Genomic DNA, 57,671 nt, shown 5'->3' on the forward strand with positions numbered 1-57,671 from the left:
ATGGAGATATTTTCTTAAATGTAATCTCAAAATTTCAAACTAATTGATTAGAAAGAGTGATAAATTGTCATTTCATAAATTAGTATCTAATTGTCGGGAAATCATCGCAAATTATCAAAATGTGCAAATTGGCATTGCTATAATGGATGAAAATGAAAATCAGACGTTTTATCATCAGGAAGAACTCGTTTTTCGTGCAGCTAGTACAATCAAAATACCTATTATGCTATCGTGTTACATAAATATGGCACAAAAATTAGATGACATTGCTACGATTCCTAATTATGTAAGAGTAGAAGGTGCAGGTGTAATCCCATTTTTGTCTGGCAATTTGCCATACACATACCGCAATTTAATGGAATTAATGATCATCGTATCAGATAATACTGCTGCAAACGTATTGTTACTCGAAAATTCAATGGTTAAAGTAAATAAGCTCTTGATGAAAATTGGTTGTGGAAATAGCAAAATAGAGCGTTTATTTATGGATGAGGCAGCATATGAAAAGGGATTTGATAATACAACAACTGCGAAAGATATGGTAAAGATTCTTCAACAATTTGGAGAATACTCTGAAGTCCTTAATCAAAACCAAAGAGCAGAAGCACTTCAAATTTTGAGTAATCAACAGCTTGGAGAAATGTTGAATGCATATACAGTTGATGATGAAGTCAATTATTTTCATAAAACGGGTAATTTAACAGGTATCAATCACGATATTGGGATTATCAAATATCGCGATAAATTACTCTATGTAGCTGTCTTAACGCAATATGAACAAGATAATTTCACTGGGAAAAAGTGTATTGCTGATATCGGAAAAGCAATCACCTATTACTTAAAAAGAGCGTAAATTCAAAAGAACCAACATCAAAGGGATGTTAGTTCTTTCAAAATACTTAGTTGAGTGTGTTTTTCATCAAGCAACACAATTCCTGTAAGTCCGTTAACAGTTTCAGAATGGATAATTTTGTTCTTCAAAACAGGAAGTAATTTTGGGGAAAGTGCAACATGGATACCCTCAATATCCATAATAATATCCGTGTGGATTGGGGTATCGATATCTGCAGCAAATTGCATCCCGTTTCGATCTGCCACTGCATAGAAGCGGAGTAGATGGTACTTATTGTCAGCTGTTAAATTAGCGATAAATTTCTTCCCCTGATTAGTTATTCTCATAGTGAAATCATCCTTTACCGAGTCGTTTCTGTTGTGAGTATTCCACGCTCAACTTCGATTTAAACAATAAGTATTAGGAGAATTTTTAAAAAATTTTATTTTCTTGTAAGCCATTCCGCAACGATAAAAAATATGATAAAAAAGGCAAAAGCTATAACAAAAAACCATAATGGTACTTCACCAAAAGACAATTATTGACACCCCCGCTTAAATCTTAATGTAATAGTAGCATAATAAAGTGGTGAATCTTAATAAAACACCGTTAAACATTACCTTTGCAAAAGATTTTTTAAAAAAAATGCCGTATTTTAGGACAAATGTAGTGAAATCGTATAAAATAGTTGTTGGTATCTATTTAAATTTACACGGAATTCTTAAACTTATCAAAATGTAGTGTAAGTTAAGTTTGACTTTAGTTAAGAGAGGTTGTTTGAAAGAATGATTCATTTAAAATGGAAAGACGCACCAACAATTAAAACTGTTACTTGCAAAAATACAAATGCAAAGAAATACTTAGTTTCAAATGTGCTTACAGTTGGTAAAGATTATGAAGTGAAAAACGAAACAGAAGAATTCTTGTTTGTTATTGACAATACAGGCAATGTTGGTGGTTATTACAAAGAATACTTCGAATAATTAGTTTTGATCTTTTAGCTTTTCGCTGACTAAAAATAGCGAAAGGCTTTTTGTTTTTAATAGAATTTGAATGATGAAAGGAGATTAAAATATGCATCAAATTATCCAACAAGAACAGAGTATAAGAAAAGATCGTCAACATTCAAAAGAAGATTCACTGTTAATTGGAAAAAGTGGCTACATATCTCCAAATGATTATTTATGGGATGATGTCCTATTAAGTGTCACTCTAAAAAAGCCTGTGTTATTAAAAGGACCATCTGGATCCGGGAAAACTAAAATGGCTGAATCATTATCTCATTTTTTTAATCAACCCATGCACAGCATTAACTGTTCAGTTGACCTTGACGCGGAAAGTTTACTTGGATTTAAAACAATGATCCAAAAAGAAGGTCAAACAATCATTGAATTTATAGAAGGTCCTGTTGTGAAAGCGATGAAGCAAGGACATCTTCTTTATATTGACGAAATAAATATGGCAAAGGCCGAAACCTTACCGATTTTACATAGTGTACTTGATTACAGACGTATGCTAACCAATCCTTTTACAGGAGAAGTTATTCAGGCGCATCCTGATTTTAGCGTTATCGCTGCAATCAATGAAGGCTATATTGGAACAGCACCGATGAATGAAGCATTAAAAAACCGTTTTGTATCATTTAGTGTTCCATATCTAAATGGAGATCAATTAAAAGAACTATGGCAAAAAGCATATCCAAATATCCCTAACGAATTGCAATCTTTCATACTGCATTTAGCGGAAGATTTAAAACAACAAGTTATAAATGGACTACTAAGTGAAGAAGCAGCATCCGTTCGAAGTTTACTTGACGCTACAGAATTAGCACAATATATGAATCCATTGAGAGCAGTCCGCTATGCTGTTGCTGAAAAGTTAGATGATTTAAGTGAAAAAGAATTAGTGATGGAACTTGCAAAAACTTGGATAAAGTGAGGTTTACAAAAATGGCCGAACTAAACCGTTTCATACAATTTAATAATGAACAAATTGATCCAAGGGTGATGTTACATTATGAGCATCTAGCAAAAGCACTTGCGAATGCACCATACTTAACGATAACTGAACGTCAATTAATCGAAATGAAGCCACAAGAGGAGCAAATAGCCATCAGTGTATTCTGGCGTCATCGTAATCAGGAAACGACACATTTAGGCCGGCTTTCTGATATTTATCTAGTAACATGTGGTTTTTGGAAAGAATTCTCAGTTACAACTTGGCTGTCATTTGAAGAAGATTTGCAAGATCATGAGCTGAAAAAGTTATATAAGCAGTTAGTAATGCTCGTTGAAGAATTTCGGTTAATGGATTTTGTTGCAAAAAAGAGACCTGGTACAAAAAAAGCTATTGAGATTAGAAGAAAAGCATATACTGATGCGCATAGACATCGATTTGAAGTAAATTCTCAAAAAGGATTTATAGCAGATGCATTGATTAATTATTTGTATTTGGCAGCGCATGATGGAATGATGTCATTACCTCAATCTGAACTTGCAGAGAAATTTGAACATGTACTTTATCCATTTCAACAAATTTATGACGTAAAATCGACAAAAGATAGTATAGATTTAATTTATCGAATAATGCCTTACGTAGCAGGCCAAATTCCCAAAGATGTAACACTTAATTATTATGCATTAATGGATTCAATTCCAAAAGCAGCCAAATTTCATGAGCATAGTGGAGTAAAAGGACAAGAAAGCGGTGATCAAGAAAATAAAAAAGAAACGATTGAACAGCTATTCCAAACTTGGCATAGAGAAACAAAGGAAGAATCCGGGGTTCATTTACGTTTTGAATTAGAAAGAGGAAATGCCTCAAAGTCATTAAGTTTAGAGGCTGAAGAAGGACAAGCTGGTAATGAAATTTCTGAAGAAGGTACTGGAGCTACACCGAATACAAAAGCAACTCCACAAAAATCTTCACTAAACGAAGCAAAAAAACTCCCACACGGTAGAAGACAAGCAGGTGAAGACTTTGGTGAACAAAATAGAAATGTAGTTTTTGAAGAAAAAAGAATTACGCAAACAAAAGATATGGATGACTTAACTACTTTAGCTATTTGGCGTTTGGAACAAGCTCCAAGCGTAAAAGCAATCACTTCAGAATTTAGAAAACGGTTGGCTCAAAAAGAATTGGCAAAGAGAGAGAATTTATCAAAAGGTAGATTAGATTCATCGAAATTAGCGAAATTTCTATTAGAAGATCGACCTAAACCATTTTATAAAAAAAATGCTCCTGCTAAACCTTTAAATGCTGTTTTTGGATTACTAATTGATGGATCTGCTTCAATGATAGACAAAATGGATGAAACAAAAAAAGCTGTATTGTTATTTCATGATGTGTTAAGACAAATGAATATTCCTCATGAAATGGTTTCTTTTTATGAAGATGCATATGAAGCAACACCTAATGTACAGCCCAATACTTTTGAGTGGTTGCACAAGTTAGAAGATGGAAATAGAGATGATGGTCCCGCTATCATGTCTCTTACCGCACATGAAGATAATCGTGACGGCTTTGCAATTCGATGGATGACAAAGCGCTTGAAATTCCGAGATGAAAAGAATCGATTTATCTTAGTTTTTTCAGACGGGGAACCATCTGCTTTTGACTATGCTCAAAATGGAATTAAAGATACTGCAGAAGCAGTTTTAGAAGCAAAAAAACAAAATATTCAAGTCATACATTTATTTTTAAATATAGAAATGCCAGGGGAAGAACAGTTGCAACTTTTCCAAATGATATATGGTAACCAAACAGTTGCTGCTGATAGTGTAGAAAAATTTACAGATGTTACATTAAGACTTTTACGAAAGGTGATCTCATTAGTTATTCAAAGTCAATAATAATGAAAAAGAGAGAGACAAATAAAAAATTTGTCTTCTCCCTTTATTAATCAATAAGGTGATCTTTGTTGTTGCTCAGTATGAATTGCGAGTAACCTTTGTTTTAAGTCTTCTTCCATTCGGGCTATTTCGATTTCAGCAGCTTTGCGTTTTTGGCGTCCATCTGCTTGGATTTGTAAAGTTTCTTCAATAGTTGAAATTAAGTTTTCTTGAGTTTTCTTTAAAGTTTCTATTTCAACTAATCCTCGTTCATTTTCTTTCGCAGTCTCTATAGTGTTGACTTTTAACATTTCAGAGTTTTTTAACAGTAAATCATTTGTTGTTTTTGTCACTTGTTTTTGTGCTTCTACAGCTTTACGTTGGTTGTTTAATGTTAAGGCAATTGCTATCTGGTTTTTCCATAAAGGTATTGCAGTCATAATAGAGCTTTGAATCTTTTCCGCTAAAGTTTGGTTCGTTTGTTGTATCATCCGAATTTGCGGTGCTGTTTGTATAGTTATTTGGCGAGATAATTGCAAGTCATAAACTCGCTTTTCAAGGCGATCTACAAATTGTGCAAGGTCATTGAAATCTTGCACATCCATCTGATCTTGAGAAAGTTCAGCTTTTTGTTTCAGCTTTGGTAGCATTTCTGTTACGATTTCTTCTTTTTTAAGTTCAGCTGCCGCAATATAAACATTTAAAGCTTGAAAATAAGTTTTATTTTGTTCATAAAGCTGATCTAACATTTTAACATCTTCAACTAATCCACCTTTAGAATGTTCTAGTTGAATACCAATTCGATCTATTTGTGTACTTAATTTTTGGTATTTAGTCATCATTTCTTGTAGAGAACGAGAAACGCGACCAAAAAATTTCCGAATGCCACTTTTTTTACCTTGTTGAAGCTCTTCAGGATTAAGTTCATTTAATTTATCCATTAGATTTTTTAAAACATCTCCAACAGGACCGATATCTTTACGTTGAACATGGTCAAGCATTTGATGTGAAAATCGAGATAGTTCGTTTTGAGCATTTGCACCATAAGTTAAAATGGATTGATAATCCCCAACAGGAATCTGAGATGCTAATTGCTCAGCTTTTTTCTTATCTTCGTCAGGTAATCGATCTATTATTGAAAGAGTTTTAGACTCTGAAGATGTAACACTTGACTGAACAGGTTGTGGTTGAAAATCAAAAGGATTATTTAATAAATCATCCATTGATTTTGCATGATTAGAAGCTGAGTCTGTCATTTAGAATCTCCTCTCAAATTAGCTGATAATTGTTTTTTTGAAGTTGAAAGTTGTGCGAAATCCAACTCCATCTTAAGTTCTTCGATATCCGATGCTAGTACTGCATGTAAGTCTTCTTGCATAGTATTATTTAGGTCTTCTAAAGTTTCCCTAGTTTCTTGCAACGCTAAATGTACATCCATGTCTTTTATCGGTTGTGTAGAGAGTAGGGCATATTTCTCAGTCAATTCACTTGCAGAGTGAAGATGAGCGTAGAAAAATTGCTCTACGTTATAAAACTTTTTAGGGTTTTTATTTACAATGTTTACAATTCTTTTTGCTAAACGATTCATTTCAAAAAGTTGCTTAAATGTTGAGATAGAACGAACCTTTGTATAATAACGATTTAAGTTACGAAGTTCGCTATATGCTTCATTTATTTGAGAATTGATATGCTTGTACTCTGAACGAGTAAGACCAATTCTTTTTAAATATCTGGATAGTTGTATGTTCTTAATAATAAAGTTCGATGGTAAGTAGCTAATGACTGCAATCAATGAGCTAATCCAAAAATTAACATCAAAATTAAAACTACATATCATCCATGTTGATAAAATTACGATTAGATTGAAGCTATTTCTGATAATAAATTGTCCAAATTTAAACATGGATTTTCCTCCTTCTAACTCTTCTTTTAAGTACGAATGAAGTAAGAGAAAGTTTCACTTTATTTATAAATAAGAGATATTTAATTCAACTTATTGATCATGCTGAATTCAAAAATTGTTAAGAAATTATCATTAACCTTGCATACGAACCATTTAAAAAATTGAATAGAAATTACATTCAATTAAATTAATTTTAATATATTTTGAAAGAATATGCTAAAAGAAAGGATATAAAAAGCTTATTGAAACTAAATATTTGAATAAAGATGTAACAAAAGGAAAATTTTCTTTGAAATACTTGGAATTATAACTTATACAAGCAATTTTATTGTTTTTTTAGGATTTTGATTGTATTTTTATTGCTATAGTTTAAAAAATTATTTTTTAAAGGATTGAAGTCTATGTATAAGGTTATATATATGAAAGCAGATTATGAGCCCTGGTGGGAATTTGATGGATGGGAAAAGAACATTGTAAATGAAAATGTTTTTAATAATAAAGAAGAAGCAAAACAATTTTTAAGTGAAACATTAGAAAAGTTTAACCAGAAATATATGCATCATGAACATAAGAAGGATCGCTTTTGGGCATTCTGGTCAGATGAAGAAGTTCAATTTTGTGAGGCATGTGATGAAGATATTCAGACGTATCACGGCATCATATGGGAAGAAATCAAATAAACCCAAGTTGAAAGTAATAAACTTTTTGAAAAATCTTCAATTTTGTTGACATTCATTTTTTACATGTTATACTAAATGTAACAAATGAAATTGATTTACCGCAAACTTCCATTCACATATTACAAAAAGTGATCGGCTTGTCTCGGTACTTTATGTAATATGTGAATTTTTGTTTTGGGTTGTTAATTCTTATTTGTTCACTTTTATTTTTTTGGAGGTTTTCTCACATGAAACAAGGTACAGTAAAATGGTTTAACTCAGAAAAAGGCTTCGGCTTCATCGAAGTAGAAGGCGAAAACGATGTATTCGTACACTTCAGCGCAATCCAAGGCGAAGGCTTCAAAACTCTTGACGAAGGTCAAAAAGTAGAATTTGAAGTAGTTGAAGGTAACCGCGGACCACAAGCAGCAAACGTTACAAAACTTTAATTGACTGCTTAAAAGGGGTAACTCGTTTACCCCTTACTTTTAAATACATAGTTTTGAACTTTTAACCATTTATGTATTACAAAGAGTACCTGATATTAGATGCTTTTTGTAATATGTAAATCTTTGATCTCGGTTGAAAATTGCGTATTGATTTAAAAATTTTTATTTATATGGAGGTTTTCTCACATGAAACAAGGTACAGTAAAATGGTTTAATGCAGAAAAAGGATTCGGTTTTATCGAAGTAGAAGGCGAAGATGATGTATTCGTACACTTCTCAGCAATCCAAGGCGAAGGCTTCAAAACTCTTGACGAAGGTCAAAAAGTAGAATTTGAAGTGGTTGAAGGTAACCGCGGACCACAAGCAGCAAACGTTTCTAAATTCTAATTTAGAAAATTTAAGGAAGCATTCACACTTAACTGTGTGGATGCTTTTTTGCATACAAAATTCTTCTTAACTGCTAGTAACAATCATAGTATGAACCTAAAAAGGAAATTGTATACAAAATAGTTTTCTCTAAAACTATTTAATATTATATATGAATGATATATAATTTATCAATATTTTTGGTGGAAAATTCTTTTATTTATGAACATTTTGTGACGTATTTTAATGGATTATGACGAATAATGTATACTTCCGAATTGGCATTAAAATGTTCTATTTAATTAAAAGTAAGAAGGCAAAGCTGATATAAATTAGCTTTGCCTTCTTGATGCAAACAATATGCTTTAAAATTCAAGATAATAGATTGATTAATTAATCCAAGTTGTTTGATTCTTTCCATTCTAAAAATTCATCATATGACAGTTGTTTATCTAAAATAGAACCATCTTCACGAATCTCAATTACACGATTCGCAATTGTTTGTATAAATTGATGGTCATGAGAAGTGAAGATCATGGCGCCTTTAAAATTAATCAGTCCTTCGTTTAATGCTTGAATTGATTCTAAATCAAGATGGTTTGTTGGCTCATCTAATAATAATACATTAGAATGAGAAAGCATCATACGTGATAGCATACAACGTACTTTTTCGCCTCCTGAAAGAACAGAAGGGGATTTCTTCACTTCTTCACCGCTAAATAACATACGGCCTAAGAAACCACGAAGAAATGTTTCAGTTTCATCTTCAGGAGAGAATTGTCTTAACCAATCAACGAGCGTTTTTTCGCCACCATTGAAATATTCTTCGTTATCAAGAGGGAAGTAACTTTGAGAAGTTGTAATACCCCATTTAAATGAGCCATCATAATTTTCGTCTTCACCAGCAAGGATTTTAAGAAGTGCAGTTTTTGCAATAGCATCTCCGATTAAGATAATCTTATCTTCTTTATTCATGATAAAACGTAAGTCTTTAAATTGAACTTCGCCTTCTATTGATTTGCTCAAGCCATCTACAGTAAGCACGTCATTCCCGATTTCACGTTCCATTGAGAAGTTAATATAAGGATATTTACGACTAGATGGTTTAATATCATCTAATTCAATTTTATCAAGCATTTTCTTACGTGATGTAGCTTGTTTTGATTTAGAAGCATTTGCAGAGAATCTAGCAACGAATTCTTGTAATTCTTTAATTTTTTCTTCTTTTTTCTTGTTTTGATCTGATAGCATTTTTTGTGCTAATTTACTGGATTCATACCAGAAGTCATAGTTTCCTACATAGATTTGAATTCTTGAATAATCAAGGTCGGCAATATGAGTACACACCTTGTTCAAGAAGTGACGGTCATGGGAAACAACGATTACTGTATTTTCAAAATTGATTAAAAATTCTTCTAACCATTTGATTGCTTTCAAGTCCAAATGGTTGGTAGGTTCATCAAGTAATAATACGTCTGGTTTACCGAATAATGCTTGTGCAAGTAATACTTTTACTTTCTCAGAACCTGTCAACTCTGACATTGTCATATAGTGCATAGATTCAGGGATTCCAAGACCTTGAAGAAGGATTGCTGCATCTGATTCAGCTTCCCAACCATTCATGTCAGCGAAATCACCTTCTAATTCTGCTGCACGAATTCCATCCTCATCGGTAAAGGGATCTTTCATATATATTGCGTTTTTTTCTTGCATCACGTCATATAATCGTTTGTGACCCATCAGAACTGTTTCTAAAACTTGGAATTCCTCGTATTCGAAGTGGTTTTGTTTTAAAACAGCAAGACGTTCACCAGGATTCATACTAACATGACCATCTTGTGGTTCGATATCTCCGGATAAAATTTTCAAAAAAGTAGATTTACCTGCGCCATTGGCACCGATTAAACCGTAACAGTTACCTGGCGTAAATTTAATATTAACATCTTCAAATAGCTTACGGTCGCCATAGCGAAGACCTACATTACTTACTTGAATCATGCATGTACCTCCTTATTCACAATATTACTATTATATCATGGTTATTGTATTTGCACTATTACTTTAACAGTAACAAATAAAAAAGCGAAGAGAGTAACATACTCTCTTCGCTTAATAATACAGTAATTATTTTTTCATAGAACCTGTTTTGTCTAGTCGGTCATACATTTCAAATGCACGATTTAGAATATGAGGAGTTTGTGCATTGCCAGTAGCTTCTACAGCTGCATTGTAGTATTCCCATAATTGTTCTTTGTAATCAGGGTGAACACAGTTATTGATAATTAAAGGAACACGTTCTTTTGGTGCTAAACCACGAAGGTCAGCAATACCTTGTTCTGTTACGATAACATCGACGTCATGTTCAGTATGGTCTACGTGAGATACCATTGGTACGATTGATGAAATAGCACCGTTTTTAGCTGTTGATTTAGTAATGAAAATACCTAGACGAGCATTACGAGCAAAGTCGCCAGAACCGCCAATACCATTCATCATTTTGCTACCTGAAACGTGAGTAGAGTTTACGTTACCATAAATATCAGCTTCAAGTGCAGTATTAATAGAAATTAAACCTAAACGACGAATAACTTCAGGATGGTTTGTGATTTCTTGTGGACGTAATACTAATTTGTCAGCGTATTTTTCAAGATTGCCATATACTTTTTTACCTAGTTCTTCTGAAAGAGTAATAGAAGTAGCAGATGCGAAATCTACTTTACCTGCGTCTATTAAGTTAAATACTGCATCTTGTAGTACTTCAGAGAATACTGTTAGATGTTCGAATTCTGAATCTGCAAAACCATCTAAAACAGCATTTGCTACAGAACCAACTCCTGATTGAAATGGCGCTAAAGTGTTAGTTAAGCGACCAGCTTTAATTTCAGAACGGAAGAAATCAAGAATGTAATTAGCCATAACTTGAGTTTCTTCGTCAGGAGGAACAATTAGAGATGGAGCATCTAATTCTTCAGAAATAACAATTGCTTTAACTTTTGAAGGATCAAATTTAATTCCTTTTGTACCAATACGATCAGAAACATGAGTTAAAGGAATAGGTTGGCGTTTACCTTGTTCTTCGGGTACATAGATATCATGGATACCGATTAAAGAATCAGGTTGTGCAATGTTTAATTCGATAATGATATTTTCAGCTACGTCAGCAATGATAGGGTTATTACCAACAGATGTAGTTGGGATTAAGTATCCATCTTCTGTAATTGCAGAAGCTTCGAGGATAGCATATTTGATTGGTCCAAAAATTTCTTGGCGGTATTGTTCGGCGCTGTGCGATAAATGCATATCAGCAAATAGAACTTCGCCTTTATTGATTAATGTACGAATACCTTTATCACCTTGGAAAGGTCCACGTTTGCGGATACCACCAGCAAGTGCTAAATCATGGTCAACTTCTGGGCCAAGAGAAGCGCCAGTATATACATCAATTTTAAATTTTTCATTTTTAGCGCGTTCTGCAAGAGCAGCAGGCACCACTTTAGCATCACCAGCACGAGTGAAACCACTCATACCTACAACATCGCCATCAGAAATTAGTGCAGCAGCTTCTTCTGCTGATACTATTTTCTTTGTTAATTCTTTTAAACCAATACGGCTTTCGATTGTTGCTTCCATTTTCGGTTACCCCCTAAATATATGTTACTCGACTATTCAACCTCTTCTAAATTCAATACATGATTTTATGTAAGCCAATGAACCCACATATTCATGTACGGTTTTAAAACGAATAGAAAAACTATAGTTAGAAGAAGGTTGTTTTTTGAAACACATTAATTATTTAATGTAATCGGTTTCTAACTATATTTTTACATAAAATCGCTAGAATAATCTACTATATTGTTTAAATTTCTAAAAAAATTTTTTAAAAAAGTATAAATCGGGCTTATAAAATGTAAAAATAAGGTAAAATGTAAGAAAAAAGCAGCTATTATATAGCTGCTTTTGAATTATTATATGAACAATAAATGTAAAATTGCTATTTATTTTTTCCTGCTTCAAGTACAGCAGATAAAAATTCAGGTCCCAGCTCTGATAAATCACAACCTGAAGCATTTGGATGACCTCCGCCATTATATGCTTTTGCAATTTCTGACAAATTAACAGTGTTCCCGATTGAACGAAGCGAAACGCGATTTTTTACAAGACTGATAATAAAGACAGCATCTATTTCTTCTGAGTATTTTTCAGCTAAATGGTTTCCTAACTCACTGTAAAAGGAATCTGTTTCTACAACGCCAATATTTAATGGTGTATTATGTCCTTTGAGTTGGAAATGAGGAACGATTACCATTTGCTTTGACTTTTTCTTCAAAACTTTTCGAAGTTCTTCTTTAGAAAATTCCAAATAAGTTATGTCATCAGGTGTAAATAATTGACCATTTACAAGATAATCCATACGGGCATGGATAAAATCATGTCTGTTTCTAGCATAGAAAATAGTATTTAAATCGGTTGCTTCTTGAATTGAAAGAGCATTCCAATCCCAAGTGTCGTATAAACGTATATCCTCAACTAGATGTGCTAATCGGTCAAAGATTTTAACTTTTTCTGAGTCAGAATACTCAACTACTTGTTCAGATTTATCGGTTTCTTCATCTGAAACATGGAAAATAGGGGAGACTACATAGTCAGCATCTTTTAACGCTTTGAATAGTAAAGTTGTGGCAGACATTTTAATATCATTTACTGTCGGTAAAACACTAGCCCATTCGAAACTATTTAAAGAGATAGCTGAAGCATGGTGATCAATCAATACAATAAAGCGACCATCTGGTTTTTTATTTACTTTGTCAATCATTTTAGCTGTATCTTCATTCACACTTAAATCGGTAATGATTAATAATTCGTGATCATTTAATTCAGCCAAACGTGCTTGTACTGCTTCATCTACTTTTCGTGTTTCTACATAGTAGGGGGAGTGTGTAATTCCATAAGCACGAAGTACAATTGAAGGTCCAACACCATCTAAATCTGTATGGGTAATTAAATGGATGTGCTCAAAATTTTGTAATCGTTTCGGCAAATTTTTCAAATTCAAGTCTTTCAGCGCCTTTCATATCAAACATAGATATACATTATACCATTATTTATCCAAAAACAATCGTTTGTTAGTGGACGAAATTAATGCTATACAAAAAAGTTGATCGAAGTACATTTCGACCAACTTTAAAGAAGTAAAGTTTATTATTGAAAATTATTTGATAGCTGTTAATTCAGTAATCGTTTTTCCGTTTAGCATTTGTTTAATTAATCCAATTTTTGGAGCATAATAAGTATAGTTTTTTCCATTACCTTCTTTTACAACCACCACATTTTTAAAAGATCCAGCTTTGGTACGAACTGTTTTGTTCGTTGCAACTATTTTAAAAGTCTGACCATCAAGTCCCTTCCATGAATTATTTAGTTTTACGGGGTATTTAATAGCTAATGTTGCAATCCCAATGTCTTTATATCCAGTGTAGAGACCTTTTGTCGTTTCATATTCCATTTTTCCATACGCATCAGGTTCAGAATTTATATACCAGAAATTTGTTAATGATTTATTTGAAGGGTAGACCGTTTGAAATTTTGCCTTATAATTCGTATTAAAACCCGAACCTTTATTTTCTGGGGAATAATATGAATATGTTTTCTGAGTATTCATGGCATATTGAGGATTCTTAGTTGGACTGGCATTAACTAAATATTTTGATTGAATATAACCGTTTGCGAATTGTAATGAAACCTTCGACCAACCATTGGTATATTTTTTGAGTACTACTAAGCCTTGATCATTTTTGACTGTATCCATAACTCTACTTTTTGTTGAAGTTTTTGTATATATTTTAACGTTTTTGTTCGTTCGAACTAATTTAAAATGATTGATAGATGCTGTTTTATACGAAGGAGAATGTTGTATATTTGCCACATTATTGCTTTCTGCAGCAGTCGCTGTATTTGTTGATGAGAAGATAGAAGAGACTGTTCCAAAAGCAAGAGTGGCAGTTAAAGTTAGGTTAACAATAGATTTTTTATTCATAATGAATTCCTCCTTTAATCAACTATATATTACAATTATTACAATATTCAAGTAATGATTCTAACATATTGAAAAATAAGTATTTTGAACAACTTACTAATTATTTATCCTTTACATATGGAGGATAAACTAAGTTAAAAGTAACAAATTATGATTTCTATTATTATTCTTTCTAATAATATACGAAAATAAAAATGAAAAATGAAAAAAAGAGCCGTAGAAATCTCTACGACTAAAGTTTTGGTTATCCTAAATGATTTGAAAGTGCATCTGAAACTTCAACAATTTTTCTACCTGTCCAATAGACACCAATTACCACAAGAAGTCCCCCAATAAGTTGAGAAAGCATAACTTTTTCTCCAATAAATATAACTGCGAAGATTGAGGCGAAAACAGGGATAAAATTTAGATAGATTCCTGCACGGTTTGCCCCTAAACGGACAACTCCTGTATTCCACGCAATAAAGGCTACGATTGATGCTAATACACCGGTATATATAATTGCGAAAATAGTAGTGAATGACCAATGGATGACCATTGTTGTTGAGTAGGTTTCATGAATATAAAATGGTAGTAATATTATGATTCCTACAACGATTGAAACTAGAAAGGTGGAATTCCCTGGAAGTTCCTTTGAATAATGTTTCACTAATAATGAATAAATACTCCAAAGAACAACAGCAATTATGACGATTAAATCTCCTTTATTAAAGGAAAAATGTTGTAAAACATTAATAGAGCCATTTGAAATTATCGTTATAACGCCAATAAACGAAATTATTGTACCAATCATTTGGTTTCGATTTAATTTTTCTTTCAAGAATACAAAAGAAAGAATGTAAATAATTACAGGCGTTAGCATATTCATTAATGAGGCATTAATAGAAGTTGTGTAATGCAATGCAATATATACAAGTGTATTGAAACTAGCAACCCCTGTAAATCCAAATAATAAGACGATAAACCAATGCTTTTTAATTTGTGGCCAGTCACGTTTAAGTACTGAATATGTAATAGGGAGAAAAACAATCAATGCAACACACCATCTTAGAAATGCTAATGTATATGGTGGTATATCGTGTGCAACTGCACGACCTATTACAAAATTCCCACCCCAAAGTATTGTTGCTATTAGCAATAAAACAATTGGAGGAATTTTATACATCACTCGTACCTCCTTTGTAAAATATAATAATCTTATTATATAAATAAGAAATATAAGAATCTAGCACTTTTAGAATTTTCGAAATTTTGCATTTAAATATTCAATAAGTACATAACTATTGGCAAGCTAAAGATACTAATGATTGTTGTAACAAAAGTTGTAAAAGATACTAAATCTGGTTCGGTGTCAAACTGCAAAGCAAGCATTGTTGTATTAGCAGCTGCCGGCATTGCTGATTGAATAATCAAAACAGCTTTGATCAAATCACTTAATGGCATAAAATATAATATGGCTGTTGCCAAAAGTGGTGATAGGAACATTCGTATAATACTGACTGATGAAACAAATTTATACTTTACTCGCGTTTGGGTTATAGATGCTAATTGCATCCCCAATACTAGCATCACTAAGGGAATGGAAGCATCTGCTACTAAATCGAATCCATTCATCACAGACTTCGGAACTGTTACCTGCAATAATTGGAGTGAAATACCTATTATAGAAGCATATAATACGGGCATTTTGAAAACATTATGAAGTGCCTGTTTGATGGTAGCTTGTCCTTTACCGCCAATTGAAGCAAAGAAGATACCAAGTGAGTTCATAAGTAATGATTGTAGCACCATTACAATAACAGCAATATGAAAACCAGGTGAACCTAATGCGAACATAACTACTGGTGCACCGTAATTCCCACTATTCATAAATACTGCGCCAAGCATCATAGCTGAAACTTCGGAACGGTCTGCTTTTAAAAAATGTGCCCAAATCCATGTAATGATAAATAAGAAGAGTAATAGTGATACCGCGAACATGCAAATATACAAATAATCCATTGTTAAGGCAGTTGTGTAAAATGTACGAAATGCTAAAAAAGGAGACATTAAATACAACGAAACAGTTGAGATTGTTCTGATATCAAAACTAATAATTCTTTGACCAATATATCCTATTAAAAATACGATTAATACAGGCAAAATTATTAAAAATAAGCCCACTAATGACACCTCCAAACGTATACTTTCTATTATTATTTCATTTTCCGAAAGAATGACAAGAACTTTTAAACGAAAAAATGAATAAAAAATCACATGGAGAAGACAATAAAAAAGAAGTACATAATATATGTACTTCATTGATGAATCCTATTTTTACTTTATACGTCAATACATATGCAAAGAATAACTACCAATTTTCTTTTATAAATTCATCCCGACCTGATATAGCACGGTCATCTTGATAATGTTTGGGATTCTTTTTATAAAAATCTTGATGGTAGTCTTCAGCTGGATAAAAGGTTTCTGCTGGTTTAATTTCTGTCACAATCGGCTTTTTAAAGCGACCGCTTGATGATAGTGCTAATTTAGATTCTTCTGCATCTGTTTTTTGTTGCTCAGTATGGGTGAAAATAACTGTACGATAATTACTTCCGCGATCTTGGAATTGTCCACCATCGTCTGTAGGGTCAATTTGTTGCCAGAAGATTTCTAGCAATTTTTTATAAGGAAAGATTTCCTCATCAAAAATAATTTGTACTACTTCAACATGACCAGAGGTTCCTTTTTTCACGTCTTCATATGTAGGGTTTTCCACATGCCCACCCATATAGCCAGAAGTGACACTTTGTATTCCATCCCATTCAACAAATGGTTTGACCATACACCAGAAACATCCACCAGCAAAAGTAGCAGTAGAAAAAGTTGTTTTTGTCATAAAGAGACCTCCATTTAACTCGAAAAAGTTCTACTTACTTGCGTAGATAAGTATCTACATCTAATATTTAGTGTACATGATAACGAACTAGAATAAAAGAAGGTAATGAAAGGAGAGATAAAGGTGGAGGAAAAACGATACACACATGTCCGAAAAAAAAGAAAGTTAAGAAAAGGGCGTATCTTATCAGTCATCATTATTTTACTAGCACTCATAGCAGGAATTTATTCATATACACAGTATAAAGCCGGTCAGAAAATAGCATCAGGTATTCCTCATAAAACAGAACAATTTAAGGGAGATACAAAAACTAAGTCGAATATTGAAAATATTTTATTAGTAGGTGTTGATTCTCGAGGAGAAGCAAAATCTAGATCAGATTCGATGATTCTAGTCTCTTGGAATAAAGACACAAATGATATTAAAATGGTCTCATTCATGCGTGATATATATGCAAATATTCCTGGGTATCAATCATACAAACTAAATACCGCTTACTATTTAGGTGGAGTGAGCCTATTAAAAAATACTTTGCAAAATATGTTTGATGTAGAAGTTAACCATTATGCATTAATCGATTTTAAAAGTTTTGAATCATTAGTAGATATCGTGGCACCAAATGGGGTAAAGGTATATGTGGATCATGATATGTCGCAAAATATTGGAGTTAGCTTGAAAAAAGGAGAACAACGTTTAAATGGCAAAGAGTTATTAGGGTTTTCTCGTTTCCGTCATGATAATAAAGGTGATTTTGGCCGAGTAGATCGACAACAAAAAGCGTTAGAAGCATTGAAAAAAGAGGCATTATCACCAAGTAATTTTAAAAACTATCCAAAATTATTAGGAGCAGTTCAAGGGTATGTTGAATCAGATTTATCAAATAGCCAAGAGGTTGCCCTTATGTTGTCATTAATTAAAGGCGGTATCAATATTCAACGTCTAACAATTCCAGTTGAGCATAGCTATGACTTTGGATATTACCCACAAGCAGGATCTGTTTTGGAAATTAATATTCAACAAAATCAAAAAGCTTTAGATCAATTTCTTGGTTCCAATAAGTAATTAAGGCGTATAATGAGGAGTGAGTTAGTATACAGAGTAATATAGAGATTGTGCTATAAAGAGGGGGAAATTCTTTGCAACCAGATAAAAATTCTTTCTTTGCAACAAGGTTTATCCAGTTTCTGGGTGGCAAAAGTTTGTTGTATGGGTTAATTACATTATTATTATTAGGATGTATTATTTTCATCTATAATAAAATTTCCTTCATCTTTTATCCAATTATAGTTTTTTTAAGAACAGTGGTATTACCAGTGATTTTAGCTGTTATAGCATTTTATTTATTAAGACCAGTGATGCATCTTTTGATGAAATGGAAAATTCCGAAAATCTGGGCAATCTTAATCATTTATGTTGCTACAATCGGGATTATTTCAATGTTTGTTACACTTATTTTTCCATTCTTGAAAGAACAATTTATGAATTTAATACAAGAGTTCCCAACTTATTTTATGCAGGTTGTTCACTCAATTCAGGATCTTGTTGAGAATTCAAAATTAAATGAGACACTAGCAAACTATAACTTTAATTTAAATGAAGTGTTAAATAATATTTCAAATCAATTAAATGTAACGGTGAAAGATGTTGCAAAAAATTTAGGAACAGGTCTTGCAACTGGGATTACGGGCTTTATCACAACTTTAACAGGCATCATTTTAGCTTTAGTAACAGTTCCGTTTATACTGTTTTATCTTTTAAAAGACGGCGAGAAACTACCTAAGTATATTATTAAAATACTACCACCGCGAATGAGAGAGGATACAGCACAAGTATTTCATGAAGCGGATCATCAAATAAGTAGTTATATACAAGGCCAAATTTTAGTTTCATTTTGTATTGGTGTCATGGTAACTATTGGATTTTTAATCATCGGTTTAGATTATGCAGTAGTTTTGGGCGTTTTAGCAATGATTACAAGTGTTGTACCATATCTCGGTCCAATTATTGCTATTACCCCAGCAGCGATTATTGCTGTTGTTAATGCACCTCTGATGTTGCTAAAATTAGCTGTTGTCTGGACAGTTGTTCAATTAATAGAAGGTAAATTTATCTCACCACAAATAATGGGGAAATCACTTCATGTACATCCTATTACAATAATCTTCGTATTATTAACTGCTGGATCAATTTTTGGGGTACCTGGTGTAATTCTTGGTATACCAGGATATGCAGTATTAAAAGTTGTAGTAACGCATCTATTTAGATTATTTAAAAAACGCTTTAACAAATATACTCAAAACCCAGAACTAGAATACGAAAATGAACCAACGAAAAACACAGACTAGAAATTTAACGAAAACATTCTGTAGAAAAATCTACAGAATGTTTTTTTGTTAAGTTATTGTTAAGGAGTTATTAATTTAAGAGGGGATTGAATACAATCTTCGACGAATAACTGCAGGGTACTCCTGTCATGAAGTGTGTTTTTAGCAATAAAAACAAGTAAATAAGGTTAGAACAGTTGAAATTATTTAAAAAACAAAATATTTATCTATTTTTCTTTACATTCTATGGTGAAGTTTGGTTTAAATTGACGAAAAATGTCTGTTTTATATAAAAATTCTACTAATTATAAAAATACAATTGACTATATAAATATCCAGAAATATAATAGTATCATCTTAGACAAGAGGTGAGAGCATCAATGCAAGTTGGAATTATTGGAGCAACAGGATATGGCGGCCAAGAATTATTAAGATTTTTGTATAATCATTCAGAAATTGAGCACATTAATCTTTTCTCATCATCAGAAAGTGGTACTAGTTTTTCGAATAAATATACACATTTAAGAAAAATTATTGACCACCCATTACAAAAAATCGAGTCAGAAAAGTTGCAAAAACTTGATGTCGTTTTTACAAGTACGCCTTCAGGCGTTTCAAGCAAGTTAATTCCTGAAATTCTTACAGAAAACGTGAAAGTCATTGATCTATCTGGTGATTTCCGATTAAAAAATCCAGAAGATTATGAAAAGTGGTATAAGCTATCACCTGCACCACAACAATTTGTTCAACAAAGTGTGTATGGATTAACAGAATGGAATAAAAATGACATTCAAAATGCCAATTTGATTGCCAACCCAGGCTGCTACCCAACTGCAGTTCTATTATCACTTCTTCCGTTATTAAAAGAGAATCTAATAGATTCAGAGAGTTTAATAATAGATGCGAAAAGTGGAATTAGCGGGGCAGGAAATAAGCCAAATGCAAATAATCAATTTTGCGATACAAATGATGCAACTTCTATTTATAAAATTAATAAACATCAACATATTCCAGAAATTGAACAAGCAATGTCGATGTTCGCAAAAAATGATCATCCAATTACCTTTTCAACTCATTTAGTACCAATGAACAGAGGAATTATGTCAACTAGTTACGCTAAATTACAACAAGGAGTAGGTAAAGATGATCTTTTGAACTGCCTACATACTATTTATGAAAACAAATCATTTATCCGAATAATCGATGATGTATCTAAAATTAGCACTAACCAGGTTCGTGGCACTAACTTTTGTGATATTCATATAAATGTTGATGAACGCACTGGTCGTGCAACAATTGTTTCAGTAATTGATAATTTAGTAAAAGGTGCAGCAGGTCAAGCAATTCAAAATATGAATGTAATGTTTGACTTAGAAGAAACAACTGGATTAAAACAAATTCCAATTTGGATTTAAGGAGACTAAAACATGACAGTATTGACAGAAGGCTTAAAAAGAAGTGCAAGTCATAATATTATTTCCCCAAAAGGCTTTAAAGCAGCAGGTATTCATTGTGGTGTGAAACATAAAAAGAAAGACTTAGCAATTTTGGTTAGTGAAGTCCCTGCTAGTGTTGCAGGCGTATTTACAACGAACGTTGTTAAAGCTGCCCCTTTATTAATATCAAAAGAAGTTGTACAAAATACGGGCAAAATGCAAGCAATCATTGTTAACTCAGGAAATGCCAATGCATGTACTGGAAAACAAGGGGTAAAGGATGCCTATACTATGCAACAACTAACAGCAGAAAAACTAGGAATTGCTCAGAACCTAGTTGGAGTTTGCTCAACAGGTGTTATTGGTGAGTTAATGCCAATGCCTACAATTATTAAAGGTATTGAAAATATAGAACCAGGAACAGATTTAGAAGATGCTTTAGATTTCTCACAAGCAATTTTAACTACTGATACGGTTACAAAACATACTGCATATAGTATTGAAATCGATGGAAAAGAAGTAACAATAGCAGGTGTTGCAAAGGGTTCGGGTATGATTAAACCTAATATGGCTACTATGCTTGCATATATTACAACAGATGCAAATATTAGTAGTGAGACTCTACAAGCATTGCTTTCAGATACAACTGAAAAAACTTTCAATGCCATAACAGTTGATGGTGATACATCTACAAATGATACGGTACTCGTATTAGCAAATGGTTTGGCAGAAAATGAAGAATTAACGCCTAATCATCCGGAATGGAATATTTTCAAAGAAGCATTTCATGCGGCTAGTGAAGATCTATCTAAAATGATTGCAAAAGATGGCGAAGGTGCTACTAAATTAATCGAAGTAAATGTGACAGGTGGACAAACTGATTTAGAAGCATTACAAATTGCAAAAACAGTTGTCGGATCTTCTCTAGTTAAAACAGCGGTATTCGGTTGTGACGCAAACTGGGGAAGAGTTATTTGCGCTGTAGGCTATAGTGGAATGACTGTAAATCCAGAAACTGTCAAAATACAAATTGGCTCTACTACTGTTGTAGAATCTGGTGAACCTATTCCTTTCTCAGAGGAACAATTAACAGAATACTTAAAACAAAATGAAGTGAAAATTGCTGTTGATTTAGGGATTGGTGAAGGAAAAGGAACAGCTTGGGGGTGCGATTTAACATATGACTATGTCCAAATCAATGCAACCTACAGATCGTAAAAAGTTAGTGGTTAAGCTTGGCGGAAGCATGTTAGCTGGGCTCGAATCATCATTTTTTGACGCAATAAAGAACTATCAAACTAATGGTTATCAAATAGTTATTGTTCATGGTGGTGGCCCAGTAATAAATGAGGATCTAGCAAAGAACAATATTGACTATAAAACAGTAAATGGTATTCGTTATACTTCTAAAGAAGCAGTAGAAATTGTGCAAAGTGCATTAATAGATAAGGTAAATCCTTTCTTAACTAAAGAATTAGTAAATGCAGGTATTCAAGCTGTAGGTTTAAATGGAATGGATGGAGCCATATTTGAAAGTGACTTTTTAGATCAAACAACATATGGCTATGTGGGGAAAATTCAAAGTGTCCACCAAGCAACAATCCAGAATTATTTAGATTCAGAAATTATTCCAGTTATTGCTTGTTTTGGTGCAACAAACGAAGGAATCCCGCTTAACATTAATGGTGATACAGTGGCTAGCGATATTGCATTAGCAATAAATGCAGAAGCACTACTTCTTGTAACAGATACTGCAGGCATCAGAATCAATGATCAAGTTCAAACTGATGTTAATCCCGAATTGATTTATCAATGGATTGAATCAGAAGATATTTACGGTGGTATGATTCCTAAAGTTGAAGCTGCTATTGAATGTTTAAATGCAGGTATTCCAGCAATTCACATAGTCAATCAATATTTTAAAGGAACAAAAATTGCAAAAGAAGGTGTACGCTCATGAGCGCGTTATTTGGAAATTATGCAAGAAGACCAATACAACTTGTAAAAGGTTTAGGAACAGAAGTGTGGGATGAAAATGGTAAATCGTATTTAGATTTCACTAGTGGCATTGCTGTACTTAGCCTTGGTCATGCAAACCCAATATTAGTAGACACAATTAAACAACAAAGCGAATTATTATGGCATACATCCAATCTATTCGAAAGCAAACAACAAGTAAAATTAGCTGAAAAGTTAGTAGAAGGCACACATTTATCACATGCGTTTTTCTGTAATAGTGGGACAGAGGCAAACGAAGCAGCAATCAAATTAGCAAGAAAGCATACTGGTAAACATAAAATTATCACTTGCTTGCATTCTTTCCATGGAAGAACTTTTGGCGCAATGTCAGCAACTGGTCAAGCAAAAGTGCATAGCGGTTTTGGTCCTATTGTTGAGAAATTTGAGTATATTCCTTATAACGATGTTCAAAGTCTATTCGAAACAGTTGATGATGAAACAGCAGCAATTATGTTAGAAGTCGTTCAAGGTGAAGGTGGAGTACATGTTATCTCGCCTGAATTTGCTGAGGCTATTCAAAATCTATGCGAAGAAAAAGGGATTTTATGTATCGTAGATGAAGTACAAACGGGAATTGGCCGTTCAGGTACTGCATATGCCTATATGCAAACAGCTTTAAAACCACATATTGTCACACTTGCAAAAGGATTAGCTGGCGGTTTTCCAGTTGGAGCAATGCTAGGAACCGCGGAACTTTACGATAGCTTTGGACCAGGAACACATGGCACTACATTTGGTGGAAATCCATTAGCTATGGCAGTAGCAACTACTGTTGTAAATGAAGTTTTCGATCCTGAATTTTTAGAAAAGGTTCAGAAAAAAGCTCAATATTTAACAGAAAAATTAAAAGAATCACTTCCTTCAACTGTTGAAGTTCGAGGAATGGGATTATTGCAAGGGTTTACTTGCGAAAATTCTTCATTAGTTGTAGAAGCTGCAGAAGAGAACGGATTATTATTAGTTGCAGCAGGACAAAATGTAGTCCGTGTTTTACCACCATTAACAGTAAGTTTAGCTGAGATTGATGAGGCAGTTGAAATTATTCAAGCTTCAATTCCTGTAACAACAACTACGAAATAACATCAGTGAATTAAAGCGCTCTCGAGAATCGCCATTCACAAGAAAATAACCATTTTAAGTGCTTCCAATAAGAAAAAGGAACGGGTAACTTTTTTCTTATTGGTAAGCACTTTTATTATTCCAAAATACTTTATTTACCTGTACAAATTTTAAGATAACCAAAATAAAGCTACTTAAAAGTGAATAAATTTATAGAAATCAATCATCCACTTAAGCACAGATGTTAATATTAATTTCATTTTAGAGTTGATGTATAAAACGAGTAAATTTAACAGATACACTATTAATTTAAATATAAAATGTACACTTTTAGAAAACCGAAACAACAAAAAAAGCCTAAGTTTGTTAAAATAACAAAACCTAGGCTTTTTAATGTCTTTTCTTTATTAAGCCTCTACTTTAGTAAGCTTTCCCAAACGTTCGATTGCTTCAGCCAATAGTGATTCATCTTGTACTAATGCAACACGAACATAGTTTTTGCCAGCATCACCAAAGATTGAACCTGGTACCATTACAACTCCTGTTTGATCAATTGCTTCATAAACAAATTCGATATCATTCAATTCTTGATTTGGGTATTTTGCCCAAACGAACATACCACCTTTAGACGGCGTCACATTCCAGCCGATTTTTTCTAAACCATCTATTAAAATACGATGACGTTTAGTAAAAACAGAACGTAATCGATCTGTAATTTCTTCTGCATTGTCTAAAGCGACACATGCAGCATCTTGAATTGGGCAGTATATTCCATAATCGAGATTGGATTTTAGTTCTTGAATAATTGAAATCATTTCAGCATTGCCAGTAATATACGCAATTCGCGCTCCAGCTAAGCTAAAACTTTTTGAAAGAGAGTTGATTTCCATTCCGACTTCTTTAGCCCCAGGAGTAGATAAGAAACTCATAGGTTTACCATCATCAAAGTAAAATTCTGAGTACGCTGCATCATGAAGCACAATAATATTGTATTTTTTTGCGAATGCAACAACCTTTTTAAAGAATTCTTCAGAAGGCATTGCAGGAACTGGGTTGCCTGGTAAATTTAATATCATCATTTTCGCCTTTTCAGCAATTTCTACAGGTATAGCATCTAAATTAGGTAAAAAACCGTTTTCTTCTAACAAAGGCATATAATAGGGAATCGCTTCTGCTAAGTGAATTCCGGCATCATATGCAACATACGCTGGATTTGTAGTTAATATATAATCTCCGGGATTACAAAATGCTATTGGTACGTGTACTAACCCTTCTTGAGACCCCATTGTTTGGATAATTTCTGTGTCAGGATCTAAATCTACATTACTACGACGTTTATAATAATCTGCAACAGCTTGATAGAATTTTTTAGTACCACTTAATGTGTATCCGTATGAAGTTGATAACGCTGCTTGTTTAGAAAGTTCCATCCGAACCCTTTCGTCAGGTGGTAAATCGGGGCTACCAAGACTTAAATCGATTAGCTTCGTCCCAGTAGCTGCTTTACGATTAGCGGCGGCTTTTAAATCTCCAAATATTGCTTTTGGGAACATTGCCATTTTCTTTGATCGTTCGATTTTCACTAGTAAGCACTCCTTAATTGAATATAAAAACTATCAAATATTTTACCATAGTTAACTATTATATAACAGTTAAAAATTAAATATAAAATAGTAAAACACATAATACAAACTATTATAATACTAATTTTATGTGTAGAATAGGGATATTAGAATTAGTACTTAAATTGTGTGTGTATTCTTAAATCTTACTAAAAGAATGGGTTTAATATCCTTTATATATCAATGTTTTAGAAGGTAAAATAATTTTCAGAAAAGTTTGCAATAATAAATTTTTCATGTTAGGATTACATTAATTACATAACTCTTATCAAGAGAAGCTGAGGGAAATGGCCCTATGAAGCTTCAGCAACCTCTGTCTTACAGAAAGGTGCTAAGTCCTACAAGACAATTGTCTTGGAAGATAAGAATCGAGCAGAATTTCAAAACCTCTTTTCTTATCATAGAAAAGAGGTCTTTTATTTAACTTTGAAAAGGAGCGTTTAAAATTGCCAATTAATATTCCTAAAAATTTGCCTGCAACAGAGCTATTAAAGAAAGAAAAAATATTCGTTATGGAAGAAGATCGATCCAAAAGTCAAAATATTCGTCCATTAAATATTGCCATCTTAAATTTGATGCCACAAAAAGAGAAAACAGAATTACAACTTCTTAGATTATTAGGAAATACACCATTACAAACAAATGTTACGTTTTTAAACACAGCTACTCATGAATCAAAAAATGTAAGTAAATCTCATTTAGAAACTTTTTATTCAACATATGAAGAAGTGAAGCACCGTAAGTTTGATGGTCTTATCATTACAGGTGCTCCAATTGAATTAATGGAATTTGAAGAAGTTGATTTTTGGGACGAGATAAAAGATATTATGGATTGGTCAAAAACAAATGTAACTTCTGTATTACATATTTGTTGGGGGGCACAGGCTGCACTTTATCATCACTTTGGGATTGGAAAATTCCCATTAAAAGAAAAATGCTCTGGTATTTTCCGACATAATGTGTATGATTCTACAGTTAAATTATTAAGAGGATTTAATGATGTATTTACAGCACCCCATTCTCGTCACACATCTGTTTCACTTGAAGAAGTTGAAGCACATCCAGATTTAACTGTATTATCTGCCTCAGATGAAGCTGGATTATTTATTGCTATATCTAATGATGAAAAGTTAATCATGGTTACAGGTCATTTAGAATATGATGCAGATACTTTGAAAGAAGAATATGAGAGAGATGTTGCAAAAGGAATTGACATTGCAGTTCCAAAACATTATTTTCCAAATGATAATCCGACAAACGCGCCATTGAACACTTGGCGCTCACATACACATCTACTATTTTCAAACTGGTTGAATTACTATGTATACCAAGAAACACCATATGAATGGGAATAGTAAATTAATAATTTATAGCCGCTGCGAAGTATTAACTAATCGCAGCGGTTTATTTTTATCCTTCCATCCATTAAGGTTTAAAAATGGTTTGCTATAATAATGAAAATGGATGTTAGAAAAGAGGGAATTTTAATGTTTAAAACGATTGGCGTATTAGCTCATGTAGATGCCGGGAAAACCACATTTTCTGAGCAATTGCTTTACCATACAAAAAGTATAAAAGAAAGGGGAAGAGTTGATCACAAAGATGCATTTTTAGATAATCATGCCATTGAACGTGAGAGAGGGATTACTGTTTTTGCTGAGCAAGGTCGTATAGTTGTAGGCGAAGATACATACACAATTATTGATACACCAGGACATGTTGATTTTTCACCAGAAATGGAAAGAGCAATTCAAGTAATGGACTATGCAATTTTTATCATAAGTGCAGTTGATGGTGTAGAAGGACATTCTGAAACTGTCTGGCATCTACTCCGAAAGTACAAGATACCTACATTTATCTTTATCAATAAAACAGATCGTGAAGGGGCTAATGTTGAAGCTGTATTGAGAGAAATGCAACAAGAATTATCACCTAATATTATTCCAATAACAAATCACCTAAAAGATCACACTCTTTCTGAGCAGTTAATTGAATTTATAGCTGAAAGAGATGATACTTTACTTCATCAATATTTGGAACAAAATATTGATGAAAAACTATTCTTGAAATCATTTAAACAATTAATAAAGAATGGTAAGGCGTTTCCTTGTGCTGATGGCTCTGCCTTAAAAGATATTAGGATAATGGATTTTTTTGAACAATTTATGACTTTAACTGAAACTACTTTTGATAGCAGTAAACCATTTACAGCAAAAGTTTTTAAAATTCGTCATGATGATAAGAAACAACGAATTACATTTCTTAAAGCCCTATCAGGTAAGTTGAAAGTTCGTGATGAATTAGGTTTTGGTGAAAAGAATGAAAAGGTAACTGAAATACGATTATATAATGGTAAAAAGTTTGAAGTGGTTAAAGAAGTACAAGCCGGTGAAATTTTTGCTGTTTGCGGGATTACGCAAGCCTCAATCGGAGATATAGTTGGAGGAACTGATTTTGAGGCTAAACAATCTTTCGAAATGATACCTACTTTACAATCAAAAGTTGTCAATGAAGGCACGGAGCATATAAAAGATGTCCTTTCAAATTTTAAAATTTTGGATGCGGAAGATCCTTCTTTACATGTTTTATGGAGCGAAAAATTCCAAGAAATTTATGTACATGTCATGGGGGTAATACAACTTGAAGTGCTTGTTGAAGTAGTAAAAGAAAGATTTGGAATTCAAGTACATTTTGAAAACCCGCAAATTTTATATCAGGAAACAATCAATAACACAATAACTGGGTACGGACATTTTGAACCACTAAAGCATTATGCAGAAGTACATTTACGGATGGAAAAAGCTTCAAGGGGAGCTGGAATATTATTTGAAAATGCTTGTCATGCAGATGATTTATCCATTGGGCATCAACGTTTGATTGAACAGCATATATTCGAAAGAGAACATCATGGTCTCTTAACCGGCTTTCCCATCACAGATATTAAATTCACACTTATTACGGGGCGTGCACATATTAAACATACTGAAGGTGGTGATTTTAGAGAAGCCACTAATCGTGCTATCCGACAAGGCCTCGAGCAAGCAGATAATGTACTACTAGAACCATATTATTCTTTTAAAATGAAAGCTTCTAGTGAGTTTGTTGGACGTATAATGACAGACATACAACAAGCAAGCGGTGAATTTGAGACGCCTATCATGACAGAAGATCAAGTAATTATTAAAGGGAGAGTACCTGTATCCACGTTCATGAATTACAATACAATTTTTGCAGCATATACAAATGGAAAAGGAGCTTTATCGCTTCAATTTTCCGGTTATGATTTTTGTCACAATACAGAGGAAGTCATTAAAAACATTGGATACAACAAAAATGCTGACCCAGAATACACTTCCCAAAGCATATTTTGTGCAAAAGGGAAAGGCTATCAAGTACCTTGGTATGAAGCGGAAGCCGCTATGCATTGTTTGAAGAAATAAAAATACATTGATTGGAGAATCCAATCAATGTATTTTTTTATATTCGTGAGAATATAAAACTATTTCCATAGAGTAAGTGTTGAAAATAGATTGAAATAGTAAGAATTATCTATTGTTTAAATTTTAATAATGAATATAATAAATACCTATAAGGTTACTATGAATTAATGAGGTGATAAAATGACTTTTATGATTATTACAGGATTACTTTGTGGTGCAGCTCTTGGATTTGTTTTACAGAGGGGGCGATTCTGTTTAACTGGTGGTTTCCGAGATATGTATATTGCAAAAGATAATCGAATGTTTTATGCATTATTATTAGCAATTGCAATACAAAGTGTTGGCGTTTACTCACTGATACATTTTGGATTGTTACAATATGAAGCTGGTACTTTTTCTTGGGTAGCAGTTGTAATTGGTTCTTTTATATTTGGTATAGGAATTGTGCTTGCGGGAGGTTGTGCAACGGGAACTTGGTATAGGGCAGCGGAAGGATTGATAGGTAGCTGGGTTGCACTTATTTTTTATATGATTACAAGTGCGATTATGAAATCAGGTGTTCTATTACCAGTCAATAACAAATTATCTTCTATCCAAGTTCATAATAATTCAATTTCAAAAACGATTGGATTAAATGTCTGGTTGCTAATTCTTCTATTGGTAGTAGTCGTTATAATTATCATGGTAAAAGAAGCAAGAAAACCTAAAGTATTCATTCCTTCATTAAAACCCAAAAAAACTGGGATCGCACATTACTTGTTTGAACGTCGTTGGCATCCATTTTTCACTGCATCACTTGTAGGAATTATTGCAATTATTGCTTGGCCATTAAGTGAAGCAACTGGTAGAAATGCGGGATTAGGAATCACAACACCATCAGCAAATATTATCCAATATTTAGTGATGGGCGATAGTACTTTTCTAAATTGGGGAGTATTCTTGGTATTAGGTATTTTTGTAGGATCTTTTATTGCAGCAAAAGGCAGTAATGAATTTAGATTAAGAGTTCCAAACGTTAAAACAATTGTTTCAAGTCTCTTTGGTGGAATATTCATGGGGATTGGAGCTAGCTTAGCAGGCGGTTGTACGATTGGTAATGGATTAGTTAGTACGGCAATGATGACTTGGCAAGGATGGATATCACTTGCATTTATGATTTTGGGTGTTTGGACTGCTTCATATTTTGTATTTGTAAGAGCGAGAGAAAAAAGCAAAGCAGCCGTGAAACAAACAGTTGCACATGTATCTCAAAATTAGGAGGAATAATAATGACAAAAGTATTAGAAACTATGGGGCAAGTTTGTCCGTTTCCGTTAATCGAAGCTAAAAAGGCAATGGAAGAAATAAATTCAGGTGAAGAGCTTGTGATCAACTTTGATTGTACTCAAGCAACCGAAAGTATTCCAAGATGGGCTGCAGAAGAAGGTCATAAAGTATCTAATTATGAACAACTGAACGATGCTGCATGGACAATTACAGTTCAAAAGAAGTAATAATGCGTTAATTCAAAAGGCAACCATTTGCTATTAGGTAGCAGATGGTTGCCTTTTTGTATTAATTACAATTTTAAAATTCTATAAAAAAGAACTTCATCCATTGATGAAGTTCCAAGATGCTATGGGCGTAGTGGGGGTCGAACCCACAACCCCCTGATTAAGAGTCAGGTGCGCTGCCAATTGCGCCATACGCCCGTTGCCTTACGACGTAAATAATCATAACGCTATATTCTTATAATGTCAAGAGGAAAAGTAGCCTTTGAGGATTACAACTACTCTGAATGATAATGAAAAAAACTAAAAAGAAAGAGTATTATAAAAAATCCTATTCATTACTGTAGTATAACAAAAAAAGTAAGTAAAAAAGAACATCATCTGATGGATGATGCTCTTTTTAAAATAATGGGCGTAGTGGGGGTCGAACCCACAACCCCCTGATTAAGAGTCAGGTGCGCTGCCAATTGCGCCATACGCCCGTTGCCTTATGACATAAATTATGTTAACGCTATATCCTTATTATGTCAAGAGAAAAAACGAAATTATTTTTATAATATACTTTTTTTCTTCGCCTAATAGGATAATTATTATAAGTAAAGTCAGAATATAGCTAACTTCAAAAGTATTATTTGTTCTGTATAATAATTCAAAAAGAAAAGAACATCATTTTGTAATGATGTTCTTCTAAGAACTATGGGCGTAGTGGGGATCGAACCCACAACCCCCTGATTAAGAGTCAGGTGCGCTGCCAATTGCGCCATACGCCCGTTGCCTTACGATGTAAATAATCATAACGCTATATTCTTATAATGTCAAGAGGAGAACTAGGATATTTTTTATTAAAAGAAAATGGCTCGTGAATTGTAAAATATTTCATTTTTGCAATGGAGAAATATATAATAGTGATATTGAATAGGAGGTTTTATATTGGAAAATTTCATTTTTAGGAATCCGACAAAACTTATTTTTGGTAAAGGACAAGTTGAATTATTAAAAGAAGAGGTACCAAAGTACGGAAATAAAGTATTGCTTGTATATGGTGGAGGCAGTATTAAACGAAATGGCCTGTACAACCAAGTTACTTCAATTTTGAATGAAATTGAAGCAGAGGTATTTGAATTGTCCGGAGTTGAACCAAATCCACGTCTGTCAACAGCAGAGAAGGGAATTGAAATTTGCAAAAAGGAAAAAATTGATTTTCTTTTAGCTGTAGGAGGAGGTAGTGTAATTGATTGTACAAAGTTGATTGCTACAGGTGCAAAATATAATGGTGAACCATGGGATTTAGTAATAAAAAAAGCAATTGCAACAGAAGCTCTTCCTTTTGGAACTGTATTGACAATTGCAGCAACAGGTTCTGAAATGAATGCTGGGTCTGTCATTACAAACTGGGATACGCAAGAAAAATATGGTTGGGGTAGTGAAGTAACGTTCCCTCAATTTTCCATTCTAGACCCAGTCAATACTTTTAGTGTACCAAAAGACCAAACCATCTACGGTATTGTTGATATGATGTCACATGTTCTTGAACACTATTTCCATCTTGAAGAAAATACACAATTCCAAGACCGTATGTGCGAGTCATTATTAACAACAATTAAAGAATCAGCGCCTAAATTGCTAAATGACCTTGAAAATTACGATAATCGTGCTACGATTCTATACTCTGGTACTATGGCTTTAAATGGTATATTAAACATGGGGTATGCAGGAGATTGGGCAACGCATAACCTCGAACATGCAGTTTCGGCTGTTTATGATATTCCTCATGGCGGCGGATTAGCCATTTTATTCCCACATTGGATGGAACACAATCTACAAGTAAAGCCCTCTCGTTTTAAACAATTAGCTATAAGAGTATTTAATGTTAACCCAGAAGGAAAGAGTGACGAAGAAGTAGGCTTAGAAGGTATTAAAAGCTTAAGGGGATTTTGGAATAGCATAGGAGCACCTTCAAGTTTCGCCGATTATAATATTGATGATAGTAAATTAGAGCTAATGGCAGATAAAGCAATGGCAAATGGTGCATTTGGTAGATTTGCAACTTTAAATAAAGAAGATGTCTTAGATATTTATCGTGCATCATTAAAATAGCAAATAAAGCTTCGATATTGACAATACAAAAGTCAATATTGAAGCTTTTTCTATAATATTTAACTTTTATAATATTCATCTTCATTAAATACTTCAACATCGATTAGTCTTGCACCCACTTTATATAGCAACTGTTCAATTTCCTTTACTGTATTATTCGTTGCACCTTTTTTAAGTGTCACAATAACTCTTCTCAAATACCAGTCATGATCATCAATTGAAAATACACAATGTACTGGACTTTTTTTTCGAATTAGCGAAAGAGTTCTTACTAAAATGCCTTCTTCATCGGGAAGTGCAATAGTTAGTGCACAACTACCTGTTTTATAACCCCATGCTTCTTCAAGAAGTTGGAATACTTTTGAATGAGTTAAGATTCCTGTAAATCTTCCTTTTTCATTTATTACTGCAATGTAAGGGAGCCATTGAATAGAGAGAAAAACTTCATAAAACGAACTTTCTTCCTTAATTAATCCATTCTTATCCTTAGCAAGTGTTGAAATTAAGCCTTCTGTATCAAGTTTTTCGTTTTCCATTAAATATTCGAGTATATCCACTTTATATGCATTGCCAATAAATTTTTCTCCTAAATGATCGAGTATAGGGATACATCTGTAACCTGATTCATTTAATTTTGTTAAAACACTTGAAATAGTATCTGTCTCTTTACAAAATATCACGTTTCTTTTCGAGACATATCGTTGTTTAACAATCATGATTTTGCCCCCAATCAAATCCATATAACACAGGCTACAATATGTAATAAGAAAACCATGTATTCATAAAATTTTTAAAAGAAAAGGAAAAGCATTCAAAGGAAAAGAATATAAATGATGGAGGAATAAATTTCTTAACTTCATATTTATAGAATCATTAAAGTATATATGAAAACTATAAATGTGAATGTAGAAAATAATATTTCATATTGAGGGGATGGATGGATCTTGATTAAAGATGTGAAAGAACAATTAAAACAATTAGAAATACCAGTAATTGCATCACCAATGTTTTTAGTTTCTGGTGTTGAGTTAGTTGTGGAAGGATGTAAATCAGGGGTGGTTACAACATTTCCATTATTAAACGCACGGACAACTGAAGCTTTAGAAGAATGGTTGAAGACTATTACATTACAATTTGCTGAAGCAGAACAAACCAATAAAAAATTTGCACCATGGGGAGTTAATCTTGTCGTTCATAAAACAAACGATCGTTATGATGCAGATGTAGAGTTAATTAAAAAGTACCAACCTCCAATTGTAATTACTTCCTTAGGTAAACCAACTAATATTACAAAAATAGTACACGAATATGGTGGCCTAGTATTTGCTGACGTAATAAGCATAAAACATGCTAAAAAAGCAATGGAAGCAGGTATTGATGGGCTTGTTCTTGTTTGTAATGGAGCAGGTGGCCATGCAGGTACCTTACATCCAATGGCGTTTATACATGAAGTAAAGCAATTCTTTGATGGCTATATCATACTTTCTGGTTCTATTTCACATGGTCAAGATATTTTAGCTGCACAAGTTATGGGGGCTGATTTCGCATATATGGGTACTCGGTTCATCGCGACTAAAGAATCAATGGCAAGTAACGAGTATAAAAAAATGATTTTAGAAGCAGAAGCAGGAGACATTATTTATACAGATAAAATCAGCGGAGTTAATGCAAACTTTATGGTGCAAAGTATTAAAAATGCAGGTTTGGATCCGAATACACTTCAAAAACCTGAAAAACTTGAAATTGTTCATAAATCAGATGACGAAGCAAAAGCTTGGAAGAATATTTGGAGTGCGGGACATGGTGTGGGTGGTATACATGAAATATTACCAGTTGCTAACCTTGTTGAAAAACTAAGTCATGAATACGAAGAAAGTATACAAAAGGTCATCAACAAACAAAAAGATAAACTAACAACAAAATAAAATAAATAAGAAAGCCATTCCCGATCCTAATAGGGAATGGCTTTCTTATTTATTTTTCCCTCGTTTTATTCCCCGAATTTTTGTCTTAGTTTTTTGATCAATCCTATTGGACTCAATAATTTTTTGCAGAGCTTTGTTGTATGTGAAGTCATCTTGGGTGCTTGTTTTTAGATAAGCTTCTGTAATTTCTGGGAATTTAATATAGCAAATTGAAATTGCCCATGCCACAGCCATTTGCGTGTAGAACTTACCGTTTTGAATTGAATCCAATAGTGCAATCGTTGGATGAATATAAATTTCATCAACAAAATAATTGAGTAACATAACAGCAGCAAATCTTGCTTTATATTCTTCTTTCGATAATGCATACGGCTGAATAAACTCCCAAATTTCTTTTTGATGTTTTTTTGTACTTTTTAACCCTGTACAAAAACTATCACAAACAGACCAATTATCTATTTCCGGTATAAATTGTTCAATAAATTTAAGCTGAGCGTTAAAATCCAATTTTACGTAACCAAATACCATTCCTCGAAGCATCTTTTCTTCAAAATAATAATCGTCCCAATTTAAAAAATATGTATCCATGTCTTCTTTAGTTAGGTTTTTTGCTATTTTACGTATAGCAGGGATTCTCACGCCGAACATATGATTTTTATCAACAGTTGGTAATAATCTTGCATTAAAATCTCGATAAGATAAATCTTGCGCATCTAATAATCGTTGTCTAATTGGACTAGCTATTAAATTCAATATCCCCTTTAAGACTGTTTTCGTTATATTTTAAGTGTTTATTGAAAATCGGACAAATTTAATAACAATGTTATCAATTTTATATACCTCGATAGTCTATATAAATTAAAAGAAAAAGCAATTAAGTGAAATTTTAGTACAAATATTATATTTAAAAATAAATGTACATACCAAGGACATTATAAGGAATACTGAAATGGGTACAATTAATTTTTGAAATTTAGAATTTAGGGAATTACTTAAATAAAAAGTTACAGAAGGGGACTATAGAGTTTTAGAATAGACATGAAAACAATAAACATACAATTAATTATAGCATTTACCGTAATTATTATAATTTGTATTGTGGTTATCCTAAGTTTTTCATTTTTATCCAAGCCGGGAAAGGAATTAAATATACAAAATCAATATGAATATTTAGGAAAAAATGCTCCAATTCCAACAAAATTAAATCCAATCGTAGAGGAAAAGAAAAATACGCTCATCAATGAAGCTGCGAAAAAAAATATTGATGTTGTAATAATTGAAGGAATCAGATCTTTTGAAAAACAAAATGAATTATATCAACAGGGAAGAACAACAAAAGGAAATATAGTAACAAATACAAAAGCCGGAGAATCTTTTCATAACTATGGATTAGCTTTCGATTATGCATTATTGGATGCAAGTGGTCATATTATTTGGAATACACAATATGATGGAAATGGGAATGGAAAATCAGATTGGTTTGAAGTAGCAGATATTGGAAAAGAACTTGGCTTCGATTGGGGTGGCGATTGGATTAGTTTTAAAGATTATCCACATTTGCAAATGACATTTGGATTAAGTATTGATATGTTGGAAAAAGGGTATCGTTTAAGGGAAAATCAAAGGGAAGAAGCAATACAGTAAAAAATTAAAACCACTTAAAAGCAATATAAATAAGCTGATAAGTGGTTTAAATTTTTTATTTAATTTGGGGGCAATTCTAATTGTTCTCGTAATTTGCCGGAGATTTCACTTAACTCCATGTCACTCATTTTATAATACCAAATCCCATTAATAATCTCTCCATTGCCATCCTCGAACCGTAATTGATCGATGTTTGAGATTGAATCCTTATAATTCTGTAAAAGTTTCATCATTTCAGAAAATGTCAAGTTTGTTTGGACATTCTTTCCTAGTGAATTGAAGATATCTTTATAATTAAATAGGCTATCTACAGTTCCAGCTTCTTGAATAATTCCAGATATTAATTGTCTTTGTCTTTTTTGACGTCCAAAATCACCTTCAGGGTCATCATGGCGATTCCGTACATAAGCTAATGCACCTTTCCCGTCTAATCTATTTTCTCCTTTATGAAATTGATAACCATTTTGTTCAAAATCACGTGGACTATCTACTGTAATTCCTCCAACTGCATCAATCATATCTGAAAAACCATCCATATTTATTTCACCTACATAATCGATAGGAATATTCAAAAGTTTTTCTACTGAATCCATTGACATTTTAATACCCCCGAATACATATGCATGATTCAACTTATCAAATGTATTATTACCAACAATTTCAGTATATGTATCTCTAGGTATACTCAACATTTTAGTGCTCTTCGTATTTGGGTTTACTGTTAATACGATTATAGTATCAGATCGGCCAATTTCTCCTTCACGACCATCCACTCCTAATAATAGAATTGAAAATGGATCTCGTTTATCGAAGCTCACTTGGTTTGCTCGATGCTTCGATTGATCTCTATTAATGTTTACATGAGCTTCCTTCATAGAAGCTGTTAAATTACTATACACTGCATAAAGAAAACCACTTAAGGTTAATGCAAGCAATGCAGCAATGCCTACAATCCATTTCCACACTATTTTCTTCTTCTTTTTATATCTTCTTCTACCTTCTGAAGCCATTTCACGCCTCCGTAAAATTTTTGTAAAATTATCCAACTTAGAACATTTTAAAATAGAGAGAAAATCTGATTTTAAAAGCAAAAGTGGCTTCTTTTAAAATAGAACGAATTGTATTAAAAAAGAATAGATTATTTAGAAAATTAATAATTATTTACAAATAGTTAATAAAACCCATTCATTAGCTTAACAAATAATGTAAATTACTATGCTACAATAAACGCGTAAAGCAGATACAAAGAACTTAAATGTTCGTAATTATTTATCTTTTTTTGAAAAATGAAGTTGGAGGAGGTTGCTCTGTTTGGCAAATTCCAAAATATTGATGATTACTCAAAATTTTTACCCTGAAATTGGAAGTCATGCAAATCGTATGAAAAACCTTTTTCAGCTATTAGAAAGCGAGGGCTATGATGTATCTGTTTTAACAACTGAACCATCTTATCCTAACAAGCATCTATATGATGAAAAAAAGTTTTGGAATGATCCTACTTTAGAGGATGAAATCAAAATTCAAAGAATAAAAGTGAAAAATAGAAAATACGCATTGAATATGCTAAATAGATTAATACATTACTTAGAGATTTCTATTAAAATGCTATTTTACATTTTATTTAATAAACAAAAATACGATGTTGTACTTGTTACAACTCCAGCTATTTTCATCGCTTTTGTAGGAATCATTGCAAAGTTTAGGTATAGGGCAAAGTTTATATTAGATGTCAGAGATCTGTGGCCTGAGTCTTTAAAAGGTGTAGGAGTATTTAATAAAAAGATAATTATTAACTTTTTCTCAATACTTGAAATTTTTTTATATAAGAAAGCAACGCATATTATCATCAATAGTTTTGGATTTAAGGATTATATCATCAATAAAGCGAAAATCAGTGCAAATAAAATTACCTATATACCAAATGCAGCAAGAGAATACGAACTTAATTCTTCAGTAAAAGTGCATCGAATTTTCAGAGTTATCTACACAGGAAATATAGGGCTTGCACAAGATGTAGAATTTCTAAAAAGCTTAGTACGTAAATTGAACAAAAATCATATTTTGATAACTATAGTTGGCTATGGTCAAAAGAAAAATGAGCTAAAGAGATTTATCCAAGAAAATAAATTGACAAATGCCACAATGGTGAATCCTACAACCAGAGAGGAATGTTTAAAACTAAATGCCGAGCATGATGTAGGAATACTTTCGTTAAATAACATTGACGTATTTGACACTGTGTTACCAGGTAAATTAATCGATTACATGATAAGTGGAATTCCAGTTGTAGCAGCAGTATCTGGATATTCAAAAGAGGTTATTGAAAAATATAAAACAGGTTTTGTTTCTGAAAAACGTGATTCTTATGAAATTGCCAAATATATTTTATTACTAAAAAAGAGTCCTGAATTACGTGAGGAATTGGCTAATAATGGAATTGACTTAATAAACGAACATTTTATTTGGGAAAAAAATATTGAAAGTGTAACTTCAATTCTTCAAGAAAAAGAACAACAAAAAGAACCTGTAACTATACTAAATCAAATAGATAAGGATATCAGACTATGAGAAAAAACGTATGTATGTTTGTTTGGAACCATTTTACAAATGATGCTAGAGTACTCAGAGAATGCACAGCTTTATCAGAAAAGGGATATAATGTGGACCTTGTTTGTATCCATGATCCTAGTGATAAAGATATGAAATATGTTGAAAAAAGAAATGATCACTTCAATGTATATCGGGTGAGGCGATATCCTTTAATATTTACAGCTTTCCAATACTGTAAGAAGAACAAATTGGTTGGTGGTCTAGCAGCAATTATTTGGTTATTCATAGCTTATTTTTTACCGCTAATTATTCTTCCGCTTACGTTATTTGCAGCAATTATTTTAAAGACAAAACTGAAAACAGGAGTTGTAAGAGGCTGTATTATTGCGCGCATGATTTTAAAAGGAAGAATGAAAAAATACGATATCTATCATTCAAATGATTTAAATACTTTACCTCAAGGCTATCTCTGCGCTAAATGTAGATTTTTTAAAAAGCCATTAATATATGATTCTCATGAAGTGCAAACAAGCAGAACCGGATATGATAGCTCAATTTATGGCAAAATGGAGAAATTCTTCATTAATAGAATGGATACTATGATTGTCGAAAACCACACACGTGCAAAATACAATGAAGTTCTTTATGGTTTTTATCCTAATGTAGTTCACAACTATCCGTTTATAAAAAATAAAATGGTTGATACACAAGTAGACCTTCATGAGATTCTTCAGCTACCTGAAAATGAAAAAATACTTCTTTATCAAGGTGGAATACAAGCGGGTCGGGGATTAGACAAATTAATTCAAGCGGTACCGAAATTTGATGAAGGGACACTTGTACTTATCGGTGATGGACGGATCAAACCTGAATTAATAAAAATGGTAAAAGAGATGAATCTTCAAGCCAAAGTGAAATTTTTACCAAAAGTTCCTTTAAGTGAATTACCTAAATATACAAAAAACGCATATTTAGGTTTCCAAGTATTAAACAACATTAATTACAATCATTATTCAGCTTCTTCTAATAAGCTATTTGAATATATGATGGCTGGTGTACCAGTAGTTGCTTGTGATTTCCCAGAAATTAAGAGAGTTGTTGAAGGTGAAGAGACAGGGATTTGTATTGATTCACATAAACCAGAAGAAATTGCTACTGCTGTTAACAAATTAATGGCAAATCAAGCATTAAGAAACCGATTAAGTGAAAACAGTTTAAAAGCAAGTGAATTATTTAATTGGGAAAATGAGAGAGAATTGTTTATCAATGTTTATGCAAGAGTCTCTTAAAACCAATTAGGGGTTCACAGGTCATCAATGATTGGGAGTGCTATTGTTGGAAGTTAAAACAAAAGAGATTTCAAATGAAATAGAGGCTTTAAACGATTTATTAATCCACGAAAAAAGATCTAAGGTAATGTTTCAAGAAGAGCTTTTAAGAATTTATATTGAACATGAAAATCTACTAGTTTCATATCAAAGACTGGAATCAAAATATCAGGCAATCAGCCATTCTAAGTTAGGTAAATTGACTTACAGATACTGGAAATTGTTAAAAAGAGTTAAGCGAGGCAATAAAAATGAGAATAACTAACATTGAAAAACAGCTGAAAGAGATTCAATCGAAAAGAATCATTCTTGAAGATGATATTAAAAAGGAAAAATACGAAATAGATTATTTGAAAAAAAATGGAGAATTGCCTGAAACAATCTCCGAAGATTCTTTGCTTCTATATCAGCTAAATGTAGCATCTCCGAAGAAAAAAAATAAACAAGAATATTTAGATTATCGTGAACAGGTTGCTGATTTAGATTATTTTGAACGAATAAAACCAATATTAGACAAAATCCCAGAAAGTAATGGGAGTAGATACTATCAAAAAAGTTCAATACGAGTTGGCATAATAGCTGACGAGTTTTTATATCAATCATATAAAGATGTTGCAAACTTCTTTCCTATTACGATAGCTAATTATCAACAGTATCAAAACAAAATAGACATTTTATTTGTTGTCAGTGCATGGAGAGGCTTGGATGGTAGCTGGGTTGGGTTAGCGAATGAGAAATCAGCTAAACGAAAAGAATTATATAAAATTATTAATTTCTACAAAAAAAATAAAGTGAAGACTGTTTTCTATTCGAAAGAAGATCCTGTAAATTACGAAAAATTTATAGGTATTGCAAAGAAATGTGACTATGTATTTACGACTGCAGAAGAAAAAGTTGAAAGCTATAAAACAGCTTGTAAGCACGAAAATGTATTTGTATTAGAATTTGGTGTCAATCCACTTTATCATAATCCAATTGGTACAAGAATGAATAAAAAAGATTCGGGTGTATTTTTTGCAGGTTCGTGGCTAAACAAATACCAGGATAGACAAAAGGAAACTATTGAAATTTTCGAAGGTGTAATTAGCGGTAACCGTAAATTAAAGATTATTGATCGGAATTTCTATTTAAATAAAGTGAATTATTTCTTTCCTCATGAGTATCTAGAATATATATCACCATCCATTGAACATGAATATCTTCAAAAAGTTCATAAATTATATGATTGGGCAATTAACCTAAACTCCGTTAAGTTTAGTGAAACAATGTTTGCGAATCGAATTTACGAGCTTCAAGCAATTGGTAACATTATTATTTCAAATTATAGTGTTGGCGTGAATGATAAGTTTCCAAATGTGTTCATTGTAAATGATCGACACGAAGTTAGAGATATTCTTAATGGTTTTAGTGATGAAGAAGTGTATAAACATCAGGCTCAAGGAATACGAAATGTAATGTCTTCGCATACAACATTCGAACGTTTTGATGAACTATTAGGGAAAATTGGTATGGACAAACATAACTTTTCAAGGAAAGTACTTGTTGTGGCAAACTCAATAAATGAAAATATTGTTCAGGATTTTAATAATCAAACATATCCAGAAAAAGATTTAATTGATGAAGAAGAACTAACGGAAAATCTAAAATCACAATATGACATAATCGCATTCTTTAACTCCGAATATCAATATCATGAATTCTATTTAGAAGATATGGTTAATGCATTTAAATATACTGATTCAGACTTTATTACTAAAGATAGTTACTACGATGGTCATAATTTAATAGAGGGTATTGAACACAATTATATTAATGAAATTAACGATAAATACAAAACTGTTATTTGGGCAGATGCATTCACTACTGAAGAATTGCTAAGTAAGAAAAACAACTATTCAGGTAAAAAAGGTTATTGTATTGATCATTTTGAATTCAATTCTTCAAGAGTTCAAGAGTCCGAAAAGGCATATGAAGATTATGAATTATCTGTGATTGTACCGGTATACAATAACGGAAAATATCTACTGAATAAATGTTTTAATAGCTTAAAAAGAAGCAGTATATTCAAAAAAATGCAAATAATTATGGTTGATGATGGATCAACTGATAATAATACTTTAACAACCATTAGGAGAATTGCAAGAGAAAATTCAAATGTTGTTACTTACTATTTCCCAGAAGGCGGCAGCGGAAGTGCATCAAGGGCTAGAAACAGAGGAGTAGAACTCGCTAATTGTAAATATGTGACCTATTTAGATCCAGATAATGAAGCGGTAAACGATGGTTATGCAAAATTATTATCTTATTTAATAAACAATCCAAAGTTTGATATAGCAATCGGAAATATGCTTAAGTTTGATAACAGCAAAGTAAGTCATTTTAGATATTATCAAACTGTAACTGAATCAATTCATAGTAGAATCTTCGAAGATCCTAAACAATTGCTAATTGATACTTCATTAAGAACTCAAAGTATACAGGCTTTAATTGTAAAAACAAATGTTATTACAGAAAATCAGCTGAAAATGGTAGAAAAAGCTGGTGGACAAGATTCGTTATTTTTCCAAGAGTTATTATTGCATTCAACTAGAGGAGCTGTGATTGACTTAGATATTCATATTTATTATGCAGCTGTAACGGGCTCTGTAACTAACACTATTACAAAAAAATTCTTTGATAAATACTACACTTTGGAAAAAGAAAGATTACCATTCTTAATCCAAAATGATTTATTGGATTTATATATGGAAAAAAGATTTAATTTCTATTTCAGAAACTGGTATCTGATTCGAATTAAAAAAATTAATGAGCAGGACCAAAAAGAGGCAATCGACACGCTTTATAAAATTTATTCTTTATATCATGACTACATTAAACATAGTACTCCTGATATTGAGGCGTTCCAATCTTTATACAAAAAGGGAAAATACAGAAAAATAATTAAAAATTATTCCAAAATAGGTTAATAGACAGTTTCAATTCATTCCTTGAAAGGAGGTGAGAAAACTGCTAGAACAATTGACTAAAATAGAACTCGCTATGACGGATATAGATAAAGTTGATTTTATCTATAATTCTCCATTCCAACTTACGGTTCATTGGGAAAATGTCAAATTTGAATTCTTGATAAGGTTAAAGGTTAATTCCAATAAACTGTATTGTTTTGGAAATGGTGCTTACAACTCTGAAAAGATGTCATTACCTGTATTTCAAAGACATTCATGGATAGAAGATATAGATGAATCAATCATTATCTATAATGATCCAACACTATATTTAGGAAAGATAAATCTGGGATGGGGCCAAGGAACTCAAGAAAGGTTTTATATAGAAGATTTATCCTTAATTTTGAAAAAAATAATCCGAAAGTTAGAAGTTAAAAAAAGCCATGTAACGTTTTATGGGAGTTCTGCAGGGGGATTTTTATCCTTATATCTAGCAGGTCTCATTAGAGGTACAAAAGCTTTAGTGAATAACCCTCAAGTTTTTGTACCGAAGTATTACCAAACACATGTGAATAAAATGTACCTTGCTTCATATCCAGGGTTAGATCGCACAATAATTGAAAGTAAATATAAAGAAAGATTAGAAATTATTGCATTCTATGCAAGTATCGAATATGTTCCTGAAATTTGTTATTTGCAAAATTTATCCTGGTCTAATGATGTCAAAAATCAGTTATTACCTTTTATTTCAGGATTAAATTTAATAAAAGAGTTTTTCGATGAGAAAAAAATAAGATTTGAATTCTATCAGAATCTTGAACAGGGCCATAACCCACTAAGTAAAGAGGAAACTCTTAACTATTTAAAACAGTTTTAAGACATTTATAGATTCACCATAATACAACTTGAAAATATTTAACTTTTAAATTGGAGGAAAATAATGATGAAATTATGTACGATTGGCTTAGGATATATTGGATTACCAACATCAATAATGTTTGCAAAACACGATGTATTTGTGGTAGGTGTAGACGTTAAAAAAGAAGTTATTGACTCATTAAATCATGGGAAAATCCATATAGAAGAGCCAGGATTACAAGAAGCTTTAGAAGAAGTAATCTCAAAAGGCACTTTTAGAGCTGCAACTACACCTGAAAAAGCTGATACATTCATTATTTCTGTACCAACACCAAATAACGATGATAAGTATAAATCTTGTGATTTAACTTATGTAATCAATGCTGTAAAATCAGTTTTGCCATATATTGAAAGTGGAAATACCATTATTGTTGAGTCAACAATTGCGCCTAGAAGTATGGATGATTTTATCAAACCAATAATTGAAAAAGAAGGATTTGTAATTGGTAAAGATGTTTTCTTAGTTCATTGTCCAGAAAGAGTTTTACCAGGACAAATACTTCATGAATTAATATTTAATAATCGAATTGTTGGTGGAGTTACACCTGCATGTACAGAAGCAGGGGCTAAAGTATATAGCACATTTGTAAAAGGTGAAATTATTAAAACGAATGCCAAGACTGCTGAAATGTCAAAATTAATGGAAAATACATTTAGAGATGTCAATATAGCACTTGCAAATGAATTAGCTAAAGTTTGTAATGAATTAGAAATTAATGCGCTTGATGTTATTAAAATGGCAAACAAACATCCTCGTGTAAACTTACATACACCTGGACCAGGGGTAGGAGGTCATTGCTTAGCAGTTGATCCGTATTTCATCGTGGCAAAAGCTCCAGAAACTGCTCAATTAATCAATCTATCTCGTACGATAAATACATCAATGCCCGATTATGTTGTTGAGAATGTCAATAAATTAATGAAAAATGTCCAAGGAAAAGTTGTTACTGTATTTGGTCTAACATACAAAGGAAACGTTGATGATATTCGTGAAAGTCCAGCTTTAGAAATCTATAATATGTTGAAATATCAAGGTGATTATGAAGTACGTGCATATGATCCTCATATTAAACTAGATTGGGTAACTCAAGATCTAGAACAAGCGGTCAATAACTCAGATTTAGTAGTGATACTTTCAGATCATGATGAATTTAAACATTTTGGTACATCTGATTTTGACAAAATGTCTCATAAAAGAATTTTTGATACCAAAAATGTTGTTCAAAATGTTTCAGATGATGTTGAATATATTAACTATGGAAATTTGTTTAAATTTGCTAAGAAGGAAGTTACTGTTGTATGAACTTTGCTTGGCAGATATTGAAAGAGCAATGGCTTCACATAAACTTAATATTTCGATTAAGTTTATATGAAGAAAAAGGTAAATATACAATGCACTATTTTGGTGCATTGTGGCAAGTAATTAATCCTATTATACAAATATTAGTATATTGGTTAATTTTCGGGCTTGGAATTAGAAAAGGGCATCCAGTTGATGGAACCCCTTTCTTCCTATGGTTAATCATTGGGCTCGTTCCTTGGCTATATATCAGCAAGACAATTACGCAAGGGACAAATAGTATATATTCAAAAGTTAACTTAGTATCTAAAATGCATTTTCCTGTAAGTGTTCTACCAACAATAAAAATCGTAGGAAATTCAATTTCATTATTACCAATGATTCTTATTACAATAGTAATTGCGTTAATATATGGTATTTTCTCTGGAGTGTACTTATTCCAAATTTTCTACTATTTAATTTGTTTATATTTCTTTTTATTTGCAATAACGTTACTGTTATCAACTCTTACGACAATCATACGAGATATCCAAATGATGGTACAATCTGTTGTAAGACTCTTAATGTTCTTTTTACCAATTGTATGGAATGTGCATAATTTTCCAGATGCAATTGTAAATATATTAAAATTAAATCCTCTCTTTTACATCATTGAAGGATTTAGATATTCACTATTAGGTGGGCACTGGTTCTTTGAGGAATTACCATATACCTTCTATTTCTGGAGTATTAGTATATTAATTCTTTCAATTGGTTCCTATTTGCATATTAAATTCCGCAACAAATTTGTTGATTACCTATAATCGGAGGAAAAGAAATGAATCCGAAAATTCGACTTACGAACGTATCAAAAAGCTTCAGATTATATAGTAAACAATCTGATAAATTATTAGATATTATTTCACTCAAGAAAAACCGTGATCAATTTTATGCACTTCGAGATATCAATTTTGAAGTATTTGCAGGTGAAGCTATTGGGATTATCGGCTTGAATGGTTCAGGTAAATCTACGCTTTCAAATCTTTTAGCACAAGTAATTCCACCTAGCCAAGGAACAATAGAAATTGATGGAGAAACATCTTTAATCGCAATCTCTGTAGGCTTAAATGCCTCATTAACCGGTATTGAAAATATCAATATGAAATGTTTAATGCATGGGCTATCTAATGCAGAGATTGCTAATTTGAAATCAGAAATTATCGAATTTGCTGATCTCGGAAATTTTATTAATCAACCAGTTAAAAATTATTCGAGTGGTATGAAATCTCGGTTAGGATTCGCGATTTCCGTTCATACCAATCCTGATATTTTAATAGTTGATGAAGCATTGTCCGTTGGAGACCAGACATTTTATCAAAAATGCTTAAATAAGATCAATGAGTTTAAACGTCAAGGGAAAACAATCATCTTTGTAAGTCATTCATTGGCCCAAATTCAAGCATTTTGCGATCGCGTGATGTGGGTGCATTTTGGACAAATTAAGATGTTCGATGAAACAAAAAAAGTGGTTGGAGAATATAAAAAGTTTATAGCATGGTTTAATTCATTGAGTGAAGAAGAAAAGAAATTGAATCGCTCCAAATTGCTAGAAGAACAATACAAAGCAGGGGCTAGTTTAGCAGTTGAACCAAGCAATCAAAAAAGCGGATTGAATTTCTTATTCATTTCACAGATGATTATTATAATGCTTATTGTTATTGCAAGTGCAGCATATATGTTTAGTTAATTAATTCAAATTGAGGTGTAGGTTCTAGATGGCTGATAAAGTAAAAATTATGACTATTTTTGGTACTAGACCAGAGGCGATTAAATTAGCCCCATTAGTACTGGAATTAGAAAAACATCATGATGAAATTGAATCAATTGTTACTGTAACTGCTCAACATCGTCAAATGCTTGATCAAGTACTCGAAGTATTCAATATTCATCCACTATACGATTTAAATATTATGAAAGATCGTCAAACACTAGTTGACGTAACGACTCGTGCACTTCAAGGATTAAATGAAGTAATGCAAAAAGTAAAACCTGACATAGTGCTAGTGCATGGGGATACTTCAACAACATTCGTTGCGAGTCTTGCCGCATTTTATAATCAAATTCCGGTTGGTCATGTTGAAGCTGGATTAAGAACTTGGGACAAATATTCACCATTCCCAGAAGAGATGAATCGACAATTAACAGGAGTTATTGCAGATTTTCATTTTGCACCAACTATAAAGGCTGCTCAAAACTTATTAAATGAAAATAAAAAAGGCGATTCTATTTTTATAACAGGCAACACAGCCATTGATGCTTTATCTACAACTGTTTCATCATCTTACACTCATCCAATATTAGAACAAATCGGAAAAGATAAGATGATTCTTTTAACTGCTCACCGTAGGGAAAATCTTGGTGAACCAATGAGACATATGTTTAGAGCAATTAAGAAAATAGTGGAAGAGCATGCTGATGTACAAGTAGTGTATCCTGTACACTTAAATCCTGCAGTTCGTGAAATCGCAGATGAAATATTAGGAGAAGATCCAAGAATTCATCTAATTGAACCATTGGAAGTAATTGATTTCCATAATTTTTTATCTAGAGCACATATCATTTTGACTGATTCGGGTGGGATTCAAGAAGAAGCACCATCTCTTGGAGTTCCGGTATTAGTTCTAAGAGATACTACAGAAAGACCAGAAGGAATTGATGCTGGAACACTAAAACTTGCTGGTACTGATGAATTAACGATTTATCAACTGACGAAAGAATTACTTACGAATCCAAAAGAATACGAAAGAATGTCGAAAGCTTCAAACCCATATGGTGATGGTCATGCTTCTGAACGTATCGTTGAAACATTACTTTATCATTTTGGAATAAGAGATACGATGCCAGATCTCTTTGAAAAAAATGAAGAAAATTCTTTAAAAGTATAGAAAACAATTAAATTGAAATGAATAGAAAAAATGCTCCTATTGTTCGCAATATTAGAATACATGCGAATAGATAGGAGTATTTTTTATAAGAGATACACCTCAAAAATTAACTTTATATTAAAGATAAAATAATCCACCATATTTAGCATGAAATCTATTTCCAATGAATAGTATGACAAATATAAGGTACTAGTTTGCAACGTACATATCATAACTATTTCAAAAAGGTGGGATTCGAATGCAATTAATATTTTTACTTTTCTTAAGTGCTCTATTTTTTATTTTTACTTTTATTGTTCCAGCGCTATCCTTAAAATTATTTTGTCTATTAATTTCATTTACCTTCTATAAATTGGGTTCACATCAAATAAAGTTAGCTGAGATTAGAAGAAATGAGGAAATTAAGCAGGACACTGAAAAAATACTAGAACAGTATCCTCACAGTCAATCTACTATTTCTTCTGATTATTTACATGCTCTTTTAATAGGCGAGGCCTCACAGACATTATTTGTTGCAAATCGAGAAGATACAGACTCTGAGTTTGATGTGAAAGAATATCTATTCAATGAAATTTTTGAAACAGCCATTGAAGAGGATGGTATTCAAAAAGCTCTGATATCTCGGGGAGGAATACTGGGAGGTACCCTGCTGGATAGTGATGGTAATGGTAATTCATTAATTTATATTATGGAGCCTGAAAAAGATGAGAGTGGAACCGAAGAAAAAAAGGATGATATAGAAGACGATATAGAAGATGGTGTATCAAAACTTTCTTTGAAAATTGTCGTGGATGATTTAAGTAATCCAATAATAGAATATGTATTTTTAGAATCTGAAGACCCAGTTTCAAAAGAATGTGACGAATATGAAGAAGCATCAAAGCTATGTAAAAAATGGCACCAGATGATAAGCGTTTTAATAAAACGCCAGGACCATTTAAATAAAGTAATCATTAAACGTTATGAGCATTCAAATAAAGTTGTTTAATGAGTAAAGAAAATTAATAAAACATATAGAGTTAATAGGGATTTGTTACTCATTAATAAAATTTATATAATAAGTAGTGATTTTTTTGAAAAATAGTGCTATACTTTGCTCATAGATTAATAAATCCTTCGGGGTAGGGTGAAATTCCCAATCGACGGTGATGAAGAAATTCTAAGCCCGTGAGCCTTTTTAGGTAGGATTTGGTGCAATTCCAAAGCCGACAGTATAGTCTGGATGAGAGAAGGATATTTGTTCATTAAATCTATTCTTACGAAACTGGATTTCGTAGGTTTATTTGATGAGGCAATAAAACCTTTAAACCACCCCGTAGATCTAATCTATGGGTTTTTCTTTTTTTTAATATAATTTAATAAGTAGTCCTTCGGGGTAGGGTGAAATTCCCAATCGACGGTGATGAAGAAATTCTAAGCCCGTGAGCCTATTTTAGGCAGGATTTGGTGCAATTCCAAAGCCGACAGTATAGTCTGGATGGGAGAAGGACGATTTTAGAAATGGTAAAGACTATTGAAAAATACACTTCAATAAGTTTCTTTGTTGTACCATTTGCTACATATTCTCCCAAAACTTCCAAGGAACTTCTTCTATGGGAGTTTTTGTTTTAAAATTTTTCAGAGGCGGTGACTGAAAATTTGTAATTTTTGAAACATCAAATCCAAGTTTACAAATAGATAAAGAGGTGATTTGAATGTTCACAGGAATTGTAGAAGATTTAGGAAAAGTAAAAGCAATTAAAAATGGGACACATAGTATGCAACTTACAATCGAATCAAATAAGATTGTTGAAGATGTCCATTTAGGTGATAGTATTGCAGTCAATGGTGTTTGCTTAACCGTTATTTCATTTTCAAGCGACCAATTTACAGTTGAAGTAATGCCTGAAACCGTAAAAGCCACTAATATTCAGTCGCTTCAAAATGGTAAATATGTAAATTTAGAACGAGCAATGCCTGCACATGGGCGCTTCGGCGGGCATTTTGTTTCGGGGCATGTTGATGGTACAGGAGTGATTCTAAAAAAACGGAAATTTGATAATGCCGTTTATGTTGATATTGGCATTAGCAAAGAACTAAGTATGTTTTGCATGTTAAAAGGGTCTGTCACAATCGATGGGATTAGTTTAACCATTTTCGATGTGAAGCCTACTCAACTTACTGTGTCACTTATTCCACATACGTTTGATCAAACCATTTTAGGAATTAAAAAAGAACATGATGTAGTCAATATTGAAAATGATTTACTCGGCAAGTATGTTATTAATAACTTAGAAAGAAAACAAGAAGATTCAAAAATTACACTGGATTTCTTAAAAGAAAACGGATTTTAAAGGCGGTGCTTTGAAAATGGTTAATACAATAGAAGAAGCGATTGAAGATTTAAAACAAGGTAAAATGATTATCGTTGTTGATGATGAAAACCGCGAAAATGAAGGGGATTTTCTAGCTTTAGCAGAATTTGCAACGCCAGAAACCATTAATTTTATGGCAAAATACGGACGTGGTTTAATCTGTACTCCGATGTCTAAAGCATTAGCAGAACGATTAGATTTAAATCCGATGGTAGAAAATAATACAGATAATCATCATACAGCATTTACTGTTAGTGTCGATTACAAAACAACAGAAACAGGAATCAGTGCTTTTGAACGTTCGGAAACCATTCTACAATTAGTGAATGCTAATTCTGTTGGATCTGATTTTCGTAGGCCAGGACATGTATTTCCTTTAATAGCAAAGGATAACGGTGTACTTGAAAGACAAGGGCATACTGAAGCTGCTGTCGATTTTGCAAAATTATGTGGATCAGTTCCAGCTGGTGTTATTTGTGAAATAATGCTTGATAATGGTGAAATGGCCAGAGTTCCACAATTACATGAAATCGCCAAGGAACATAACTTGAAATTTGTTACTATTGCAGATTTAATCAGTTTTCGCAATCAAAATGAACTACTAATAGATAGAGTTGCATCTGTAAAAATGCCTACATCATTTGGAGAGTTTCAAATGATTGGTTATTCAAATCGCGTTAATGATAAAGAGCATATCGCTATTGTAAAAGGAAATCCTCAAAATGATATAGCACCACTTGTGCGTATACATTCGGAATGTTTAACAGGTGATATTTTCCACTCTAAACGCTGTGATTGTGGTCCACAATTGCACAAATCATTAGAAATGATTGAAGAAGCAGGTAGTGGTGTTGTGCTATACATGCGTCAAGAGGGTAGAGGTATTGGATTACTTAACAAATTAAAAGCATATGAACTGCAAGAGCAAGGATACGACACAGTTGAAGCAAATATTCATCTTGGTTTCCCTGCAGAAATGCGTGATTATGGTTTAAGTGCACAAATGCTTCGCGATTTAGGTATTACGAAAATCCGCTTAATGACAAATAATCCTGCCAAAATTGAAGGGTTAACAAAATACGGAATTGAAGTTGTAGAACGTGTACCAGTTGAAATTCCAGCAGAACCAGAAAATGAAAAGTATCTTGAAACGAAAAAATCAAAAATGAGACATATTTTAGCATAGGAGTGAGTGTAATGGGACAAACATTTGAAGCACAATTAATTGGTACAGGATTAAAAATCGGCGTTGTAGTAGGAAGATTCAATGAATTTTTGACAGGTAAATTATTAACTGGTGCAATGGATGGCTTAAAACGACATGGTGTATCAGAAGAGGATATTGATATTGCTTGGGTTCCTGGTGCATTTGAAGTACCATTTATCGCGAAAAAAATGGTCGAAACCAAAAAATATGATGCGATTATCGGTTTAGGTACTGTTATTCGTGGCGCAACAACTCATTATGATTATGTTTGTAACGAAACAGCAAAAGGAATTGCAAATGTAGGATTAACATCTGGTGTGCCAGTTATGTTCGGAATCGTTACTACTGAAAATATTGAACAAGCAATCGAACGTTCTGGAACAAAATCAGGTAACAAAGGCTATGATGCTGCAGTTTCAGCAATTGAAATGGCTAATTTAAGCCGCATGTTCGAATAACTTTTAAAAATTTTTTTAGCAAAGTGAATAAATCGTGTGCCACGGGCTACACTATGTTTAGATTTCACTTAACAAGTCCTTTATTGGTAGGAGGGGTTAATCCTATGGGTGAACCAAGTCCAGGTGAGTAGATACGATCTACCAAGATTAAGGCGTTAAAAATCTCAAGGATCATAAGAAACGGAGTGAAGTCCCGTGGATCAGGTCTAGAGTTTTATAAGCAAATGCAAAACAATTTAATCATTATGAAAGATAACATTATCTAGCATAATGGAGGGAAGAATTCAAATGGGTAAACCGCCAAAAAAGTGCCAAATACTCTAGGAGAATTCATTCTTAGGGCCAGATAAAAATTCGTTAAAATTTCTCAGGTGAGAGAAACGGAGTGAAGTCCCGTGGATAAAGTCTGAGTAAGGTGCGAAAGCATAACGATAAAATCGTCATAAAAGGCTATACTTTTATGATCAGGAGGGTGAAAACCAGTGAGCGTTTAGAACTTTGTTCGTAAAACTCATTGAAGCTTCATCTACTGTGTGCCATGTTAAATGTTTTAAAACGCAAAAAGCTTGAACAAATTAATCGCCATAAAGGGCTTAGTGAAATCAAACCCGGAATTCATTTTCCGGGTTTTTGTTATGTTTATGCAAAAATCAAAGTGGAAATTTTCATTATAAAGTATTCGATATTAGTATTGCTGTTGTATAGATATATAGGAAAATATTGTTATTAATGATAAACAAAATTACATTCAATACCTAATATACGAGGGGGAAATGGAATGAAATATTTCTTCGGGTATACTCGTATGGAAAAGTGTAAGACGGGCTATACTATGTTTAGATTTCACTAAACAAATCCTTTATTGGTAGGAGGGGTTAATCCTATGGGTGAACCAAGTCCAGGTGAGTAGACACGATCTACCAAGATTAAGGCGTTAAAAATCTCAAGGATCATAAGAAACGGAGTGAAGTCCCGTGGATCAGGTCTAGAGTTTTATAAGCAAATGCAAAACAATTTAATCATTATGAAAGATAACATTATCTAACATAATGGAGGGAAGAATTCAAATGGGTAAACCGCCAAAAAAGTGCCAAATACTCTAGGAGAATTCATTCTTAGGGCCAGATGAAAATTCGTTAAAATTTCTCAGGTGAAGAGAAACGGAGTGAAGTCCCGTGGATAGAGTCTGAGTAAGGTGCGAAAGCATAACGATTAAATCATCATAAAAGGTTATACTTTTATGATCAGGAGGGTGAAAACCAGTGAGCGTTTAGAACTTTGTTCATAAATGTCATTGAAGTTTCATCTACTGTGTGCTATGTTAAATGGTTTAAAACGCAAAAGCTTGAACAAATTAATCGCCATAAAGGATTTAGTGAAATCGAACCCGGAATTCATTTTCCGGGTTTTTTATTTTATAAACAAATACCCAAGATAAGGCTAACCCATTTTAATAGTATTTGGTAATATTTTGTAATTTATATTAGTAATCGACATTAGTATTGCTTTTGTATATCATTTATAGGAAAATATTGTTATTAATGATAAGCGATAATTGATATTCGATTGCCTAAATAGGAGGAAATGGGTATGAAACGCTTCTTCTGGTATATAACTTGGATAATAATCATTAGTTTTTTAATTTATTGTGGTTTAAGACTAGAGAAATTTTTAGAACAACAATCAGAAATGTCATACGACATATTATCAATAATGATTTTTACATATATTTTTCCAATATTCGTTGGAATATTACTTCGTCTTCCTCGATTTATTTTTGAAAATAAAGGGAAAAAGAAATGGAGTTTTGATTGGGTTAAAATTATTGGCATTGCAATTCCAGTTCTTTATATTGTAATTTTACCGTATTTAGCATACACATCATTTGCAGATCGATTATTATTTGTAGAGCAATTTCTTTCGCTAGGTCAAGCTAAGACAACTTTAACAACAATTGCGGGAATTGTCTTTGGTTATATCTTATTGGATAGTGTAAAATCTTATAAAAAATTTTTTAAGACCACGTATATATTGAGTAGTTAACCCCATACTATATTCGATTTCACTTTTGAAATCCTATCATGTAAGGAGGATGAAAGTTATGGGTAACCCAGATCATTTAGATCCAAAATCTCAGAAAGTTCATCAGCTCTGGACTCGAGTAAAGCATGCAAAATCTCAAGTGAACGGTCAATCGGAGCTTACTCTCCATAACCGAATCTTGAAAAGTGAAGCGAAAGCTCGGCAATTTTAATCTTCATGAAGGATTAGTGTAATCAATTTGGAAGTCACATAAGTAGTTACTACTTATGTGACTTTTTATTATGGCCAATCATTAATAGGCAATCGACACACTTTAACATACAAATACATATCATTTATTGAAGAGGTGGTGAAGAATGGGAGACGAAAAAAATACTAAGAGCCATAACCCTGTCGAAATTGAACAACAGGAATGGAAAAAGAGAAGATTAAATGAACGAATGAAGCAGATGCTTACAATCGCTTCACCTATTTTTCTCTTACTGTTATGGGAGTTTTTGTCTAGAACTGATTTACTTGATGTGCGTTTCTTCCCGCCGCCAACCGCAATTTTACACACCTTCTATACCATGGCTATTAGTGGAGAATTATTCCATCATATTTGGATATCACTATACCGGATATTTGCAGGTTTCTTATTAGGCGTTATACCTGGTGTAGTAATTGGTTTATTGATGGGTTTATATTCTCCAATCAGACATTTCATCTCACCTGTAGTGATGGCACTCATGCCAATCCCTACCTTAGCTCTTTTGCCAATCATCATCATATTATTTGGTATTGGTGATTTTTCAAAAGTAGTAACAATAGCTGGGAGCGTATTTTTTCCAGTTGTGATTAATACTACTGCTGGTGTAATTAATATCGATTCCATTTATTTAGATGTGGCGAAAAACTATGGGGCTAATTCAAAAGACTTTTTCTTTAAAATCGCTCTTCCGGGTTCTTTACCGGTAATGATGGAAGGGATTCAAATGGGGCAGGCGATTGCATTGTTAACAATTGTTGCTGCAGAAATGATGGGGGCAACTTCAGGTATTGGCTATTTAATATGGACCTCCTATAAAGCATTCTTATTGCAAGAGATGTTTGTCGGGCTCATACTTATTTCATTTTTTGGCTATTTATTCTCATTAATACTTCGATATTTACAAAAGAAAATTCTTCCTTGGAGGTGAATCATTGGAAGAGCTAAAGAAAATTTCAATTAAGAATATGACAAAAGTATTTTACAAGAAAAATAGTAGTGTCACGGCTCTTGATCATGTCTCATTAGATATTTCAGAAGGTGAATTTGTTTGTATTGTGGGTCCTAGTGGTTGCGGAAAAACAACTTTGCTTCGTATATTAGCGGGGTTAGAAACGAGTAGTGTTGGTGAATTTGAGATTATTCAAGAGAAGAAAAATAGGCCACTTCAATCAATGGTTTTTCAAGAACGGGGTATTATTCCTTGGCTTACCGTTGAGGAAAACGTAGCGTTTGGTCTTAAGATGAGGCATTTACCGCAAGATTATATTAAAGAAAGAACAGATTACTATATTAAGAAAGTAGGGCTTGAAAAGTTTTCTAAACTCTATCCGAAAGAATTGTCAGGGGGGATGAAACAGCGTGTAAGTATTGCGCGTGCTTTTGCGAATGATCCAGAAATCTTGTTAATGGATGAACCGTTTGCAGCTTTAGATGAGCAAAACAAGTTTATACTGCAAGAAGAACTTCTCTCTATTTGGGAAGAAACAAAGAAAACCGTATTATTTATAACACATAGCATTGATGAAGCATTATTGCTAAGCGATCGTATTTTATTAATGAGTGCACAACCAGGCAAAATTATTAAAGAAATTAAAAATGACTTACCAAGGCCTCGAAATATTGAACAAATTCGGGCAAATAAACAAACAACCGAACATTTTATCGATATTTTAAAGCACTTGCATGAAGAAGTGCAAAAATCTAGAAAGTAATTAAGGTTTATCTCACATCAACTGGCTTTTGATTTTCATCTCAAGGCCTTAGAAAATAAAAAGAAGCATTGGTGGAAGAAAATTCCTATAAATGCCCGATTGGTGAGAGTACAGTGATACTTACCGATCGTTAGCAGAAGGTTAGTTGAACCAATCAGGTTCGAACTGTCGTTTGATTGCAAGCGTTGGCTTGCAATCTTAGCGACAGTAGAACGAGACTGGCAATTAGCGTGGGAAAAACCCATCACTGATTGGAGTATCACTTTAAAAAGGGGGATGTAAATGGCGAAATGGCTAAAAAAGGGGTTAGTGATTCCATTAATTTTGCTAGCTATGTTCATCACTGCATGTTCTGGTAATGGAACAAAGCCAAATTCGAACGTTGACAATGAAGTAAATAAAGAAAACAAATCAGGAGATTTAGCACCACTAGATAAGAAAACTAAAGTAGTAATTGCGGAAGATGGAGCTGCATCTGGTGCAGGTTTTTATATTGCTAATGAGAAGGGGTATTTTGCTGACTATAATATTGAAGTAGAATTTGCCCAATTTGCGAATAGTGATGATATGCTCCCTGCTCTTGCTGCTGGAGAAGTAGATATCGCTGGAGGTATTTCAACAGCATCATTCTTTAATGCAATTGCACAAGGAATAGATGTTAAAATCGTTGGGGATAAAGGCCATAATATGCCTGGTAAGTCTTACTTTACTTTCGTTATTAGTAAAAAAATGAAAGATGTCATTAAAGACTATTCAGATTTTAAAGGTAAAAAAATAGCCATTTCTTCCAAGAATTCAATAGACGGTTATATCTATCAGTTAATGTTAAAGCATGCAGGATTAACTGAAAAAGATGTGAAAACCGTAATCATGAATGATTTTGGAAGTATGCTGGGTGCTTTAGAAAACGGATCAATTGATGTAGCACTTTGTATTGAACCATTAATCGCTCAAGGAGTAAGTAAAGGAATTTTACAGCGCTTTGGTGATGCGACTGATTTCGCACCAGATTCACAAATTGCGTTAGTTTTAGCTTCCCCTAAGTTTATGAATGATGAAAAAGATGTATCTCTTCGTTTTATGCTTGCATACTTAAAAGGAGTTAGAGATTACAATGACGCATTTACTAAAGGAAAAGGTAAGGCAGAAATAGTTAACATCATGACCAAGTATACAGCATTAAAAGATCCAGCTTTATGGGATAAAGTGTATGTAACAGGTCTTGATCCAAATGGTACTATGCGGGTTGATGATATTCGCAATCAATATGAAATGTATAAAGCCAATGGTGCAACGAAAGGGGAATTCGATTTCGATAAAGCGATTGATACCTCTGTTACAGAAGAAGCTGTGAAAATATTAGGTAGCTACAAATAAAAAAAGGGAGTAGGCAAATTTCGCTTACTCCCTTTTTTACTATTTAATTTCTTTTATATCTGATATCTGAAAGAAACTATTCGATTCATCGTCTTCAACAAAATTGTAATACACTTTATATTGACGTTTAAACTCTTTCATTTTTTTGCTTCCACTTTTTATTTCTGCTATAACTTCTTTTGTGGTAACGGTAAAATCAGTATCGGCACTTCGATTAATAGATAAGATTTCTACTTTATTCACTTCTTCCTGAATTCCTTGCTTGTGTTTTTCAGGGATTTCGGCTAATAAATCTTCA

At 32.7% G+C, this 57,671-nt stretch carries 54 protein-coding genes, 3 tRNA genes and 3 riboswitches (2 of these 60 cut by a window edge); of the genes, 39 read left to right on the forward strand and 18 right to left on the reverse strand.

Annotated elements, in window-relative coordinates; translation table 11 throughout:
• Positions 1 to 47: the 3' end of a DNA helicase RecQ gene (gene recQ / locus ACWV26_RS08910; protein ID WP_455897990.1), read on the forward strand. 1,720 nt of this gene lie to the left of the window's left edge; 47 of the gene's 1,767 nt are visible here — the last part of the coding sequence; its start codon lies off the left edge, out of view; its stop codon occupies positions 45 to 47.
• Between the two features lie 17 nt (positions 48 to 64).
• Positions 65 to 853 (forward strand): serine hydrolase, encoded by a 789-nt coding sequence (locus ACWV26_RS08915; RefSeq protein WP_455897991.1) that lies wholly within the window; start codon positions 65 to 67, stop codon positions 851 to 853.
• Positions 854 to 870: 17 nt separating this feature from the next.
• On the opposite strand, the gene ACWV26_RS08920 is transcribed toward ACWV26_RS08915, so the two are convergent.
• Positions 871 to 1,179 carry a hypothetical protein gene (locus ACWV26_RS08920; RefSeq protein ID WP_455897992.1) on the reverse strand — a complete coding sequence of 103 codons (309 nt, stop codon included), beginning with the start codon at positions 1,177 to 1,179 and terminating at the stop codon, positions 871 to 873.
• Positions 1,180 to 1,617: 438 nt separating this feature from the next.
• Between ACWV26_RS08920 and ACWV26_RS08925 the strand changes: the two genes are divergently transcribed.
• The 3 genes from ACWV26_RS08925 to ACWV26_RS08935 all read left to right on the forward strand — a co-directional run bounded on the left by ACWV26_RS08925 (position 1,618) and on the right by ACWV26_RS08935 (position 4,683).
• The gene (locus ACWV26_RS08925; RefSeq protein WP_455897993.1) at positions 1,618 to 1,815 is read left to right on the forward strand and encodes a DUF6501 family protein; all 198 of its coding nucleotides are present in this window, start codon (positions 1,618 to 1,620) and stop codon (positions 1,813 to 1,815) included.
• A 91-nt stretch (positions 1,816 to 1,906) separates the two neighbouring features.
• Positions 1,907 to 2,770, forward strand: coding sequence for an ATP-binding protein (locus tag ACWV26_RS08930; protein ID WP_455897994.1), 864 nt, complete (start codon positions 1,907 to 1,909; stop codon positions 2,768 to 2,770).
• Positions 2,771 to 2,781: 11 nt separating this feature from the next.
• The gene (locus ACWV26_RS08935) at positions 2,782 to 4,683 is read left to right on the forward strand and encodes a vWA domain-containing protein (RefSeq protein ID WP_455897995.1); all 1,902 of its coding nucleotides are present in this window, start codon (positions 2,782 to 2,784) and stop codon (positions 4,681 to 4,683) included.
• Positions 4,684 to 4,733: 50 nt separating this feature from the next.
• Here ACWV26_RS08935 and ACWV26_RS08940 read toward each other — a convergent pair whose 3' ends face one another.
• Both ACWV26_RS08940 and ACWV26_RS08945 read right to left on the reverse strand, forming a co-directional pair.
• Positions 4,734 to 5,918 (reverse strand): toxic anion resistance protein, encoded by a 1,185-nt coding sequence (locus tag ACWV26_RS08940; protein WP_455897996.1) that lies wholly within the window; start codon positions 5,916 to 5,918, stop codon positions 4,734 to 4,736.
• Positions 5,915 to 6,565: a 5-bromo-4-chloroindolyl phosphate hydrolysis family protein gene (locus ACWV26_RS08945; protein ID WP_455897997.1), complete on the reverse strand. Its 651-nt coding sequence runs from the start codon at positions 6,563 to 6,565 to the stop codon at positions 5,915 to 5,917. Before ACWV26_RS08945 ends, ACWV26_RS08940 begins: the two co-directional genes overlap by 4 nt.
• A gap of 401 nt (positions 6,566 to 6,966) precedes the next feature.
• On the opposite strand from ACWV26_RS08945, the gene ACWV26_RS08950 reads away from it, so the two are divergent.
• The 3 genes from ACWV26_RS08950 (at position 6,967) to ACWV26_RS08960 (ending at position 8,060) form a co-directional block, all read left to right on the forward strand.
• On the forward strand, positions 6,967 to 7,245 hold the full coding sequence (locus tag ACWV26_RS08950) for a DUF1033 family protein (RefSeq protein WP_455897998.1): 279 nt from the start codon (positions 6,967 to 6,969) through the stop codon (positions 7,243 to 7,245).
• 227 nt (positions 7,246 to 7,472) lie between these two features.
• Positions 7,473 to 7,673 carry a cold-shock protein gene (locus ACWV26_RS08955; protein WP_102692015.1) on the forward strand — a complete coding sequence of 67 codons (201 nt, stop codon included), beginning with the start codon at positions 7,473 to 7,475 and terminating at the stop codon, positions 7,671 to 7,673.
• Positions 7,674 to 7,859: 186 nt separating this feature from the next.
• Positions 7,860 to 8,060, forward strand: coding sequence for a cold-shock protein (locus tag ACWV26_RS08960; RefSeq protein WP_455897999.1), 201 nt, complete (start codon positions 7,860 to 7,862; stop codon positions 8,058 to 8,060).
• A 372-nt stretch (positions 8,061 to 8,432) separates the two neighbouring features.
• Here ACWV26_RS08960 and ACWV26_RS08965 read toward each other — a convergent pair whose 3' ends face one another.
• The 7 genes from ACWV26_RS08965 to msrA form a co-directional block, all read right to left on the reverse strand.
• Complete coding sequence (locus ACWV26_RS08965; protein WP_455898000.1) at positions 8,433 to 10,037, reverse strand: ABC-F family ATP-binding cassette domain-containing protein; 1,605 nt, start codon at positions 10,035 to 10,037, stop codon at positions 8,433 to 8,435.
• Positions 10,038 to 10,163: 126 nt separating this feature from the next.
• Positions 10,164 to 11,669 (reverse strand): succinate CoA transferase, encoded by a 1,506-nt coding sequence (locus ACWV26_RS08970; protein ID WP_455898001.1) that lies wholly within the window; start codon positions 11,667 to 11,669, stop codon positions 10,164 to 10,166.
• Positions 11,670 to 12,030: 361 nt separating this feature from the next.
• On the reverse strand, positions 12,031 to 13,092 hold the full coding sequence (locus ACWV26_RS08975; RefSeq protein ID WP_455898002.1) for a DHH family phosphoesterase: 1,062 nt from the start codon (positions 13,090 to 13,092) through the stop codon (positions 12,031 to 12,033).
• A 156-nt stretch (positions 13,093 to 13,248) separates the two neighbouring features.
• Positions 13,249 to 14,073: a hypothetical protein gene (locus ACWV26_RS08980; RefSeq protein ID WP_455898003.1), complete on the reverse strand. Its 825-nt coding sequence runs from the start codon at positions 14,071 to 14,073 to the stop codon at positions 13,249 to 13,251.
• 244 nt (positions 14,074 to 14,317) lie between these two features.
• On the reverse strand, positions 14,318 to 15,238 hold the full coding sequence (locus ACWV26_RS08985; RefSeq protein WP_455898004.1) for a DMT family transporter: 921 nt from the start codon (positions 15,236 to 15,238) through the stop codon (positions 14,318 to 14,320).
• A 92-nt stretch (positions 15,239 to 15,330) separates the two neighbouring features.
• On the reverse strand, positions 15,331 to 16,236 hold the full coding sequence (locus ACWV26_RS08990; protein WP_455898005.1) for an AEC family transporter: 906 nt from the start codon (positions 16,234 to 16,236) through the stop codon (positions 15,331 to 15,333).
• A gap of 187 nt (positions 16,237 to 16,423) precedes the next feature.
• The gene (gene msrA / locus ACWV26_RS08995; RefSeq protein WP_455898006.1) at positions 16,424 to 16,951 is read right to left on the reverse strand and encodes a peptide-methionine (S)-S-oxide reductase MsrA; all 528 of its coding nucleotides are present in this window, start codon (positions 16,949 to 16,951) and stop codon (positions 16,424 to 16,426) included.
• 123 nt (positions 16,952 to 17,074) lie between these two features.
• Here msrA and ACWV26_RS09000 point away from each other — a divergent pair, with 123 nt between their 5' ends.
• The 6 genes from ACWV26_RS09000 to ACWV26_RS09025 all read left to right on the forward strand — a co-directional run bounded on the left by ACWV26_RS09000 (position 17,075) and on the right by ACWV26_RS09025 (position 23,810).
• Entirely contained in the window at positions 17,075 to 18,013 is a 939-nt protein-coding gene (locus ACWV26_RS09000; protein ID WP_455898007.1) for an LCP family protein, read from the forward strand.
• 74 nt (positions 18,014 to 18,087) lie between these two features.
• The gene (locus ACWV26_RS09005; RefSeq protein ID WP_455898008.1) at positions 18,088 to 19,296 is read left to right on the forward strand and encodes an AI-2E family transporter; all 1,209 of its coding nucleotides are present in this window, start codon (positions 18,088 to 18,090) and stop codon (positions 19,294 to 19,296) included.
• 359 nt (positions 19,297 to 19,655) lie between these two features.
• Complete coding sequence (argC, locus tag ACWV26_RS09010; RefSeq protein ID WP_455898009.1) at positions 19,656 to 20,690, forward strand: N-acetyl-gamma-glutamyl-phosphate reductase; 1,035 nt, start codon at positions 19,656 to 19,658, stop codon at positions 20,688 to 20,690.
• Between the two features lie 12 nt (positions 20,691 to 20,702).
• Positions 20,703 to 21,929 (forward strand): bifunctional glutamate N-acetyltransferase/amino-acid acetyltransferase ArgJ, encoded by a 1,227-nt coding sequence (argJ, locus tag ACWV26_RS09015; RefSeq protein ID WP_455898010.1) that lies wholly within the window; start codon positions 20,703 to 20,705, stop codon positions 21,927 to 21,929.
• Complete coding sequence (argB, locus tag ACWV26_RS09020) at positions 21,892 to 22,671, forward strand: acetylglutamate kinase (RefSeq protein WP_455898011.1); 780 nt, start codon at positions 21,892 to 21,894, stop codon at positions 22,669 to 22,671. The genes argJ and argB overlap by 38 nt, the downstream gene beginning before the upstream one ends.
• Complete coding sequence (locus ACWV26_RS09025) at positions 22,668 to 23,810, forward strand: acetylornithine transaminase (RefSeq protein WP_455898012.1); 1,143 nt, start codon at positions 22,668 to 22,670, stop codon at positions 23,808 to 23,810. Before argB ends, ACWV26_RS09025 begins: the two co-directional genes overlap by 4 nt.
• Positions 23,811 to 24,196: 386 nt before the next feature.
• On the opposite strand, the gene ACWV26_RS09030 is transcribed toward ACWV26_RS09025, so the two are convergent.
• A complete protein-coding gene (locus ACWV26_RS09030; RefSeq protein ID WP_455898013.1) occupies positions 24,197 to 25,372 on the reverse strand; it encodes an aminotransferase class I/II-fold pyridoxal phosphate-dependent enzyme in 1,176 nt (391 codons plus the stop codon).
• A 301-nt stretch (positions 25,373 to 25,673) separates the two neighbouring features.
• Positions 25,674 to 25,779, forward strand: a riboswitch (SAM riboswitch).
• A 78-nt stretch (positions 25,780 to 25,857) separates the two neighbouring features.
• Between ACWV26_RS09030 and metA the strand changes: the two genes are divergently transcribed.
• The 4 genes from metA (at position 25,858) to ACWV26_RS09050 (ending at position 30,344) form a co-directional block, all read left to right on the forward strand.
• Positions 25,858 to 26,766: a homoserine O-acetyltransferase MetA gene (gene metA, locus ACWV26_RS09035; protein WP_455898014.1), complete on the forward strand. Its 909-nt coding sequence runs from the start codon at positions 25,858 to 25,860 to the stop codon at positions 26,764 to 26,766.
• A gap of 132 nt (positions 26,767 to 26,898) precedes the next feature.
• Positions 26,899 to 28,851: a GTP-binding protein gene (locus tag ACWV26_RS09040; RefSeq protein ID WP_455898015.1), complete on the forward strand. Its 1,953-nt coding sequence runs from the start codon at positions 26,899 to 26,901 to the stop codon at positions 28,849 to 28,851.
• A gap of 180 nt (positions 28,852 to 29,031) precedes the next feature.
• Positions 29,032 to 30,108: a YeeE/YedE thiosulfate transporter family protein gene (locus ACWV26_RS09045; protein WP_455898016.1), complete on the forward strand. Its 1,077-nt coding sequence runs from the start codon at positions 29,032 to 29,034 to the stop codon at positions 30,106 to 30,108.
• An 11-nt stretch (positions 30,109 to 30,119) separates the two neighbouring features.
• Positions 30,120 to 30,344 carry a sulfurtransferase TusA family protein gene (locus ACWV26_RS09050; protein ID WP_455898017.1) on the forward strand — a complete coding sequence of 75 codons (225 nt, stop codon included), beginning with the start codon at positions 30,120 to 30,122 and terminating at the stop codon, positions 30,342 to 30,344.
• A gap of 125 nt (positions 30,345 to 30,469) precedes the next feature.
• Here ACWV26_RS09050 and ACWV26_RS09055 read toward each other — a convergent pair.
• The 3 genes from ACWV26_RS09055 to ACWV26_RS09065 form a co-directional block, all read right to left on the reverse strand.
• Positions 30,470 to 30,542 (reverse strand) — tRNA-Lys (locus ACWV26_RS09055).
• 208 nt (positions 30,543 to 30,750) lie between these two features.
• Positions 30,751 to 30,823 (reverse strand) — tRNA-Lys (locus ACWV26_RS09060).
• Positions 30,824 to 31,038: 215 nt separating this feature from the next.
• A tRNA-Lys gene (locus tag ACWV26_RS09065) sits at positions 31,039 to 31,111 on the reverse strand.
• Positions 31,112 to 31,271: 160 nt separating this feature from the next.
• Here ACWV26_RS09065 and ACWV26_RS09070 point away from each other — a divergent pair.
• Positions 31,272 to 32,438: an iron-containing alcohol dehydrogenase gene (locus ACWV26_RS09070; protein WP_455898018.1), complete on the forward strand. Its 1,167-nt coding sequence runs from the start codon at positions 31,272 to 31,274 to the stop codon at positions 32,436 to 32,438.
• A 59-nt stretch (positions 32,439 to 32,497) separates the two neighbouring features.
• On the opposite strand, the gene cbpA is transcribed toward ACWV26_RS09070, so the two are convergent.
• Positions 32,498 to 33,154, reverse strand: a complete 657-nt coding sequence (gene cbpA, locus ACWV26_RS09075; protein ID WP_455898019.1) for a cyclic di-AMP binding protein CbpA — start codon at positions 33,152 to 33,154, stop codon at positions 32,498 to 32,500.
• 228 nt (positions 33,155 to 33,382) lie between these two features.
• Between cbpA and ACWV26_RS09080 the strand changes: the two genes are divergently transcribed.
• Positions 33,383 to 34,363, forward strand: a complete 981-nt coding sequence (locus ACWV26_RS09080) for an NAD(P)H-dependent flavin oxidoreductase (RefSeq protein WP_455898020.1) — start codon at positions 33,383 to 33,385, stop codon at positions 34,361 to 34,363.
• 45 nt (positions 34,364 to 34,408) lie between these two features.
• Here ACWV26_RS09080 and ACWV26_RS09085 read toward each other — a convergent pair whose 3' ends face one another.
• Positions 34,409 to 35,107, reverse strand: a complete 699-nt coding sequence (locus ACWV26_RS09085) for a DNA alkylation repair protein (RefSeq protein ID WP_455898210.1) — start codon at positions 35,105 to 35,107, stop codon at positions 34,409 to 34,411.
• A gap of 294 nt (positions 35,108 to 35,401) precedes the next feature.
• On the opposite strand from ACWV26_RS09085, the gene ACWV26_RS09090 reads away from it, so the two are divergent.
• The gene (locus ACWV26_RS09090) at positions 35,402 to 36,007 is read left to right on the forward strand and encodes a M15 family metallopeptidase (RefSeq protein ID WP_455898021.1); all 606 of its coding nucleotides are present in this window, start codon (positions 35,402 to 35,404) and stop codon (positions 36,005 to 36,007) included.
• A 59-nt stretch (positions 36,008 to 36,066) separates the two neighbouring features.
• Here the strand turns inward: ACWV26_RS09090 and ACWV26_RS09095 are convergent, their stop codons facing one another.
• Positions 36,067 to 37,017: an LCP family glycopolymer transferase gene (locus ACWV26_RS09095; RefSeq protein WP_455898022.1), complete on the reverse strand. Its 951-nt coding sequence runs from the start codon at positions 37,015 to 37,017 to the stop codon at positions 36,067 to 36,069.
• A 301-nt stretch (positions 37,018 to 37,318) separates the two neighbouring features.
• On the opposite strand from ACWV26_RS09095, the gene ACWV26_RS09100 reads away from it, so the two are divergent.
• The 18 genes from ACWV26_RS09100 to ACWV26_RS09185 all read left to right on the forward strand — a co-directional run bounded on the left by ACWV26_RS09100 (position 37,319) and on the right by ACWV26_RS09185 (position 57,373).
• The gene (locus tag ACWV26_RS09100; RefSeq protein WP_455898023.1) at positions 37,319 to 38,575 is read left to right on the forward strand and encodes a glycosyltransferase family 4 protein; all 1,257 of its coding nucleotides are present in this window, start codon (positions 37,319 to 37,321) and stop codon (positions 38,573 to 38,575) included.
• On the forward strand, positions 38,572 to 39,846 hold the full coding sequence (locus ACWV26_RS09105; RefSeq protein WP_455898024.1) for a glycosyltransferase: 1,275 nt from the start codon (positions 38,572 to 38,574) through the stop codon (positions 39,844 to 39,846). The genes ACWV26_RS09100 and ACWV26_RS09105 overlap by 4 nt, the downstream gene beginning before the upstream one ends.
• Positions 39,847 to 39,892: 46 nt before the next feature.
• Complete coding sequence (locus tag ACWV26_RS09110; protein WP_455898025.1) at positions 39,893 to 40,150, forward strand: hypothetical protein; 258 nt, start codon at positions 39,893 to 39,895, stop codon at positions 40,148 to 40,150.
• Entirely contained in the window at positions 40,137 to 42,851 is a 2,715-nt protein-coding gene (locus ACWV26_RS09115; protein WP_455898026.1) for a glycosyltransferase, read from the forward strand. Before ACWV26_RS09110 ends, ACWV26_RS09115 begins: the two co-directional genes overlap by 14 nt.
• 52 nt (positions 42,852 to 42,903) lie before the next feature.
• A complete protein-coding gene (locus ACWV26_RS09120) occupies positions 42,904 to 43,707 on the forward strand; it encodes a glycosyl transferase family 2 (protein ID WP_455898027.1) in 804 nt (267 codons plus the stop codon).
• Positions 43,708 to 43,773: 66 nt separating this feature from the next.
• Positions 43,774 to 45,051 (forward strand): nucleotide sugar dehydrogenase, encoded by a 1,278-nt coding sequence (locus ACWV26_RS09125; RefSeq protein ID WP_455898211.1) that lies wholly within the window; start codon positions 43,774 to 43,776, stop codon positions 45,049 to 45,051.
• Complete coding sequence (locus ACWV26_RS09130; protein ID WP_455898028.1) at positions 45,048 to 45,851, forward strand: ABC transporter permease; 804 nt, start codon at positions 45,048 to 45,050, stop codon at positions 45,849 to 45,851. The genes ACWV26_RS09125 and ACWV26_RS09130 overlap by 4 nt, the downstream gene beginning before the upstream one ends.
• A 14-nt stretch (positions 45,852 to 45,865) precedes the next feature.
• A complete protein-coding gene (locus ACWV26_RS09135) occupies positions 45,866 to 46,774 on the forward strand; it encodes an ABC transporter ATP-binding protein (protein ID WP_455898029.1) in 909 nt (302 codons plus the stop codon).
• A 28-nt stretch (positions 46,775 to 46,802) separates the two neighbouring features.
• Positions 46,803 to 47,972 carry a non-hydrolyzing UDP-N-acetylglucosamine 2-epimerase gene (gene wecB / locus ACWV26_RS09140; RefSeq protein ID WP_455898030.1) on the forward strand — a complete coding sequence of 390 codons (1,170 nt, stop codon included), beginning with the start codon at positions 46,803 to 46,805 and terminating at the stop codon, positions 47,970 to 47,972.
• Between the two features lie 238 nt (positions 47,973 to 48,210).
• The gene (locus tag ACWV26_RS09145; protein WP_455898031.1) at positions 48,211 to 48,960 is read left to right on the forward strand and encodes a hypothetical protein; all 750 of its coding nucleotides are present in this window, start codon (positions 48,211 to 48,213) and stop codon (positions 48,958 to 48,960) included.
• A 120-nt stretch (positions 48,961 to 49,080) separates the two neighbouring features.
• A riboswitch (FMN riboswitch) is annotated at positions 49,081 to 49,210 on the forward strand.
• A 124-nt stretch (positions 49,211 to 49,334) separates the two neighbouring features.
• A riboswitch (FMN riboswitch) is annotated at positions 49,335 to 49,465 on the forward strand.
• A 201-nt stretch (positions 49,466 to 49,666) separates the two neighbouring features.
• Positions 49,667 to 50,305: a riboflavin synthase gene (ribE, locus tag ACWV26_RS09150; protein WP_455898032.1), complete on the forward strand. Its 639-nt coding sequence runs from the start codon at positions 49,667 to 49,669 to the stop codon at positions 50,303 to 50,305.
• 16 nt (positions 50,306 to 50,321) lie between these two features.
• The gene (locus ACWV26_RS09155) at positions 50,322 to 51,512 is read left to right on the forward strand and encodes a bifunctional 3,4-dihydroxy-2-butanone-4-phosphate synthase/GTP cyclohydrolase II (RefSeq protein WP_455898033.1); all 1,191 of its coding nucleotides are present in this window, start codon (positions 50,322 to 50,324) and stop codon (positions 51,510 to 51,512) included.
• Between the two features lie 11 nt (positions 51,513 to 51,523).
• Positions 51,524 to 51,991, forward strand: coding sequence for a 6,7-dimethyl-8-ribityllumazine synthase (gene ribH, locus ACWV26_RS09160; protein ID WP_455898034.1), 468 nt, complete (start codon positions 51,524 to 51,526; stop codon positions 51,989 to 51,991).
• Between the two features lie 1,590 nt (positions 51,992 to 53,581).
• Positions 53,582 to 54,034 carry a hypothetical protein gene (locus ACWV26_RS09165; RefSeq protein ID WP_455898035.1) on the forward strand — a complete coding sequence of 151 codons (453 nt, stop codon included), beginning with the start codon at positions 53,582 to 53,584 and terminating at the stop codon, positions 54,032 to 54,034.
• A 58-nt stretch (positions 54,035 to 54,092) separates the two neighbouring features.
• A complete protein-coding gene (locus tag ACWV26_RS09170; protein WP_455898036.1) occupies positions 54,093 to 54,245 on the forward strand; it encodes a YpzG family protein in 153 nt (50 codons plus the stop codon).
• A gap of 145 nt (positions 54,246 to 54,390) precedes the next feature.
• Positions 54,391 to 55,212: an ABC transporter permease gene (locus tag ACWV26_RS09175; protein ID WP_455898037.1), complete on the forward strand. Its 822-nt coding sequence runs from the start codon at positions 54,391 to 54,393 to the stop codon at positions 55,210 to 55,212.
• 37 nt (positions 55,213 to 55,249) lie between these two features.
• A complete protein-coding gene (locus ACWV26_RS09180; RefSeq protein ID WP_455898212.1) occupies positions 55,250 to 55,996 on the forward strand; it encodes an ABC transporter ATP-binding protein in 747 nt (248 codons plus the stop codon).
• A gap of 282 nt (positions 55,997 to 56,278) precedes the next feature.
• Positions 56,279 to 57,373, forward strand: coding sequence for an ABC transporter substrate-binding protein (locus tag ACWV26_RS09185; protein WP_455898038.1), 1,095 nt, complete (start codon positions 56,279 to 56,281; stop codon positions 57,371 to 57,373).
• Between the two features lie 39 nt (positions 57,374 to 57,412).
• Here the strand turns inward: ACWV26_RS09185 and ACWV26_RS09190 are convergent, their stop codons facing one another.
• Positions 57,413 to 57,671 carry the 3' portion of a TcaA NTF2-like domain-containing protein gene (locus ACWV26_RS09190; RefSeq protein ID WP_455898039.1) on the reverse strand. 344 nt of this gene lie beyond the right edge of the window, so only the last 259 of its 603 coding nucleotides appear in the window; its start codon lies beyond the right edge, outside the window; it ends in the stop codon at positions 57,413 to 57,415.

It is taken from the genome of Rummeliibacillus sp. JY-2-4R, from assembly GCF_053847205.1.

Coding starts and splice junctions, on each gene's coding strand:
- ACWV26_RS08920 (WP_455897992.1), bottom strand. CDS start 1,179: ATGAGAATAACTAATCAGGGGAAGAAATTTATCGCTAATTTAACAGCT.
- ACWV26_RS08925 (WP_455897993.1), top strand. CDS start 1,618: ATGATTCATTTAAAATGGAAAGACGCACCAACAATTAAAACTGTTACT.
- ACWV26_RS08930 (WP_455897994.1), top strand. CDS start 1,907: ATGCATCAAATTATCCAACAAGAACAGAGTATAAGAAAAGATCGTCAA.
- ACWV26_RS08935 (WP_455897995.1), top strand. CDS start 2,782: ATGGCCGAACTAAACCGTTTCATACAATTTAATAATGAACAAATTGAT.
- ACWV26_RS08940 (WP_455897996.1), bottom strand. CDS start 5,918: ATGACAGACTCAGCTTCTAATCATGCAAAATCAATGGATGATTTATTA.
- ACWV26_RS08945 (WP_455897997.1), bottom strand. CDS start 6,565: ATGTTTAAATTTGGACAATTTATTATCAGAAATAGCTTCAATCTAATC.
- ACWV26_RS08950 (WP_455897998.1), top strand. CDS start 6,967: ATGTATAAGGTTATATATATGAAAGCAGATTATGAGCCCTGGTGGGAA.
- ACWV26_RS08955 (WP_102692015.1), top strand. CDS start 7,473: ATGAAACAAGGTACAGTAAAATGGTTTAACTCAGAAAAAGGCTTCGGC.
- ACWV26_RS08960 (WP_455897999.1), top strand. CDS start 7,860: ATGAAACAAGGTACAGTAAAATGGTTTAATGCAGAAAAAGGATTCGGT.
- ACWV26_RS08965 (WP_455898000.1), bottom strand. CDS start 10,037: ATGATTCAAGTAAGTAATGTAGGTCTTCGCTATGGCGACCGTAAGCTA.
- ACWV26_RS08970 (WP_455898001.1), bottom strand. CDS start 11,669: ATGGAAGCAACAATCGAAAGCCGTATTGGTTTAAAAGAATTAACAAAG.
- ACWV26_RS08980 (WP_455898003.1), bottom strand. CDS start 14,073: ATGAATAAAAAATCTATTGTTAACCTAACTTTAACTGCCACTCTTGCT.
- ACWV26_RS08985 (WP_455898004.1), bottom strand. CDS start 15,238: ATGTATAAAATTCCTCCAATTGTTTTATTGCTAATAGCAACAATACTT.
- msrA (WP_455898006.1), bottom strand. CDS start 16,951: ATGACAAAAACAACTTTTTCTACTGCTACTTTTGCTGGTGGATGTTTC.
- argC (WP_455898009.1), top strand. CDS start 19,656: ATGCAAGTTGGAATTATTGGAGCAACAGGATATGGCGGCCAAGAATTA.
- argJ (WP_455898010.1), top strand. CDS start 20,703: ATGACAGTATTGACAGAAGGCTTAAAAAGAAGTGCAAGTCATAATATT.
- argB (WP_455898011.1), top strand. CDS start 21,892: ATGACTATGTCCAAATCAATGCAACCTACAGATCGTAAAAAGTTAGTG.
- ACWV26_RS09025 (WP_455898012.1), top strand. CDS start 22,668: ATGAGCGCGTTATTTGGAAATTATGCAAGAAGACCAATACAACTTGTA.
- ACWV26_RS09040 (WP_455898015.1), top strand. CDS start 26,899: ATGTTTAAAACGATTGGCGTATTAGCTCATGTAGATGCCGGGAAAACC.
- ACWV26_RS09045 (WP_455898016.1), top strand. CDS start 29,032: ATGACTTTTATGATTATTACAGGATTACTTTGTGGTGCAGCTCTTGGA.
- ACWV26_RS09050 (WP_455898017.1), top strand. CDS start 30,120: ATGACAAAAGTATTAGAAACTATGGGGCAAGTTTGTCCGTTTCCGTTA.
- cbpA (WP_455898019.1), bottom strand. CDS start 33,154: ATGATTGTTAAACAACGATATGTCTCGAAAAGAAACGTGATATTTTGT.
- ACWV26_RS09090 (WP_455898021.1), top strand. CDS start 35,402: ATGAAAACAATAAACATACAATTAATTATAGCATTTACCGTAATTATT.
- ACWV26_RS09095 (WP_455898022.1), bottom strand. CDS start 37,017: ATGGCTTCAGAAGGTAGAAGAAGATATAAAAAGAAGAAGAAAATAGTG.
- ACWV26_RS09105 (WP_455898024.1), top strand. CDS start 38,572: ATGAGAAAAAACGTATGTATGTTTGTTTGGAACCATTTTACAAATGAT.
- ACWV26_RS09115 (WP_455898026.1), top strand. CDS start 40,137: ATGAGAATAACTAACATTGAAAAACAGCTGAAAGAGATTCAATCGAAA.
- ACWV26_RS09125 (WP_455898211.1), top strand. CDS start 43,774: ATGAAATTATGTACGATTGGCTTAGGATATATTGGATTACCAACATCA.
- ACWV26_RS09130 (WP_455898028.1), top strand. CDS start 45,048: ATGAACTTTGCTTGGCAGATATTGAAAGAGCAATGGCTTCACATAAAC.
- ACWV26_RS09135 (WP_455898029.1), top strand. CDS start 45,866: ATGAATCCGAAAATTCGACTTACGAACGTATCAAAAAGCTTCAGATTA.
- wecB (WP_455898030.1), top strand. CDS start 46,803: ATGGCTGATAAAGTAAAAATTATGACTATTTTTGGTACTAGACCAGAG.
- ACWV26_RS09145 (WP_455898031.1), top strand. CDS start 48,211: ATGCAATTAATATTTTTACTTTTCTTAAGTGCTCTATTTTTTATTTTT.
- ribE (WP_455898032.1), top strand. CDS start 49,667: ATGTTCACAGGAATTGTAGAAGATTTAGGAAAAGTAAAAGCAATTAAA.
- ACWV26_RS09155 (WP_455898033.1), top strand. CDS start 50,322: ATGGTTAATACAATAGAAGAAGCGATTGAAGATTTAAAACAAGGTAAA.
- ribH (WP_455898034.1), top strand. CDS start 51,524: ATGGGACAAACATTTGAAGCACAATTAATTGGTACAGGATTAAAAATC.
- ACWV26_RS09165 (WP_455898035.1), top strand. CDS start 53,582: ATGAAACGCTTCTTCTGGTATATAACTTGGATAATAATCATTAGTTTT.
- ACWV26_RS09170 (WP_455898036.1), top strand. CDS start 54,093: ATGGGTAACCCAGATCATTTAGATCCAAAATCTCAGAAAGTTCATCAG.
- ACWV26_RS09175 (WP_455898037.1), top strand. CDS start 54,391: ATGGGAGACGAAAAAAATACTAAGAGCCATAACCCTGTCGAAATTGAA.
- ACWV26_RS09180 (WP_455898212.1), top strand. CDS start 55,250: ATGACAAAAGTATTTTACAAGAAAAATAGTAGTGTCACGGCTCTTGAT.
- ACWV26_RS09185 (WP_455898038.1), top strand. CDS start 56,279: ATGGCGAAATGGCTAAAAAAGGGGTTAGTGATTCCATTAATTTTGCTA.